We start from the raw sequence: 57671 nt of genomic DNA, 5'->3' as shown, positions 1-57671 counted from the left end.
CCCGCGCGTGCCGTCCGCGGGGTCGACCTGAGCGTCGAACGGGGCGAGTTCGTGGCGATCACCGGACCGTCCGGCGCCGGCAAGTCCACGCTGCTGCACCTGCTCGGCGGCCTGCAGCGGCCGGACGAGGGCAGCATCTGGCTCGACGGCCGGTGCACGGACTCCTTCAGCGAGGCGCGCTGGGCGGTGGAGCGCAGGAAGGCCATCGGGATCGTCTTCCAGTTCTTCAACCTGGTGTCGAACCTGTCGGTCGCCGACAACGTCGAGCTGCCCGCCCTGCTCGCCGGCGTCCCGCCGAAGCGGGCCCGGGCGGAGCGCGAGACGCTCCTTTCCGAGCTGGGTCTGCAGGGCAAGGAGCGCAGCATGCCGGGCGAGCTGTCCGGCGGCGAGCAGCAGCGGGTCGCGCTCGCCCGCGCCCTGGTCAACCACCCGCCGCTGCTGCTCGCGGACGAGCCCGCCGGCAGCCTCGACAGCAAGGGCACCCGTGAGGTGATGCGGCTGCTGTCCCGCTTCCACGGGCGCGGCCAGACCATCGTGCTGGTCACCCACGACGCCCGGCTGGCCAGCGCCGCCGACCGGGTGATCAGCTTCTTCGACGGCCGCATAGCCGACGACGCCGCACTGGACGCCGCCCCGTCCCGCAAGCCCGGGACCTCGGGTGTGCTGGAGCTGAGGGACTGATGGCGCGCCGACTGCCCGGGGCCGGGGACTGAGCCGTGCGAGCCACCCTGCGCTGGGCCCACTCCGATCTGCGCACGCACCGCGGCGAGGCGCTGTTCATCACGCTCGCCACCGCCGGCATCGTCGCCTCGCTGCTGCTGGCCGCCGCCCTCTTCGGCTACGCCACCAACCCGTGGCAGCGGACCTTCACCCAGGCGCGCGGGGCTCACGTCTGGATCCACACGGCCGCCTCCGCCGACGCCTGGCGGCTCGCCCGGCTGGACGGCGTCGAGTCCGTCGCCGGCCCCTACCGGACCGAGGCCGCCACCGTCGCCTCCCGCGGCACCCGCGCCGCCGTGGAGCTGCGCGGCACCCCGCAGCTGCCCTCCGTCGGGCGCCCGCTGCTCACCGCCGGCCAGTGGCTGGACCCGGCGCAGCCGGACGGCGTGGTCCTGGAGACCCGGCTGGCCCGGGCCCTGCTGGCCGAGCCCGGCGACACCCTCACGCTCCCCGGCACCGCCCGCACGCTCACCGTCGAGGGCATCGCCGACAGCGCGGAGCCCGGCTACAGCCCGGGCGCCCAGCCGGGGCTCGTCTGGGCGCTGCCGTCCGCCGTGCGCGCCCCCGGCGGCCAGGTGACCGGGCTGCGCCTGAAGGACCCTTCCGACACGGACTACGCGGTGCAGCGCGCCGTCACCGTGCTGGGCGCGGGCGCGGTCGGCGAGGTCTCCACCTGGCAGCAGGCGCGGGCCGACGCACAGGGCGAGAACCGGCTCCTCGGCCAGGTGCTCGGCCTGTTCGGACTCGGCGCCCTGGTCGCCGCGGGATTCGCGGTGCACGGGGCGATCGGCACCCGCATCCGGGGCCATCTGCGGGACATCTCGGTGCTGAAGGCGATCGGCTTCACGCCGGGCCAGGTCGTACGGATCTTCCTGCTCCAGCATCTGGCGTACGCCGCGCTGGGTGCGGTGGCCGCGGCCGCGGTGACCGAGAGTCTCGGCACCCGGGTCCCGGGGCGGCTCGGCGACGCGGTGGGCGTGTGGCAGGGGTTGCCGGGGCACACCGTGGCGCTGTCCGCGGTGCCCGTGGCGGCGGTGCTGTTCATCGGCCTGACCACGGGGCTCGCGGCCTGGCGGGCGGGCCGGGTGCCTCCGGTGCCGGTGCCCCGCCCGTCGGCTCCGGCGGGCGGCCGGCTGACCGGCCTGGCCCGCCGTGCCCTGGGGCTGCGGCTGCCGGCCGCGCTGGTCCTGGGCTGCCACAAGGCGTTCGCCGGCCGCGGCCGGTCGCTGGCCGGCGTGGCCCGGCTGACGCTGCCGCTGCTGCTGATCGTGGTGGCGCTCAGCGCATGGACCACCATCGACCGCTTCCACAGCAGCCCGGAACGGGTGGGCCTGCCGACGGCGCTCACCCTCCGCTCGGACGGCGACCTGAGCGACCCGGACGTACGGGCCCTGCTGGCGGCGAACCACCAGGTCACCGCCGCCTACCCGGGCGTCGAACTCGCCGCGCTGGTCCCCGGTCAGACCGGGACGATCGCCCTGCGCGGCCTCGGCACGCGCTCGCAGCCCTACCCCTACACCCTCGCCGAGGGCCGGGCCGCGCACGGACCGGACGAGGCCGTGGCCGGCCAGGGCCTGCTGGATCTGCTGCATGTACGGGTCGGCGACTGGGTGCGGATGACGCTGGGCGAGCAGCCGCAGATCCTGCACATCGTGGGCCGCAGCATCGAACCGCAGAACGCCGGCCGGGTCGTGACGACCTCCCTGGACACCCTGCGCGAGAACGACCCGCGGCTGTCCCCGGCCTTCTACCAGCTGCGGCTGCGCCCGGGCGCCGACCCGCATCAGGTCGCCTCCGCCCTGGCCACAGCCGGAAACGGGCACCTGGACGTGCACGCCGTGACCAACCCGGCCGACGGGCTGTCCCCGCTGCGCGCGGTCGTCGCCGGGCTGATCGCCGTGCTCGCCCTCATCGGGCTCGTCGAGTTGCTCACCGCGATCGGCGGAAGCGTCCGGGAGGGCGAGCGCGACATGCTCGCCCTCCGGGCGATCGGCATGTCCCCCAGGCAGATCACCGCGATCACCGTCACGGCGACGACCTGCACGGCCCTGGCCGCGGTCCTCGCCGGTACGGCCCTGGGGCTGCCGCTGGCGCACCGGCTGATCGACGCCCAGGGCAGCTCCAACGGCATCGGCGCCGGCATCGCCCAGTCGCCCTCGCCCGGCCTGCTGCTCCTGCTGGACGCGGGCGCCGTACTGGGAGCCGCGGCCCTGGCCGCCCTCCCCGCGGCCCGGGCGGCCCGCCGCCGCCTGGCGGACACGCTGAGCGCGGTGGCCTGAGCCCGGTTCCGCAGGCCCGGAACCGGCGTCCTGCTACTTCCCCGGCCCCGCCCCGAACTTCAACAGCAGCAGGCCGAACACGTCCGGATCGAACAGCACACCGTTGCTCTCCGGCGGGACGCGTACGTCGTTGATCTCGGCGGTGGGGGTGCCCGGTCCCTGCGGATCCTGGGTCCCGCCCGCGCGTACGTACGCCTTCTGGGCGGCGGTCACGAACGAGCGGTACTTCATGGTTGTGACGGCCGAGTCGAACGCCTTGCCGCGCAGCCCGGGGATCCGCCCTGCCAACTTGAGCAGATAGGCGTCGGTGAATCCGTCGACGCTCTCGGCGGGCTGGTTGGCATACAGCAGGTCGTGGTACTCGGCGAACTTGCCCGCGTCCAGCGCGGCCCGCAGGGCGTTGACCGCCTTCTTGGAGCCGTTGCCGCCGAGCCGGTCGTCCAGGAAGGAGGCGAGGGTGTACTCGGTCTTCGCCCCCCGCCGGATCATGGCCTCGCGCAGTTTCGGGGCTCCCCCGGTTCTTTCGAACTCCTCGCACACCGGGCACCGCGGATCCTCGTAGAGGTGCACGGTCACCCTGGCGTGCGGGTCACCGACGGTGATGGTCGTCCCGTCCGCCTCCAGCCGCTCCGGCACGGCTTCCAGTCCGGAATAGGCCGGCTTGGTCTCCGCCATGACCGCGGGCCCACTGCTCTCCGCCTCCGGCTGCTGGTGTCTGCTGCCGCAGCCCACCGCCGACACTCCCAGCACGGCCACCGCGACTGCCGCGGCGAACCCCCTGCGTCTCACGCATGTCCTCCCCTGAATCCAGGGGAACCCTAGGGGACGCGCACAGAAAACGCACAGGAGAATCGTCCGCGGCAGCACTCGGGCGATGGGTCAGCTCCGGCCGCGCAGCTCCCGGTACTTGGCGACCAGGGCCTTCGTGGAGGCGTCCAGGCCGGGGACCTCAGCGCCCTCGGTCAGGGCCGGCTCGACGCGCTTGGCGAGGACCTTGCCCAGTTCCACGCCCCACTGGTCGAAGGAGTCGATGTTCCAGACGGCGCCCTGGACGAACACCTTGTGCTCGTAGAGCGCGACGAGCTGGCCGAGCACCGACGGGGTCAGTTCGCGCGCGAGGATCGTGGTCGTCGGCCGGTTGCCCGGGAACGTCTTGTGCGGGACCAGCTCCTCGGGCACGCCCTCCGCACGGACCTCCTCGGCCGTCTTGCCGAAGGCGAGGGCCTGGGTCTGGGCGAAGAAGTTGGCCATCAACAGGTCGTGCTGGGCCTTGAGTTCACCGCTCAGCTCGGCGACCGGCTCGGCGAAGCCGACGAAGTCCGCCGGGATCAGCTTGGTGCCCTGGTGGATCAACTGGTAATAGGCGTGCTGTCCGTTGGTGCCGGGCGTACCCCAGACCACCGGGCCGGTCTGCCACTCGACCCTCTTGCCGTCCCGCGCCACGTACTTGCCGTTGGACTCCATGTCCAGCTGCTGCAGGTACGCCGTGAACTTGGACAGGTAGTGGCTGTACGGCAGCACCGCGTGCGACTGGGCGTCGTGGAAGTTGTCGTACCAGATGCCCAACAGGCCCAGGAGCAGCGGCACGTTGGACTCGGCGGGCGCGGTGCGGAAGTGGTCGTCGACCAGGCGGAAGCCGCCGAGCATCTCCCGGAATCGGTCGGGCCCGATGGCGATCATCAGGGACAGGCCGATCGCGGAGTCGTACGAGTAGCGCCCGCCGACCCAGTCCCAGAACTCGAACATGTTGGCCGTGTCGATGCCGAACTCGGCGACCTTCTCGGCGTTGGTCGACAGGGCCACGAAGTGCTTGGCCACCGCGGACTCGGCACCGAGCGCGTCCAGCAGCCACTTCCGGGCCGAGGTCGCGTTGGTGATCGTCTCGATGGTGGTGAAGGTCTTGGAGGCGATGATGAACAGCGTCTCGGCCGGGTCCAGGTCGCGGGTGGCCTCGTGCAGGTCGGCGCCGTCCACGTTGGAGACGAAGCGGACGGTGAGGTCGCGGTCGGTGAAGCTGCGCAGCACCTCGTAGGCCATCGCGGGACCCAGGTCGGAGCCGCCGATGCCGACGTTGATCACGTTCTTGATGCGCTTGCCGGTGTGCCCCGTCCACGCGCCCGAACGCACGCGCGCGGCGAAGTCGCTCATCCTGTCCAGCACGGCGTGCACGGCCGGGACGACGTTCTCCCCGTCGACCTCGATCACCGCGTCCCGCGGAGCGCGCAGCGCGGTGTGCAGCACCGCCCGGTTCTCGGTGACGTTGATCTTCTCGCCGCGGAACATGGCGTCCCTGAGGCCGAAGACGTCCGTCGCGGCGGCCAGCTCACGCAGCAGCCGCAGCGTCTCGTCGGTGACCAGGTGCTTCGAGTAGTCGATGTACAGGTCGCCGACCTGCAGGGTGTATCCGGCGCCACGCCCCGGATCGGCGGCGAACAGCTCGCGCAGATGGGTGTCGGCCAGCTCCTCCCGGTGCTTGGTGAGAGCGGTCCACTCGGGCGTCTGGTTGAGCCTGGTACGTCCGTCTGCGTTCATATCCGACTTCAGCCTTCTTTCCTGCAACCTGTCCTGTTGCGTACCGTGCCCCGCTGCCGGTTCCAACCTAGTTGATCAGTGGGTGCCCTGAGCTGCTGCGGCGCCGTCCTGCGGGGCAACAACAGGTACGTCCGGCTTACGCGCGGGTATCAGCGCGATGACGGCGAGGACGAAGAAACCGGCCGTGAGCAGCGGCGGGGTGTTGCGGCCCCAGGCGGTCGCGACGGCGCCGCCCAGCAGGGCGCCCAGGGGCACTCCGGCGCAGGCCAGGGTCCGGAAGGCCGCGGCGACCCGGCCGAGCAGTTCGGCGGGGCTGCGCTCCTGCATCAGGGTCGTCGTGTTGACGTTCCACACCATGCCCATGACCCCGAAGACGGCGAGCGCCCCCACCAGCACGGCCAGGCTGCGCACGGTGCCCATGACGACGAGCGACCCGGTCTGCACCGCGCCGGCGAGCAGGACGGAGCCCGTCCGGCCGAGGCGGTCCACCAGCCGGCCGTTCACCAGCCCTCCGGCCAGGTTGCCCAGGGTGACGGCGGTGCCCGCTGCCGCGAATCCGGCAGGTCCCGCGTCCAGCCAGCCGGTGACCAGGACGACCAGGGTGGCGAGCAGTGCGCCCATGCCGATGTTGCACAGGGCGGTGGCGGCACAGAGTCCGCGCAGGGCGCCGTCGCGCCACAGTGTGCGCCATCCGTCCGCGATGTCCCGGCGCAGGGTGCCGCCCCCGGGGCCGGCCGCCCGCCGGGTGACCGGGAGGGTGCCGACCAGGGCGGCGGCCACCAGGAACGTGGCCGCGTCGACGGCGAAGGGGAGGGCTGCCCCGGCGGCGATCAGCAGCGGCACGGCCGACGCGCCGAGCAGTCCGCCGGCGATCCGCTGTCCGGTCATCAGCCGGGCGTTCGCGCTGCCGAGGGCCTCGGTCTCCACCAGGGCGGGCAGCAGGGCCGTGGACGCGTTGTCGAACAGCGTCTGGAGCGTGGTCAGGGTGAAGGCCAGCAGGATCAGCAGGCCGATCGAGGCCTGCCCCAGCGCGACGGCCACCGCGAATCCCGCGACCAGCAGGCCGCGCAGCGCGTCCACCGTCCACATGGCCCGCCGCTGGTCCACCCGGTCGGCGACGGCGCCGCCGAGCAGCCCGAAGACGATCCAGGGCAGATAGCCGCAGGCGGTGACCGAGGTGATGAGCAGGGGCTTGTCGGTCAGTGCGGCGGCCAGCAGTGGCAGCGCGGCCGTACGCAGCGCGTCACCGAAGCTGGAGAGCACCGCGGCACTCCACAGCCGCCCGAATCCCCCGCGCCACGCGAGCGCACCTGGCTCCGCTCCCCCGACCCCCGTCACAACTCCCCCTCGCGGTTCACGCCTTCACACAAACCGTAGGGGGTGCCACTGACAGTCGGCCGGACGTGCGGGGAGGAACGGCTTCGGCCAGGCACCGTGGGGCACCCGGCCGATGACAAGTCCTAGATCTCGCCGCGCAGTTTCGCGAGCGCCTCCGCGAGGATCGCCTCGCCGTCCGCATCGCTGCGCCGCTCCCGTACGTACGCGAGGTGCGTCTTGTACGGCTCGGTGCGCGGCGGGTCCGGCGGGTTGTCCCGGTCCTGGCCGGCCGGGAAGCCGCAGCGCGGGCAGTCCCAGGTCTCGGGCACCTGTGCGTCGCTGGCGAAGCTCGGCTGCGTCTCGTGCCCGTTGGAGCACCAGAAGGAGATGCGCAGACGCGGCGCGGACTCGCCGCGCTCGGCCTCGCCCATCGGCCCCGCCCCGACCCGACTTCCTCGGATCGCGTTGCCACTTGCCACGGTGTAACTCCCTGCGTGATGGTGCCGCGAAGCGAGTCGGCGTTCCGCTTCGCCGCGAGCGCCTCAGTCTACGTAAGGCCCAACGCGCGTCCAGTGATTGGAGTTACAGCCCCCACACCTAGACGCAAGCCCCATGATAGGCCGCGCTCAGGAGCGCGTACCGAACATGGGGCCTTACGTACGGAATGTATGTGCTTGCGAGACGCTGATCAGCTGGTCGTCTTCATCAGGATGCCGAGGACGACGATGCACGCGAACCAGAGCAGACCGATCACGATGGTGATGCGGTCGAGGTTGCGCTCGGCGACCGAGGAGCCGCCGACGGACGACTGCATGCCGCCACCGAACATGTCGGAGAGGCCGCCGCCCTTCCCCTTGTGCATCAGCACCAGCAGCATCAGCAGCAGGCTGAAGACGATCAGGGCGATCGAGAACCCCAAAACCACGGCTGGACCAACTTCCTCGGATTCGGATGAACGACGGGGACACAGCACCACGGCTGTGCCCCCGCCAGGGTACGACGGATCGCGTCTAGCGCATACTCACTGGTCGCGGAAGCGCACGATCTTGACGAACTCGTCGGCGTCCAGCGAGGCACCGCCCACCAGGGCGCCGTCGATGTCGGCCTGCGCCATGATCTCGGCGACGTTGCCGGACTTCACGGAGCCGCCGTACTGGATGCGGACCTGGTCGGCCAGCTCCTGGGAGTACAGCTCGGCGATCTTGGCGCGGATGGCGGCGCAGACCTCCTGGGCGTCCTCGGCGCCGCAGACCTTGCCGGTACCGATGGCCCAGACGGGCTCGTAGGCGATCACGATGGTCTCGGCCTGCTCGGCCGGGAGGTCCTTCAGACCGCCCTCGACCTGGGCGAGGGTGTGGGTGACATGGTTGCCCGCCTCGCGGACGTCCAGCTCCTCGCCGACGCACATGATCGGGGTCAGGCCGTGCTTGTAGGCGGCCTTGACCTTGGCGTTCACGACCTCGTCGGTCTCGTTGTGGTACTGGCGGCGCTCGGAGTGCCCGATGGCCACGTAGGTGCACTTCAGCTTGGCCAGCATCGGGCCCGAGATCTCGCCCGTGTAGGCGCCGGAGTCGTGCGCCGAGAGGTCCTGGGCGCCGTACTTGATCTTGAGCTTGTCGCCGTCGACCAGGGTCTGCACGGAGCGCAGGTCGGTGAAGGGCGCCAGGACGGCGACCTCGACGGCCTCGTAGTCCTTGTCGGCCAGGGCGAAGGCGAGCTTCTGGACGTGCGCGATGGCCTCGAGGTGGTTGAGGTTCATCTTCCAGTTGCCCGCCATGATCGGCGTGCGCGTGCTCATAAGGGGTCAGTCCTCCAGTGCGGCGAGGCCGGGGAGCGTCTTGCCCTCGAGGTATTCGAGGGAGGCGCCGCCACCGGTCGAGATGTGGCCGAATGCGTTCTCGTCGAAGCCGAGCGTACGCACGGCCGCGGCGGAGTCGCCGCCACCGACGACGCTGAAGCCGTCGGATTCCACGAGGGCCTGGGCGACCGCCTTGGTGCCCTCGGCGTAGTCGGGGTGCTCGAAGACACCCATGGGACCGTTCCAGAACACGGTCCGGGCGTCGGCGAGCTTCGAGGCGTACAGCTCTCGGGTCTTGGGGCCGATGTCCAGCCCCTCCTGGTCGGCGGGGATCTTGTCCGCGTCGACCACGGTGTTCTCGGTGGGAGCCTTGGCCTTCAGGTCCGGGAACTCCCGGGAGACCACGACGTCCACGGGGAGCAGCAGCTCGACGCCCTGCTTCTGAGCACGCTCCATGTACTCGGTGACGGCCGGGACCTGGTCCTCCTGGAGGAGGGAGATGCCGACCTCGTAGCCCTTGGCCTTGAGGAAGGTGTAGGCCATGCCGCCGCCGATGAGGAGGCGGTCGGCCTTGCCGAGCAGCTCGTCGATGACGGCGAGCTTGTCGGAGACCTTGGCGCCGCCGAGCGCCACGACGTAGGGGCGCTCGACGTCCTCGGTGAGCTTCTTCAGCACGCCGACCTCGGTGGCGATCAGGTAGCCGGCGTAGTGCGGCAGGCGGGCCGGGAGGTCGTAGACCGAGGCGTGCTTGCGATGCACCGCACCGAAACCGTCACCGACGTAGACGTCGGCGAGGGCCGCGAGCCGGTCGGCGAACTCGCCGCGCTCGGTGTCGTCCTTGGAGGTCTCGCCGGCGTTGAAGCGCAGGTTCTCGATGACCGCGACCTGGCCGGGCTGCAGGCCGTTCACGGCGTCGTGGGCGGCGGGGCCGACGGTGTCCTGGGCGAACGCGACCGGCGCGCCGAGGAGTTCACCGAGCCGCTCGGCGGCGGGCAGCAGCGAGAAGGCGGGATCGGGGGCGCCCTTGGGACGGCCCAGGTGCGAGGCGACGACCACCTTGGCGCCCGCCTCGGCGAGGGCCTTGACGGTGGGCAGGACGGCGCGGATGCGGCCGTCGTCGGTGATGACGCCGTCGGCGAGCGGGACGTTGAGGTCGGCACGGACGAAGACCCGCTTGCCGTCCACGCCCGCGGAGAGAAGTTCGTCGATGGTCTTCATGAGAGGGGACTCCTGAGGGCTCTTGTTCCTACGAGGGCCGATCTTCGCAGGTCGGCCGGGGCGGCCTGCACGCGCGTCAGGGCTCGGGCAGCGCGACGGTGCGCTGCCCGAGCCCTGCGTGACGCATCAGCGGCCTGCTGCGGCCGATCAGAGCTGGTTGCCGACGAAGACCGTCAGGTCCACGAGGCGGTTGGAGTAGCCCCACTCGTTGTCGTACCAACCGATGACCTTCACGTTCTTGCCGTCCTGGACCATGGTCAGGGACGAGTCGAACGTGCAGGACGCCGGGGCGTTGACGATGTCGGAGGAGACGATCGGGTCCTCGGTGTACTCCAGGATGCCCTTGAGCTCGCCCTCGGCGGCCTTCTGGAAGGCGGCGTTGATCTCTTCCTTGGTGACCTCGCGGCCGAGCTCCAGGACGAGGTCGGTGACCGAGCCGGTGGGGACCGGGACGCGCATGGCGATGCCGTCCAGCTTGCCCTTGAGCTGCGGGAGGACCAGGGCGGTGGCCTTGGCGGCACCGGTGGTGGTCGGGATGATGTTCTCGGCGGCGGCACGGGCGCGGCGCAGGTCCTTGTGCGGGAAGTCGAGGATGCGCTGGTCGTTCGTGTACGCGTGCACCGTGGTCATCAGACCCTTGACGATGCCGAAGTTCTCGTCGAGGACCTTCGCCATCGGCGCCACACAGTTGGTGGTGCAGGAGGCGTTGGAGATGACGTGGTGGTTCGCCGGGTCGTACTTGTCCTGGTTGACGCCCATCACGATGGTGATGTCCTCGCCGGAGGCCGGAGCCGAGATGAGGACCTTCTTGGCGCCGCCGGTGATGTGCTTCGCGGCGTCGTCCTTCTTGGTGAAGATGCCGGTCGACTCGATGACGATGTCGACGCCCAGCTCGCCCCAGGGGATGTCGGCCGGGTTGCGCTCGGAGAGCACCTTGATGGTGTGACCGTCGACGGTGATGGTGTCGGCGGTGTGGGACACCTCCTGCTTCAGACGGCCCAGGATGGTGTCGTACTTCAGCAGGTGAGCGGTGGTCGCGGTGTCACCCAGGTCGTTGACAGCCACAACCTCGATGTCGGCACCCTGCTCCAGCAGTGCGCGGAAGTAGTTACGCCCGATACGGCCGAAGCCGTTGATGCCTACGCGGATCGTCACGAACCGATCTCCTCGTTGGTACGCCGGCCATGCGGTGCCGGCGAGCTGTATTTGGGATGTCCCCGACCACCCCCGACCCTACCCCTCTGGGGGCCCCGCGGTGACATCGAGATGCCGCATAAAAGGGCAGGCGGTCCGTACCGGCCAGTAGGGTACGGACCACCTCGGATCGGCGGTCGTTTTGCCGCTCTTTGTTACGTAATGCCGCCGCCTGTTGGCGCCCTTTTCACTCGTTCGTGAGCGGGTCGGCTCACCTGATGGGTGCCGTTTTCGCGCACCGTTGAGTGGGGGTCCCGCTCACATGTTGAATACGGCTGTCTCATCTGTCGAGCGAACCGAACGCCTTCCTCAGCAGGGCCGCCCGGTCGGCCGCCGACGGCACCTGTTCCAGACCGAAGCCGAGCAGAACGGTGTCCGCGGTGGTGACCGCTCCGTACGTCTGGAAGAGCGTTCCGGTGCGCGTCCAGTCCTTCAGGACCGCCGGGCTGCCCGCAGGCGGTCCGGCCGCCTTCCAGGCACCCAGGGACGACTCGAAGCCCTCGGTCTCCTTCGCCGCGCCGCCGGCCACGAGCGAGGCGTCGTCGACGAGGACGCCGTGTCCGCCGCTGCCCGGGTCGGTGATGTAGCTGACCGAGATCTCGACGGACTTGCCGGCGTACGCGCTCAGGTCGAAGCTCACCTGCTGCCAGCCGCCGGAGCTGCCGGTGAGGCTGTGCCACGAGCCGGTGGTGCCGGTCGCGGTGCAGGCGTTGTCCGCGAGCGTGAGGTAGTGCCTGAGCCAGGGGTGCTCCCCGATCAGGAACCCGGCCCCGCACTCGGCCGGTACGGCCGTCTTCGTGGCGCCGCCGGCCTCCGGGAGGGCCGTCCAGTCGTCGGCGCCCACGGTGTGGGCCTCGACGACCGCGTGGTCGTAGCCGGGCTCGGTGTCCCACAACAGCCGGGTGCGCAGGGCCGGCTGGTCGGCGGCGGTGACCCCGGTGAGGTCGATGGTGCGGGTGAGGCGCTTGTAGGCGTCGTCGGTGTGCAGGGCCGCGGCCATGTAGGAGCCGGAGTACGGGCCGTACGGGCTGACGGTCCCGGCGAACCGGCCCGCACCCGCGCTCTTGAACTGCGGGTACGTGGCGGCGGGCAGTTCGTCCGAGGTGACGCCGTAGGTGCCGGCCTTGTCGAGCGGGTTGCCGGGCACGTCACCGAGGGCGCCGGTGTAGCCGTCGAGGCCGCCGGAGCCGGTGAAGGCGGTGGCTCCCTTGGTCGACGTACGACTGTAGGCGCCCAGGTAGTACTGGCTGAAGTCGTCCGAGAGGGTGCCGCCGCCGAGGTCGACGCTGCCGCCGGCCAGCTCGCCGGCCTCGATCAGCCGGCCGCCCTCGTTGAGGTAGGCGCGCAGCTGGAGCTGGGTGGCGTTGCCCGGGCCGTTGGCACCCGAGTAGTGCACGACGGTCCTGAAGTGCCCGAGCACGCCGAGCGCGTCGGGCGCGCCCCGGGTGGCGACGTCCCAGACGATCGCCCGGTGCCCGGCCGCCTTCAGCGCGTCCACGTACGCCTGCGCCTGCGTGGCGGCCGCGCCCTCCTCGGCGACGACGAGGGTGTCGGCCCTGGGCCGCTCGGCGACGGTGTAGGTGAAGTGGGAGCTGGAGACCTTCTTGCCGCTCCTCGTCTCACCGGTGAACCACACCTCGACCTTGTCGCCCGGTTCGCCGCCTCGGACCTTGGCCCGGTACTCGTCGAAGTAGAGGTCGTCCTCGCCGCCGTAGGTCTCGCCGCCCTTCCAGTGCCTGAGCGTCCGGTCCCACGTACGGCCGCCGTTGACGCGGTACTTGAGCTCCTTGTCGCGCACGGCCTTGCGGACGACGACCGAGACCTCCTGGTCCGCGCCCCGCGCATACGACGTGGAGAACGCGGCCGGGGTGAAGTCGGCGGCGCTCAGGCCGACCGAGGAGACCGGCCGGTCGGGGTGGGCTGCGGTCTCGGCGACGGAGAGCGCGAACGGGACGTTCTTCTCGAACTCCTGCCGGATCAGCTTCTCGTCGTCGGGGAAGTTGAAGACCGACTGGCAGTCGGACGCCTTCCAGGCGTCGTTCGGGTCGAGGTTCGACGCGGTCTGACAGGTCGACATCTCGGGGGTGAACATCGCCATGCCGTTGACGTTCGAGGCGTGGCCGTCCGCTTCGCCGTTGGTGGTGTACAGCTCCGAGGAGACCTGCGAGCGGTAGCCCGGGATCGCCGGGTTGTCGGGCGTGCCGGCGAGCGCCTTGTAGAGCACGTCGTCCGGGGTGGGCGTGGCGACCTGCCAGCCGACGCCGTAGAGGAGGAGTTCGGCGGCGGAGTGGTAGTTGATGCCGTACGTGAATCCGATGCGCTTCTCGAAGGCGTCGAGGGCCTTGGTCTCCGGCTCGGACTCGGGGCTCGCGCCGCGGTAGGTCTGGCTGGTGGGGTTCGGGGACGAACCCTCGTCGTCGTAGCCCCACTTGTAGGGGAAGTTGCGGTTGAGGTCCACGCCGTCACCCGTGCTGATGGCGCCGTCGCCGTTGACGTCCCGCAGGTTCTTGCGCCACAGGCGGGTGGTGGAGTCCTTGAACGTGTAGTCGTAGCCGTCGGGGTTGGCCGACAGGACGAACCACAGCTCGGTGGCGTCGACGATCTTCTTGATGCGCCGGTCCGTCCTGTAGTTGTCCAGGTAGTAGTGCATCAGACGCCGGGTCATCTCCGGCGTGATCCACTCGCGCGCGTGCTGGTTGGACATGTACAGCACGGCCGGCTTGGAGCCGTCCTTCGACTTCTGCGCGTTCCTGGTCAGCTTGAGCGCGAGGATGTCCTGGCCGTCGATCGTCTTGCCGATGGACTCGACCTTGGTGAGACCGGGGTGGTCCTGCCCGGTCCGGACGATCTCCTGCTCCAGGCCTCCGCTCCCGCCGTAGGGCCGGAACACGCCTTGGGCGGCGCCCTCGACGCGTGCCTCGGCCCTGGCCGTGAGGGCGTGCTCGGTGAGCCGGACGCCCTGCTCCTCGAGCTTCCTGGCCTGCTTGTCGGTGAGGTAGACCTCGACGGTGGTCTTCCCGTGCCCGGCCACCTGCTCGCCGAGTTCCTGGCCGTCCTGCCCGGCCTTGAGGAGCAGGGGAATCTGCTTCTGGGTGACGTCCGCTCGGAAGACCTTGACCGCGTCGGGGTCGGACGGGCCTGGACTTCCGCTCTGCGCCTGGGCGATGGGTGCAAGGCTCGCTCCCCCGATCAGGAGCGCGCCGACAGCGAGGATCGATCTCGCTCTGGGTCTCATGAACCCCCCTACCGGTGGTCCGCCACAGCGGCGAACAGGTTGCCAGGCTCATGTCACATCATGATCGAGTCAAGGGCGCCTCACGGACACACAAACGCCGGTGCCGACCACCCGAATGGACGTCGGCACCGGCGAGTTGACGGTGTTTCGGGTCAGCCCGCCAGGTTGTCCGCCAGCTCCTCGCTGAGGTTGGCCTCCGTGCTCGGGATGCCCAGGTCGGCGGCGCGCTTGTCGGCCATCGCCAGCAGACGGCGGATCCGGCCGGCGACCGCGTCCTTGGTCAGCGGCGGGTCGGCGAGAGCACCCAGCTCCTCCAGGGAGGCCTGCTTGTGCTCCATGCGCAGCCGGCCGGCGGCCGCGAGATGCTCGGGCACCTCGTCGCCGAGGATCTCCAGGGCGCGCTGGACACGGGCACCAGCGGCCACAGCGGCGCGGGCCGAGCGGCGCAGGTTGGCGTCGTCGAAGTTGGCGAGCCGGTTGGCGGTGGCCCGCACCTCGCGCCGCATCCGGCGCTCCTCCCAGGCCAGCACGGACTCGTGCGCACCGAGCCGGGTCAGCAGGGCACCGATCGCGTCACCGTCGCGTACGACGACCCGGTCCACCCCGCGCACCTCGCGGGCCTTCGCCGCGATGGACAGCCGGCGTGCGGCGCCCACCAGCGCGAGCGCGGCCTCCGGGCCCGGGCAGGTCACCTCCAAGGAGGAGGAGCGGCCGGGCTCGGTCAGCGAGCCGTGCGCCAGGAAGGCCCCGCGCCAGGCCGCCTCCGCGTCACAGGTGGCCCCGGAGACCACCTGCGGGGGCAGGCCGCGGATCGGGCGGCCCCGGCCGTCGACCAGGCCGGTCTGGCGGGCCAGCTGGTCGCCGCCCGCGACCACGCGCACCACGTAGCGCGAGCCGCGGCGCAGGCCGCCGGGCGCCATCACGATCAGTTCCGAACTGTGGCCGAAGATCTCCAGGATGTCCCGCTTGAGCCGGCGGGCCGCCATCGCGGTGTCCAGCTCCGCCTCGATCACGATGCGCCCGCTCACCAGGTGGAGGCCGCCGGCGAACCGCAGAATGGCGGAGACCTCCGCCTTCCTGCAGCAGGTCCGGGTGACGGGGAGCCGGGAGATCTCGTCCTTCACCGCTGCCGTCATCGCCATGGGCCGATCCTTCCATGCATCCGAAAAATACGGTCGTACGCGGCGGCCAGCAGCTCCGGGTCGTGCCGGGGGCTGCCGTCGGTCCGGGCCACCGGCGCCAGCTCGACCGCGGCTCCCAGCCGCTTGGCGGCCTCGGTGAGCGAGTCGCGGTCGGGCACCGCGGCCTCGTCGGCCAGCACCACGTCCAGGGCGAGTTTAGGGGCGTGTCGCCCCAAAACCTCCAAATGACGCTGCGGGGAGAAGCCCTCGGTTTCTCCGGGCTGCGGGGCGAGGTTCAGGGACAGGACCCTGCGCGCCTTGGTCTCGGTGAGGGCGTCCAGCAGCTCCGGGACGAGCAGGTGCGGGATGACCGAGGAGAACCAGGAACCGGGGCCGAGCACCACCCAGTCCGCGTCCAGAACGGCCGCGACGGCCTCGGGGACGGCGGGCGGGTCGTGCGGCACGAGGTGCACGGACTGCACCTCACCGGGGGTGAGGGCGACGGTCGCCTGCCCGCGCACGGTGTCGACCTCGTCCGGGCGCTCCGGGTCGTGCCCCTTGACCAGGGCCTGCAGCTCCAGCGGCACGGCGGACATGGGCAGCACGCGGCCGTGCGCGCCGAGCAGCTTCCCGACCAGGTCCAGGGCCTGGACATGGTCGCCGAGCTGCTCCCACAGGGCCACGATCAGCAGGTTGCCGACCGCGTGGCCGTGCATCTCGCCCTGGGACTGGAAGCGGTGCTGGATGACCCGGGCCCAGGTCTGGCCCCAGTCGTCGTCCCCGCACAGCGCGGCCAGGGCCTTGCGCAGATCACCCGGGGGAAGCACCCCCAGCTCGTCGCGCAAGCGGCCGCTGGAGCCGCCGTCGTCGGCCACCGTGACGACGGCGGTGAGGTCGCCGGTGATCCGGCGCAGCGCGGCGAGCGAGGCGGACAGGCCCATGCCGCCACCGAGGGCGACGACCTTGGGCTGGGCGCCGCGCCGGCGGACCCGGCCGCCGCGGACCTCGACGGGGCGAGCCGCCCGCGCGTCGGTCGCGGCACGGCTCGAACGGCCCTCCGGCACCACCCGGCGCAGCCTGCTCAGCCGCGGTGTACGTTCCGTCATTCCCGTCCCATGTCCCGGTGTACGAGCACCGTCTCCACGCCCTCGGCCGCGAGACGTGCGGCGAGCTTCTCCGACATCGCGACCGAGCGGTGCTTGCCGCCGGTGCAGCCGATCGCGATGGTCACATACCGCTTGCCCTCGCGCCGGTACCCGGCCGCGACGAGCCGCAGCAGCTCGGCGTAGCGGTCGAGGAACTCCTTGGCGCCGGGCTGGTTGAAGACATAGGCGGCGACCTCCTCGTTGAGGCCGGTGTACGGGCGCAGCTCCGGGACCCAGTGCGGGTTGGGCAGGAACCGCATGTCCGCGACCAGGTCGGCGTCGACCGGCAGGCCGTACTTGAAGCCGAAGGACATCACGGTCGCCCGCAGCTCGGGCTCCTCCTCGCCCGCGAACTGGGCGTCCATCTTGGCGCGCAGCTCGTGCACGTTGAGGCTGGAGGTGTCGATCACCAGGTCCGCGTCGCCGCGCAGCTCGCGCAGCAGCTCGCGCTCGGCGGCGATGCCGTCGACGATCCGGCCGTCGCCCTGGAGGGGGTGCGGGCGGCGCACCGACTCGAAGCGGCGCACCAGGGCGTCGTCCGAGGACTCCAGGAAGACGATCCGGCGCGTGACGCCCCTGCTGTCGAGGTCGGCGAGGGACTCGCGCAGGTTGTCGAAGAACCTCCGCCCGCGGACGTCGACGACGACCGCGATCCGCGCCACGTTGCCCTGCGAGCGGGCACCCAGCTCCACCATGGTGGGGATCAGGGCGGGCGGGAGGTTGTCCACGACGAACCAGCCGAGGTCCTCCAGACACTTCGCGGCCGTCGACCGGCCCGCTCCGGACATGCCGGAGATGATCACCAGCTCGGGGATGGCCGCTTCGGGCGCCCCGGCCGGCGTGGCATCCGTACTCACCTGTGCTCCGTTTTCCTGAGCCGCCTGCTGCGGCTCCCCCGCGGCCGCCTGATCTCGGTCCGCTGCGGGCTGTGCGTCGTGCTCGGTCATCTCTCCTGCCCCCGTCGTTCGTCCGGGAGACCCGCGGACACGGGCTCCCCCGAGGAAACCGCCGTCGTATCGGGTTCCTCGTCATCAATGATCTCTCCGGTCGCCGTGTTCACGGCGGGTGCGGCCGGAGCCGCCTGGGCGAGGGCCACTGCGATGGTCTCGGCCGTCTTCCGGCCTATCCCGGGCACCTCCTGGATCTGCTCGATTGTGGCGGACCGCAGCTTCTTCACCGAACCGAAATGCTTGATGAGCGCCTGTTTACGGGTCTCGCCGAGGCCGGGCACGTCGTCCAGGGGACCGGCGCGGAAGCGTTTGGCGCGTTTGGCGCGCTGGTAGGTGATCGCGAAGCGGTGCGCCTCGTCGCGGACACGCTGGAGCAGATAGAGGCCCTCGCTGGAACGGGGCAGGACCACCGGGTCGTCGTCACCGGGCACCCAGACCTCCTCCAGGCGCTTGGCGAGGCCGCACACGGCGATGTCGTCGATGCCCAGCTCGTCCAGCGCCCGCCGGGCCGCCGCGACCTGCGGCTGCCCGCCGTCGACCACGACGAGCTGCGGCGGATAGGCGAACTTCCTGGGGCGGCCGTCGTCGTCCTTGAGGGAGCTGGTGAGGGGATCGCCCTCGCCGAGGACCGGCTCACCGTCGGTGAGTGCTTCCTCGCCTTCGGCCCACTCCCCCGTCTTCTCCTTCTCGGCGAGATAACGCCGGAAGCGGCGGGTGATGACCTCGTGCATCGAGCGAACGTCGTCCTGGCCGGCGAAGCCCTTGATCTGGAAGCGGCGGTACTCGCTCTTGCGCTGCAGGCCGTCCTCGAACACGACCATGGAGGCGACCACGTCGTCTCCCTGCAGGTGGGAGATGTCATAGCACTCGATCCGCAGCGGGGCGCTGTCCAGGTCGAGGGCGTCGGCGATCTCCTCCAGCGCCCGGGAGCGCGTCGTCAGGTCGGAGGCGCGCTTGGTCTTGTGCAGGGCGAGGGCCTGCTGGGCGTTGCGCTCCACGGTCTCCATGAGCGCCTTCTTGTCGCCGCGCTGCGGGATGCGCAGCGAGACGTTCGACCCGCGACGGCCGGTCAGCCACTCCTGGACCGGCTCGACCGGCTCGGGCAGGGCCGGGACCAGGACCTCCTTGGGAACGGCGTCCCCGGTCTCCTCGCCGTACAGCTGCTGCAGGGCGTGCTCGACGAGGGCACTGGTGGTGACCTCCTCGACCTTGTCGGTCACCCAGCCGCGCTGGCCGCGCACCCGGCCGCCGCGCACGTGGAAGATCTGTACGGCCGCCTCCAGCTCGTCCTCGGCGACGGCCATGAGGTCCGCGTCGGTCGCGTCGGCGAGCACGACCGCGTTCTTCTCCATGGCCTTCTTCAGGGCCTCGATGTCGTCGCGCAGGCGGGCGGCCCGCTCGTACTCCATCTCCTCGGCCGCCTCCATCATCTGCTTCTCCAGACGGCGGAGGTAGGTGCCGGTGCGGCCCGCCATGAAGTCGCAGAACTCCTCGGCCAGATCCCGGTGGTCCTCGGGGGCGATCCGGCCGACGCAGGGGGCGGAGCACTTGCCGATGTAGCCGAGCAGGCAGGGGCGGCCGGTGCGGGAGGCGTTCTTGAAGACGCCGGCCGAGCAGGTGCGCACCGGGAAGACCCGCAGCAGCAGGTCGACGGTGTCCCGGATGGCCCAGGCGTGGCCGTACGGACCGAAGTACCTGACGCCCTTCTTCTTGTGACCGCGCATCACCTGGACGCGCGGGAACTCCTCGTTCATCGTCACCGCGAGGTACGGGTAGCTCTTGTCGTCGCGGTACTTGACGTTGAACCGGGGGTCGTACTCCTTGATCCAGGAGTACTCCAGCTGCAGCGCCTCGACCTCCGTGGACACCACGGTCCACTCCACGGACGCGGCGGTGGTCACCATCGTCCGGGTGCGCGGGTGCAGGTTCGCCAGGTCCTGGAAGTAGTTCGCCAGGCGCTGACGCAGGCTCTTCGCCTTTCCGACGTAGATCACCCGGCGGTGCTCGTCACGGAACCTGTACACCCCCGGGGAGTCCGGGATCTCACCCGGCCTGGGGCGGTAGCTGGAGGGGTCGGCCATGTCTCACACCCTACTGGCGAGCACCGACACCGCGTCGCGCCTGTGGACAACGCCCACCGGCGCGGATCCCCCGGTCAGCCCCGATCGGTGCGGTCCCTCGCCGCACTGCCCCCGAGGGCTGCATTTCCGGCCATGCCGACCCCTGCGAACCTGCCGGCAGGGCACCCGGGCTGCCCTCCTGCGGCCCGTGGCGGCCTCGGCCCGCATGCGTAGGAGGTGCGGCTCGGCCAGGAGAACGCCGTGACCGGGTCCGAGGTGTTGTCGGGGTCTGGTCAACACGCTTCAATGCGGGGGAACTCGGGGCCGTGCACGCCGGCGTACGGACGCGGCGTGCGTGCACAGGGGCGTCTCCCGACGCCCACGGGGGTGGCCCCGCGCACCTGCGCCAGCGGTCTGACCAGCCGTCGCGACACCTCACAGAAAGGCCCCTGTGCATGCGGCACGCCACAGAGCACGCGGACGTCCCCACCGCGGAACTGGACACGGCCCTGCGGGGCGGCCCCTTCCACGTGGCGCTGCGCGCCGCGATCGCCGCCCGCGGACTGCCGCTCCAGCGTGTGCAGCATCATCTGTCGCGCCATGGGGTCAAGGTCGGTGTCACCAGCCTGAGTTACTGGCAGCAGGGCGCCCGCCGCCCGCAGCGCCCCGAGTCACTGCGCGCCGTACGGGCCCTGGAGGAGATTCTCCAGCTGCCGGACGAGTCCCTGATCCGGCTGCTCACCGAGTCCAGCGAACCCTCCTCCGTCCGGCGCCCCTCGGCCCGTTCCTACCGCTCCCTGATCGAGGCCTCCGACGCGCTGAACCGGCTCCAGGGCGACCTGGGCTGGTCCCTCGACGGCGGCCTGCACACCCTCGGCCACCACGAGCGGGTCCGGATCGGCGCCCGCCGCGAACTGGCCGGCCTCGAGTCCCACCACATCGTGCGGGCCCACCGCGACGGCGTCGACCGCTTCCTCGCCGTCCACCACGGCGACCCCGGCTGCAGCCCCCGCGCCATGGCGGTGCACGCCCTGGAGAACTGCCGGACCGGGCGCGTCCGCCTGGACCAGGACACGGGTGTACTGGTGGCCGAGCTCCTCTTCGGCACCCGGCTGCGCGCCGGCGACACCTTCCTCTTCCGGTACGGCATCGAGGACGGCACGGCGGGGGTCTCGCGCGAGTTCGCCCACGGGTTCGGCTTCCCGGGCGGTCAGTACGCGCTCCAGGTGCGCTTCGACCGGGCCGCGCTGCCGACCCGCTGCCACCGCTTCTCCCAGCACTCCCCCGCGGCGCCGCGCAGCGGCTGCCACGAGCTGACGGTCAGCGGGCCGCACCACAGCGTCCACGTGGTCGAACCCCGGATCCGTCCGGGCCTGGTCGGCATCGCCTGGGACTGGGAGTGACGCGGGCCGGAACGCCCGGAGCCGGTGGGGCGGGGGCCAGGTGCAAGTACCTGGGCGCCGCTCGACGGTGCGGTCCGTCAGGCGCCCGGACCGGCGATGATCCTGCCGTTCGACGCCTTCACCGGCAGCTCGTTCAACGGCACGGTGGCCGGCGTCTGGACCACCTTGCCCGTCACGGCGTCGAACTGGCTGCCGTGGCAGGGGCAGATCAGAGTCGTCCCCTGCAGCTTGTTGATGGGGCACCCCGCGTGCGTGCAGATGGTGCTGTACGCCTTGAGGGCCCCGCTCCCGTCCCGGCTGACCACCACGTTGTGGTCCCGGTAGAGCTTCGCGCCGCCCTTCGCGACCTCGCTCTCGGCACCGAGGTCGACCGGCGCGGTCGGGGTCGCGTCGGCGGTGGTGCCGCCCGGCGCCGAGCAGGCGGCCAGTCCGAGCCCTGCCACCGGAACCACGGCGGCTCCTCGAAGGACGGTACGACGACTCGTGGACGGGCGGGCCGATCGGGCGGACATCAGGTCTCCACTGGTCAGGGGATGTGCAGGCCGACGGTACCCGGACGGAACGGCCGACTCCGGGGCGGGGGTGGGAACGGGGAGGAGGGCGGATCCACGGGCGGCGCGGGCGCGTAAACGTTTGCGTAAGCGTTTACGCGGAGGTGGTGGATGGGATACCTTCCCGGCGTCCGACAGTCCTGCCGGCTCGACAGTCCCGCCTCTCGGCGGCTCGGCGGTTCAGCGGTTCAGCGGTTCAGCGGTTCAGGGAGAGGAAAACGCGATGGCCACCATGGCGGACGTCGCCCGGAGTGCCGGAGTCTCCGTGGCGACCGTCTCCCACGTGCTCAACGGCACGCGTCCGGTGCTGCCCCACACCCGCCAGGCTGTGCTGGACGCAGTCGACGCCCTCGGCTACACGCCCAACACCCTCGCCCGCTCCCTGGTGACCTCCCGCACCCGCTCCATCGGCCTCGCGGTGTCGGCGATCAGCAACCCGTACTTCACGGAGATCCTGCAGGGCGTCGAGGCTGCCGCCCTGGAGGCGGGCTACAGCCTGCTCATCGCCGACCCGCACGACGACCCCGCGCACGAGCGGAAGGTCGTCCAACTTCTTCACGAGCGCCGGGTGGACGGCATGATCGTCGCCCCCTCCGCACACCCGCACGACCTCGTCGCCTACCTCGGCCGCCACGAGGTTCCGACGGTGTTCCTGGACCGGGTGCTCCCCGAGCAGGCCCGTTTCGATCAGGTCTGCGCCGAGAACGAGGGTCCGACGGCCCGCCTCGTCACCCATCTCGCCGGGCTCGGGCACCGCCGGATCGGCCTGGTCGCGGGCCTGCCCGGGCTCAGCACCACCGGTGAGCGGATCACCGGCTACCAGCAGGGACTCGCCGCCGCCGGGCTGGCCCACGACGAGGGCCTCGTGGTGTCCGGCAACTCCGAGTCGGCGGGTGCCGAGCGGGCCACGGCCGTGCTGCTCTCCCTGCCGACGCCGCCCACGGCGCTGGTCACCGCCAACAACGCCATGACCATCGGCGCCCTGCGCGCCCTGCGCCGGGAGGGCCTGACCGTCCCGGACGACATCGCCCTGTGCTGCTTCGACGACTTCGCCTGGGCCGATCTGTTCTCGCCCCGGCTCACCGCCGTCGCCCAGCCCAGCAGGGAGATCGGCGCCCAGGCCGTCCGGGTGCTCCTGGACCGGCTGGACGACCCCAGCCGGCCCGCCCGGACCGTCCGGCTGCCCTGCACCCTCGTCCACCGCACCTCCTGCGGATGCCCGGAGGACCGGGACGAGATCGCAGGTGCAAGAGACGCAAGGCCGGCCGGGACCGGTGGGAAGACCGAACCGTCCGCGCTCTGCGCACATTCCGCCTCCGCACATTCCGCGCTGCCCGCGCTGTCCGAGAAGGGAACGCCTCGTGATCGTCGTCGCCGGTGAGGCACTGATCGACCTGGTACCGCACGGCCCGGGTGCGCTGGCGGACCTGAAGCCGGCGCTCGGCGGCGGCCCGTACAACACCGCCGTGGCCCTCGGCCGCCTCGGCTCCCCGACCGCGTTCTGCTCCCGCACCTCGCACGACGCCTTCGGCGAGGCCCTGCTGGACGGGCTGCGCCGGGCCGGGGTGGACGTGTCCGGCGTGCAGCGCGGCACCGAGCCGACCACGCTCGCGGTCGCCACGATCGACGGCGGCGGCTCGGCCGCCTACTCCTTCTATGTCGACGGCACCGCCGACCGTCTCTTCAGCGCCCCCGCCGGTCTCCCCGCCGGCACGCGCGCGGTGTCCTTCGGCACCTGCTCGCTCGTCCTGGAACCGGGGGCGGGCGCCTACGAGGAGCTGATGCGGACCGCGGCCGCGCAGGGCCTGTTCACCGCCCTCGACCCCAACATCCGGACGGGCCTCATCCCGGACGCGGACGCCTACCGGGCGCGTTTCAAGAGCTGGCTGCCCTCGGTGACGCTGCTGAAGCTGTCCGCGGAGGACGCGGAGTGGCTGGGCGGCACCCCGCGCGAGTGGCTGGCCGCGGGACCGGCGGCCGTCGTGGTGACCCGGGGCGGCGACGGTCTCACCGTCCACACCCGGGACGGCGCGGAGTACTCCGTACCGGGCGAGAAGGTCGAGGTCGTGGACACCATCGGCGCCGGTGACACGGTGAACGCGGCCCTGCTGCACGGCCTGTCCGCTCAGGACGCGCTGTCGCCGGAGGGACTCGCCGCCCTGGGACGGGACGGCTGGCGGCGACTGCTGCGGTTCGCGGCACGCGCGGCGGCGATCACCTGCTCACGCGCGGGTGCGGAGCCGCCGTACGCGGCCGAGCTGGGCGAGTTGTGAGCGGTCTCTTTCCTCTGTGCTCGTGTCAAGGTTCGGCCGAACCCGCGGTTCGTGGAACGGCCGGACCGCGGAGCCGGGGTGGCTGATGGTGGAACGAGCGGCGCCCCGCGGGGAGTTCCCGCGGGGCGCCGCTTTTTTGATGACGTGTCAGGGCATGACCCGAACCGGCCTCAGGCCTTGCGGGCCCGCGTCGTCGTCTTCTTCGCCGGTGTCGTCTTCTTCGTGGCCCCGGCGGCCTTCTTGGTCGCCGTGTTGTTGGCCTTGGCCGTCACCGTCTTCTTCGCCGTCGACCTGGCCGCGGCCGTCTTCTTGGCCGCCGCGCCACGCGGTGCCTTCACCGTTGCCGCGTCGCTGATGCGGTCGGCGTCGAGGATCTCGCGCAGGAACTTGCCGGTGTGGCTGGCCGGAACGCCTGCGATCTCCTCGGGCGTACCCTCGGCGACCACGAGGCCACCGCCGGCGCCGCCTTCCGGACCCATGTCGACGACCCAGTCGGCGGTCTTGATCACGTCGAGGTTGTGCTCGATGACGATGACCGTGTTGCCCTTGTCGACCAGGCCGGCGAGGACCTTCAGCAGCTTGCTGATGTCCTCGAAGTGCAGACCGGTGGTGGGCTCGTCCAGGACGTAGACCGTGCGTCCGGTGGAGCGCTTCTGCAGCTCGCTGGCGAGCTTCACACGCTGGGCCTCACCGCCGGACAGGGTGGTCGCGGACTGGCCGAGCCGCACGTACCCGAGGCCGACGTCCTTCAGCGTCCTCAGGTGCCGGGAGATGGCCGGAACCGCCTCGAAGAACTCGGTCGCCTCCTCGATCGGCATGTTCAGCACGTCGGCGATGGACTTGCCCTTGTAGTGGACCTCCAGGGTCTCCCGGTTGTACCGGGCGCCGTGGCAGACCTCGCACGGGACGTAGACGTCCGGGAGGAAGTTCATCTCGATCTTGATCGTGCCGTCGCCCGCGCAGTTCTCGCAGCGGCCGCCCTTGACGTTGAAGGAGAACCGCCCGGGCAGGTAGCCGCGGACCTTCGCCTCGGTGGTCTCGGCGAACAGCTTGCGGACGTGGTCGAAGACGCCGGTGTACGTCGCCGGGTTGGACCGCGGGGTGCGGCCGATGGGCGACTGGTCGACGTGCACGACCTTGTCGACGAGGTCGTCGCCGTCCACGCGCGTGTGCCGTCCGGGGACGCTGCGCGCGCCGTTCAGCTCGCGGGCCAGGTGCGTGTAGAGGATGTCGTTGACCAGCGTCGACTTGCCGGATCCGGACACGCCCGTGACGGCCGTGAACAAGCCGAGCGGGAAGGACACGTCGATGTCCTGCAGGTTGTTCTCCCTGGCGCCGTGCACCGTCAGCCGACGGGTCGGGTCCTGCGGGCGCCGTACGTCCGGCAGCGGGATGGACTTGCGGCCCGAGAGGTACTGGCCGGTCTGCGACTCGGCGTTGGCGAGCAGTTCCTTCAGGGAGCCGCTGTGCACGACCTTGCCGCCGTGCTCGCCGGCGCCCGGACCGATGTCGACGATCCAGTCGGCGACCTTGATCGTGTCCTCGTCGTGCTCCACGACGATGAGCGTGTTGCCCATGTCGCGCAGTCGGACGAGGGTCTCGATCAGCCGGTGGTTGTCGCGCTGGTGCAGGCCGATGGACGGCTCGTCCAGGACGTACAGGACGCCGACGAGGCCGGAGCCGATCTGGGTGGCCAGGCGGATGCGCTGGGCCTCGCCGCCGGACAGGGTGCCGGCCGCGCGGTTGAGGGAGAGGTAGTCGAGGCCGACGTCGACCAGGAAGCGCAGCCGCTCGTTGACCTCCTTCAGGACGCGCTCGGCGATCTTCTTGTCGCGGGCGCTCAGCGTCAGCTCGCCCAGGAAGTCCGCGCAGTCGCTGATCGACATCGCGGAGACCTCTGCGATCGACTTCTCCATGATCGTGACGGCGAGGACGATCGGCTTCAGGCGCGTGCCCTCGCAGGAGGGGCAGGGCACCTCGCGCATGTAGCCCTCGAAGCGCTCGCGGCTGGCGTCGCTCTCGGCCTCGCTGTGCCGGCGCTTCACGAAGGGCACCGCACCCTCGAAGGGCGTGGTGTACACGCGCTCGCGGCCGTACCGGTTGCGGTACCGGACCTCGATCTGGGTCTTGTGGCCGTGGAGCAGGGCCTTCTTGGCCCGCTGCGGCAGGCCCGCGAAGGGGATGTCGGTACGGAAGCCGAGCGCGTCCGCGAGGGCGCCGATCAGGCGGCCGAAGTAGTCCTTGGTGTGTCCGTGCGACCAGGGGTGGATGGCGCCCTCGTCCAGGGACTTGTCCTCGTCCGGGACGATCAGCTCCGGGTCGACCTCCATGCGCGTGCCGATGCCGGTGCACTCGGGGCAGGCGCCGAAGGGCGAGTTGAAGGAGAAGGAGCGGGGCTCCAGCTCCTCGAAGGACAGGTCGTCGTACGGGCAGTACAGGTGCTCCGAGTACATGCGCTCGCGCTCGGGGTCGTCCTCGGGGAGGTCCACGAAGTCGAGCACGACCATGCCGCCGGACAGGCCGAGGGCGGTCTCCACGGAGTCGGTGAGGCGGCGCTTGGCGGAGTCCTTCACCGTGAGGCGGTCGATGACCACCTCGATGGTGTGCTTCTCCTGCTTCTTCAGGGTCGGCGGGTCGGACAGCTGGATGGTCTCGCCGTCCACGCGCGCGCGTGAGTAGCCCTTGGTCTGCAGGTCGGCGAAGAGGTCGACGAACTCGCCCTTGCGCTCGCGCACCAGCGGCGACAGCACCTGGAAGCGGCTCCCCTCCGGCAGCTCCAGGACCTTGTCGACGATGGCCTGCGGCGACTGGCGCGAGATCGGGCGGCCGCACTCGGGACAGTGCGGCTTGCCGATGCGCGCGAAGAGCAGACGCAGGTAGTCGTAGACCTCGGTGATGGTGCCGACCGTCGAGCGCGGGTTGCGCGAGGTCGACTTCTGGTCGATGGAGACCGCCGGGGACAGACCCTCGATGAAGTCGACGTCCGGCTTGTCCATCTGACCGAGGAACTGGCGGGCGTACGAGGAGAGCGACTCCACGTAACGGCGCTGGCCCTCGGCGAAGATCGTGTCGAAGGCCAGCGAGGACTTGCCCGACCCCGACAGGCCCGTGAAGACGATGAGCGAGTCACGCGGCAGGTCGAGCGAGACATTCTTCAGGTTGTGCTCGCGCGCGCCACGGACGATGAGACGGTCGGCCACGCCGGTCCGCACCTTTCTTGAGAGAAGTGACAGGGGCGGGGCCCCCGTGCTTCTTCGAGACTAGGGGGAGCCACTGACAACGCCGGTCGGATTTCCCGGTTGCATAACAACCCCCGGTCATCCAGCATGCCCGACGCCACCCCCGACGATATAGCACGTGCTTTCGATTTTCGGTGGAGGTTCACCACCTTCACCCAAACGTGTGGCGGGGCTAAGGTCAGGCCCATGATTGATCACGCTCATGACCTGGCCTGTGTACGCGAAGCGACCGAGCGGCTCCTCACCGCTGTCGCCAAGCTGGACAACGCATCTCTCGCCGAGCCGTCACGCCTGCCCGGCTGGACCCGCGGACACGTCCTCGCTCACCTCGCCCGCAACGCGGACGCGCTCGTGAACGTCCTCGACGGCCGCCCCATGTACGCGAGTGCCGAGGCCCGGGACGCCGACATCGAGCGGGACGCCCCGCGCCCCCTGGACGTCCAGCTCGCCGACGTGCGCGAGAGCGGGGCCCGCTTCCAGGAGACGGGGGCCACGCCTGCGGACTGGACGCGCACGGTGGAGCTGCGCAACGGGGTCACCGACTCCGCGTCCCGGGTGCCGTTCCGGCGCTGGGCCGAGGTCGACCTGCACCATGTGGACCTCGGGACCGGGTACGAGCTGGAGGACCTGCCGGCTGAGTTCACCGAGCGGGAGATCGAGTTCCTGGCACAGCGGTTCTCCGGGCACCCCGACGTCCCGGCGACCCGCGTCACGGACGGCACGCGCGCGTGGAGCACGGGACGCGAGGCCGCCGAGCCCGAGATCACGGTCACCGGGTCTCCGGCGGACCTGCTGGGCTGGCTCGCCGGACGCCGCGAGGGCGCCGCGCTGGAGGCCACGGGCGGCGCGCTCCCGAAGCTGCCTCCGCTGTAGCGCGACGACGGCCCGCCGGGCACTCCCCCGCTATAGGCTGATCACCATGACGTACAGCGGAGAGGTCAAGGTCGGCGGCCCGGCGGACGTGCACGAGCTGAAGGACCTGATGATCACGAAGATCGCGGTCGGCCCGATGGACAACAACGCCTATCTGCTGCGCTGCCGGGCCACCGACGAGCAACTCCTGATCGACGCCGCCAACGAGGCACCGACCCTGCTCACCATGATCGGCGACGACGGCATCGCGTCCGTCGTCACCACCCATCAGCACGGCGACCACTGGCAGGCGCTCGCCGAGGTCGCCGCCGCCACGGGTGCCCGTACGTACGCCGGCCGGGAGGACGCCCCGGGCATCCCGGTGCCCACGGACGTCCTGGTCGACGACGGTGACGTCATCAGGGTGGGGCGCGTGGAACTCACCGCGCGTCACCTCGTGGGGCACACTCCGGGCTCCATCGCGCTGGTCTACGACGACCCGCACGGCCACCCGCACGTCTTCACCGGGGACTGCCTCTTCCCGGGCGGCGTCGGCAACACGCGCAAGGACCCGGCGGCGTTCGCGAGTCTGATCCGCGACGTGGAGACGAAGATCTTCGATGTGCTGCCGGACGAGACCTGGGTGTACCCGGGGCACGGCAACGACACCACGCTGGGGGCGGAGCGGCCGCATCTGCCGGAGTGGCACGCGCGCGGGTGGTGATGTTCCGGGCGCCTGATGGCTCGGGGCGCCTGGTTCGTGGCCTCGCGCCCCTGGTGAAGCGGACGTAGCTCAAGAAGTCGGCGATTCCGCGCCGGGCGCGCGCCCCGTGTGAACTGTTCGCACGCGCCGACGGCGCATGCGCGCTCCCCTCGCGCCGTGTCACGCAGTCAACTGGTGCCAGCCCCGCACAGGATGACGGCTCCTGCGCGGTATGGGCCGCCGGTCTTCCAACCCCGCCCTCGGCCGGCGGCCCAGGCCAGGGCGACCTCGGGCGGCAGCGTTCACACGACCGCAACACCCGTTCCCAGTATGCGGACAATGAACGCCGTGACCTGGACAAACATGGGGTTCGCTGCCAATCTCCCGCCATGCACCTTGCCCCTCGCGCACTGCGCCGCGCGGTAGCCGCCGCCACCATAGCCCTGCTCGCCACCGCCGTCGGCTGTGCTCCGCAGCCCGAGGACAAGGCGTCGGCCGCCCCGTCCGGGTCCGTCGAGAAGAGCTGTGCCAAGGGCAAGTTGGCCACCAAGACGTCCGGGAAGCTGACGATCGCGACGGACGAGCCCGCGTACGAGCCGTGGTTCAAGGACGACAAGCCCGCCAACGGCAAGGGCTTCGAGTCCGCGGTGGCCTACGCCGTGGCGCAGCGGCTGGGCTACGACAAGAGCGCCGTGGTCTGGCAGAGCGTGCCCTTCAACAAGGCGTTCGCGCCCGGTGTGAAGACCTTCGACTTCGACATCAACCAGGTGTCGATCAGCACGGAGCGCAAGAAGGCCGTGGACTTCTCCTCCGGTTACTACGACGTGCGTCAGGCCGTCATCGCGCTCAAGGGCGGCAAGGCCGCCAAGGCGACGAGCATCGCGGACCTGAAGAACCTCAAGCTGGGCGCCCAGGTGGGCACCACGAGCCTCGACTACATCACCGACGTGGTGAAGCCGAAGCAGGAGGCCGCCGTGTACGCGAAGAACGACCAGGCCAAGTCCGCGCTGAAGAACGGTCAGGTCGACGCCGTCGTCACGGACCTGCCGACCGCGTTCTACATCACCGCGGCCGAGGTGACGAGCGCGAAGATCGTCGGCCAGTTCGAGAACTTGGGCGGCACGCCCGAGCAGTTCGGGCTCGTGCTCGACAAGGGCAGCGCGCTGACCTCGTGCGTGACCGGCGCCGTCGACGCGCTGCGCAAGGACGGCACGCTGGCGCGGATCGAGAAGCAGTGGCTCTCCGACGCCGTCGACGCTCCGGTGCTCAAGTGACGGTCACCAAGGGCGAGTCCGCGGCGGAGGGGGCGAACGACAACGGTGACATGACCGGCGGCGCCGGGGACGCGGTGCCCGGCGCCGGTGACGGCTACGTGCCCTCCGAGCGGCGGCTGGAGCGCGAGCGCCACAAGCGGGCGCGGGCCCGCCGCGCCACGGCCGTCGCGGCGCTCTCCACCCTGGTCACGGCCGCCGTGCTCTACCTGGTCGTCGTCAACGCGCCGGGCTGGCCGCGCACCAAGGAGACGTTCTTCAGCGCGCAGTACGCGCGCGAGGCGTTCCCCAAGGTCCTCGAAGGACTGTGGCTGAACGTCCGCCTCCTGATCGTCTGCGGTGCCGCCGTGCTGGTCCTCGGCATGCTCATCGCCGTGGCCCGCACCCTGCGCGGCCCGGTGTTCTTCCCGCTGCGCGTCCTGGCGGCGGCGTACACGGACTTCTTCCGCGGTCTGCCGCTCATCATCAATTTGATGATCGTGGTGCTGGGCGTGCCCGCGCTGCGACTGCAGGGCGTGACGGTGGATCCGGTGCTGCTCGGTGGTACGGCGCTGACGCTGACGTACTCGGCGTACGTGGCCGAGGTGTTCCGGGCCGGCATCGAGTCCATCCACCCCTCGCAGCGCGCCGCGGCCCGCTCGCTGGGCCTCACCAACCGGCAGGCCCTGCGCTACGTCGTGCTGCCGCAGGCGGTGCGCCGTCAGGTGCCGCCGCTGCTCAACGACCTGGTGTCGCTGCAGAAGGACACCGGCCTGGTGTCGATCGGCGGCGCGGTGGACGCCGTACGGGCCGCCGACATCATCGTGGGCCGGAGCCTCAACTACACGCCGTACATCGTCGCGGGCCTGGTCTTCGTTGCGCTGACCATCCCGATGACGCGCTTCACGGACTGGGTGACGGCCAGGATGGACCGGCAGCGGGCCCAGGGAGGATCGATATGAGTACGGCACCCCAGGACGGCTCCCCGGTACTGCGGATGGAGTCCGTCCGCAAGACCTTCGGGGGTTCCGTCGTACTGCGGGACGTCGACCTGGAGGTCGCCCCGCACACGGTGACCGCGCTGATCGGCGCCTCCGGCTCGGGCAAGTCCACGCTGCTGCGCTGCGCCAACCTCCTGGAGGAGATCGACGACGGAGCGATCTGGCTGGACGGCGACGAGATCACCGACCCGCGCGTCGACCAGGACGCTGTACGCCGCCGTATCGGCGTCGTCTTCCAGGCGTACAACCTCTTCCCGCACATGACCGTGCTGGACAACATCACGCTCGCCCCACGCCGGGTGCACGGCGTCTCTCGCACGGAGGCCGAGGAGCGGGCCAGGGAGCTGCTGGAGCGCCTCGGACTGGGCGACAAGGCGGCCGCCTACCCGGACCGGCTGAGCGGTGGCCAGCAGCAGCGTGTGGCGATCGTACGGGCCCTCGCCGCACGACCCCGGCTGCTGCTGCTCGACGAGATCACCGCCGCGCTGGACCCCGAACTCGTCGGCGAGGTCCTGGAAGTGGTCCGCGGCCTGAAGGACGAGGGCATGACCATGGTGCTGGCGACGCACGAGATGGGCTTCGCCCGAGACGTCGCCGACCAGGTTTGTTTTCTGGACGGAGGGGTCGTGCTGGAGCGCGGCACCGCCGAGCAGATCTTCGGCGATCCGCAGCAGGAGCGCACGCGGCGCTTCCTGCGGCGGATCGTGGAGTCCGGCCGGCTGTAGGGCCGGTGGAGGCTACGCGTCGGCCTGGGCCGCCCCCACCAGGGCGGCGACCCGCTCCACGCCGAACACGTAGCCCTGCACGCCGCAGCCCGCGATCACGCCGTCGGCGCGCAGCGAGACGTACGAGTGGTGCCGGAACGACTCGCGCTGGTGGATGTTGGAGATGTGCACCTCCAGCACGGGCATGCCGTCGCAGGTGTTGAGCGCGTCCAGGATCGCGACCGAGGTGTGGGAGTAGGCAGCGGGGTTGATGACGATCCCGCAGTGGGTGAGCCGCGCCTCGTGGATCCAGTCGACCAGCTCGCCCTCGTGGTTGGACTGCCGGAAGTCCACCGTGCCGCCGTGTGCCGCCGCTGCCTTGGCGCACATCGCCTCGACGTCGGCGAGCGTGTCCTTGCCGTAGATCTCGGGCTGGCGCTGGCCGAGGAGGTTCAGGTTGGGCCCGTTGAGGATCATGATCGGGGCGTTGGCCAGGGTGCGGGGCACGGTTCCTCCGGTCCGTTCGGGGCGGCTTCTGCGGCCGCTCGCTCGAAACCGGTCTATCACGGCGCGCGGCGCGGGCGAGGGGCGCCTGTTCCGGCCGCCGCGGCGTGCGCCGCGGCTTGTTGATCACCTCCGCGCGCCCCCGTAACCCTTGATCACGGTGGGTAGTTGACGCAGTGTGCACGATGTACGGGCTGTAAGGGCCCCTTCCATGGCGCGGCTCGCGGCCGCCTCGCTCGCCGGGACCGCGATCGAGTTCTACGACTTCTTCGTCTACGGGACAGCGGCGGCCCTGGTCCTCGGGCCTCTGTTCTTCCCGACGTTCTCGCCCGTGGCGGGGACGCTGGCGGCGTTCGTGACGTTCGGGGTGGGGTTCGTGGCCCGGCCGCTGGGCTCGGTGCTGTTCGGGCACCTCGGCGACCGGCGCGGACGGCGGCCGGTGCTCGTCATCTCCCTGCTGCTGACCGGCGCTTCGACGGTCGCGGTCGGGTGCGTGCCGACGTACGGAACCCTCGGCGTGGCCGCCCCCGTGCTGCTGCTCGTCCTGCGCTTCCTCCAGGGGCTCGGGCTCGGCGGCGAGTGGGGTGGGGCGGTGCTGCTGACCGCCGAGCACGCGCCCGCCGGACGGCGCGCCCTGTGGTCGAGTTTCCCTCAGGTGGGGCCCGCGTTCGGCTTCGTGCTCGCCAACGGGGTGATGCTCGCGCTGTCGGCAGTGCTGTCCGACGCGCAGTTCGCGCAGTGGGGCTGGCGGATTCCGTTCTGGGCGGCCGGTGTGCTGGCTCTGGCCGGGCTGTGGCTGCGCTCGTCGCTCGCCGAGACTCCCGGGTTCCTGGAGATCGACGACCACGCGCGCGTGCCGCTCGTCGAGGTCGTACGGCACCACGGGCGGCTGGTGCTGCTGACGGCCGGGGCGCTGGCCGTCGGGTACGCCGTGTTCTACGCGGTGACGACGTGGTCATTGGCGTACGCGACCGAGCGGCTCGGGGTGAGCCGCACCGTCATGCTGACGTGCGTCATGGCCGCCGTGGTGGTGAAGGGCGCGCTCACGCCCCTCATGGCAATGCTCGGCGACCGCTACGGGCGCCGGCCGATGTGCCTGGTGGGGTGCACGGCATGCGCCCTGTGGATGCTGCCGATGGTCGCCCTGCTGGCGACGGGCGAGCCGCTGCTGATGTTCCTCGGCATCCTGGGCGCGCTGATCGCCTTCGTCATCATGTTCTCGGTGATCGCCGCGTATCTGCCGGAGCTGTACGAGGCGCGGGTGCGCTGCACGGGGGCCGCGGTCGGTTACAACCTCGGCGGGGTCCTGGGCGGCGCGCTCACCCCGATCGTCGCCACGGCCCTGGCGGAGCACAGCGGGCGCGTGCCGTGGGGTGTGGGCGTGTATCTGACGGGCATCGCCCTGCTGAGCCTGGCCTGCTTCGCCCTGCTGCCGGAAACGCGGCCCGTGCCCGTGCCGGCGGTGGAGCCGGTCACGGGCTGACCGGGACGGCGGCGCCAAGGGTTGATCGCCAGCTCCAGGTAGGCAGCGAACACCACCAGGTGCACGCCACCCTGCAGGGGTGTGGCCCGGCCCGGCACCACCGTCAGGGAACTGACGATCACGGTCGGTGCGAGCAGCAGCATGTGCGTCGGTCCGAGACCGAGGACGAGCGGTCCGGACAGCCAGATGGAGGCCAGCGCGACGGCGGGGATGGTCAGGCCGATGCTGGCCATGGCCGAGCCGAGCGCGAGGTTGAGGCTGGTCTGCACCCGGTCGCGCCGGGCGGAGCGCAGCGCGGCGATCGTCTCGGGCAGCAGGACGAGCAGGGCGATGATCACGCCGACGACCGCTTGGTTGAGGCCGGCCGCCTCCACACCGGACTCGATGGTGGGCGACACTCCCTTGGCAAGGCCCACCACACCGATCAGGGCGAGGCCGAGCAGGCCGAGGCTGGTCCGGACGGCGCGCGCGGAGGGGGGCTTGGCGTGGTCGTCGCCGGTGATGACCTCGCCCTGCCGGGTGATCGGCAGGAAGTAGTCGCGGTGCCGCACGGTCTGGGTGGCCACGAACAGGCCGTAGAGGATCAGTGAGGACAGCGCGGCAAACGTCAGCTGCACGTTGGAGAACTCGGGGCCCGGCTGCTGGTGGTGAAGGTCGGCAGCACCAGGCTGAGTGTGGCCAGCGTCGCGACGCTCGCCAGGGCGGCACCGGTGCCCTAGGGGTTGAACACCGCGGTCCCGTGGCGCAGGGAGGCGACGAGGAGGCAGAGTCCGACGATGCCGTTGCAGGTGATCATCACGGCGGCGAAGACGGTGTCCCGGGCCAGGGTGGAACTCTTGTCACCGCCGTCGGCCATGAGGGTGACGATCAGGGCCACCTCGATGACGGTGACGGCGATGGCGAGCACCAGCGAGCCGAAAGGTTCACCGACGCGGTGGGCGACCACCTCCGCGTGGTGCACCGCCGCGAGGACGGACCCCGCGAGGACCAGGGTCACCAGCGCGACGACCGCGAGCACCGGCACGAGGAGCGCACTGGGTGGTGAGCGGCCTGAGCCGAGTGATCATGAAGTGATCGTGGCAGACACGTACGCCGTCCGGCGTCGGCCTCCGTCGTCAGGCGTCGGCACCGGCCTTCGCGGCTGCCTCGCTCTCGTCGTGCACCGCCTCGGCGGCCGCCTGCTTCCTGGTGGCCATGAGGCTGGTGACGGTGGTGACGACGAGGACCGCACAGATCACGCCGAGCGAGACCGGGATGCTGATCTCGGGGACATGGACCCCGGACTCGTGCAGCGCGTGCAGCACCAGCTTGACGCCGATGAAGCCGAGGATGACCGACAGGCCGTACGACAGGTGGACCAGCTTCTTGAGCAGGCCACCGATGAGGAAGTACAGCTGGCGCAGACCCATCAGGGCGAAGGCGTTGGCGGTGAGGACGATGTACGGGTCCTGGGTCAGGCCGAAGATCGCGGGGATGGAGTCCATCGCGAACAGCACGTCGGTCGTGCCGATGGCGAGCACCACGACCAGCATCGGGGTCATGACCCGCTTGCCGTTCTCCTGGATCCAGAGCTTGGTGCTGTGGTACCGGTCGGCCACGCCGAACCGGCGCTCCGCGGCCTTCAGCAGCCTGTTCTCCTCGTAGGCCTCGTCTTCCTCCTCGGCGCGGGCCTCCTGGATGAGCTTCCAGGCGGTCCAGATCAGGAAAGCGCCGAAGAGGTAGAAGACCCAGGAGAAGCTGGCGATGATCGCGGCTCCGGCCGCGATGAAGACGGCCCGCAGGACCAGGGCCATGAGGACACCGACGAGCAGGACCCGCTGCTGATACTGCGAGGGCACGGCGAACTTCGCCATGATCAGGACGAAGACGAAGAGGTTGTCGACGCTCAGCGACTTCTCGGTGATGAATCCCGCGAAGAACTCGCCGGCCGGCTGGCCACCGCCGAAGACGAGCAGACCGAGGCCGAAGAGCCCGGCCAGGGCGATCCAGACGACGGTCCAGACACCGGCTTCCTTGATCGACACGTCATGAGGCTTGCGCCCGATGAAGAAATCGACCGCGATCAGGGCGGCGAGACCCACGATGGTCAGGGCCCACAGGGCCACAGAGATTTCCACTGCACCTCCGGCATTACGTAACGGCAAACACTGTCAGCGCTGTCGCTGCCGGAGGTCTCTTCCACCCGCGATGGGCCGACGCCCCGGGATCCACATCGATCCGTACTGACGGGTGCGTCGCAGTCAGGGAGTACTCCCCTCCGCTGGGAGGACAGTACCCCAATCACCAAGGAAAGGTAAAGTAATTAGCAAAAGAAAGACAAAACTCGCTGCTCATAGGCGCTTTACCGATGCTTGGTGCGGGCTGCCGTCACCTCGGTGAGCACCTGCTGGAGGACCTCGCTGCCGGGCGGCACGAGCGAGGGCTCGTACGTCCAGGTGTGGCCGACCCAGGGGTCCGCGAGGTGATCGTCGGGTACGGGGGTGAGCCGCATGAGCGAACGCCACAGCGGGTCGAGCAACGGGCCGTAGGCTTCGGCGTCCGCACGGTCCGCGACCATCAGCAGATGCACGCCGACGGCCGGGCCCTCGTCGGCGAGATAGCGCAGCTGGGTCACCGCCCGGTCATCGAAGCCGTGCGGGAAGTCGTTGACGATCAGCAGCTGCTGGGCGGTGTCGACGTCGGGTGGCAGTGCCTCGGCCGCACCGCCGCGCACCGCCATCTGTGTCAGGTCGACACGGCGGGTGAGCCGTCCCAGCATGTCCGCCACGCCCGCCGCGCCGCTCGCGGTAGGCACCGCCGCAGCCCCAGTCCGCGTCAACGGCAGGAGCGCCTGGGCCCCGGCACCGGCCGGGTCGACGACCTGCACGGCGAACTCCCCGACCGGGTGCACGGCGAGCAGCCGGACCGCGAGCGCCACCGCGGCGTCCATGGCGAGCCGACGCGCCTCGGCGGAGTCCAGGAAGGTGCCGTCGAGACCTTCCACCGGGCCGCTGTCGATCCAGAGCCCCCGCTGCAGCGGCAGCCTGACCAGCATGGGAATGCGCAGCGGCATGCTCTCGGGCAGATGGAGATCACCGAGCCGCACGGCCATCGGCGGCTCGTCCGGCACGCGGTAGCCGTGCCAGACGGGGTTGTCCCAGCGGGCGTACGCCGGCGGCAGCGCGGGCTCGACGACCTCGGACTCGGCGGTGAGCTGGGCGAGGTCCCGGTCGAAGACGGCCCGCGCCTGGTCGACCAGCTGGGAGTGCCGGGCGTGGGCCGCCTCGCGCGTGGACTGGCCGGCCGTGCCGAGCCGACTGGACGGATCGGCGAGGACCTGGTCGAGTTCCTTCTCCAGGCGGGCACCGGCGAAGTCGACGGCGCTGCGGTATGCGGCCGTGGTGCGGGCCAGATCCTCGAACATGCCCCAGACCTGGTTGTACAGCCGCTCCTCCATCGACCAGCCCACCGCGTCACCGGCTACGGGCTGGGCAGGCTGCCCGTCCGGGACCGGGGGCGGCGGGGCCGTTGGGGTACGGCGGCCGGGGTGGGTGTAGTCGATCGGGCCGCCTTCCGTCCGAGCGTAGACCGGGCCACCCGATGTCCGAGCGTCGTGCGCACCTTGCGCGCCGTGCGGCTGTGTCGGCCGTGGCGCCGACGAGCCGGCGGTGTCCTGGGGCTGTGGCACCGGTATCGCGCGGGCGAGGCTTCGCGACACCGCTTCCTGGATGCCCGCCGCGAGTGCTTCGGGCTGGGGCAGGCCCTGGTCGGTGAAGAGTGCGGCGAGACCGCCGGCATAGCCCTGGCCGACCGCGCGGACCTTCCAGGCGTCCTGTCGGCGGTACAGCTCCAGGGCGACGACGGCCGACTCGGCGTCCAGGCCGGTGAGGGTGAAGCGGACGATCTCGGTGCCGTCGAGGCCGGTGACCGCCGTGCGCGGGGCGGCGACCGCACCGAACCGCAACGCGCCTCCCGCCTGCGTGGGCAGGGCCAGCAGCACGGTGACGCGGTGGACCGCCTCGGGCAGGGCGGCCAGGTCGACGGCGAGCCGGTGGTCGGCGGCGGCCTGCCCGGAAACCTCGATCCCGGGCAGCGTGGGGGCGCCGGGGTGGGCCACCCACTCGGCGCCGTGCACTGTGCCGTGCTCGTCGCCGAGCGTGGCTCCCGCCAGGACCGGCACCTCGGCAGAGATCCGGACCTCCAGCCGGACCTGCGACAGCGGGTGGTTCTGTCCCCGCACCAGCTCGGCCGTCATCGCCGACGCCCCCCTGTGTCGTGTTGTCGTGCGCGCCGCGTCGGACTGTCCTACAGGTACGACCGGATCGCCGGCATCAGGTCCTGGAAGGTGCGGCCCCTGGCCGGCTCGCCCAGGGCGGTCATCGTCCAGCCCGAGCCCACGCGGTGCACCTTGGCCATGATCTGGGCGGTGTACTCGCCGCCGCCCGCCAGCGTGTAACGGGCCAGCTCTTGGCCGTTGGTCTCGTCCACGAGGCGGCAGAACGCGTTCTCCACCTCGTGGAAGGTCTGGCCCGTGAAGGAGTTCACGGTGAAGACGATCTGATCGACGTGGACCGGGACGCGCTGCAGGTCCACGAGGATGGCCTCGTCGTCACCGCCCTGGCCGACGCCGCCGACGAGGTTGTCGCCGGTGTGGCGCACAGAGCCGTCGTCGCTCACCAGGTGGCGGAAGAAGACGACGTCGACCGGCTCCTTCTCGGCGAAGAGAACCGCGGAGGCGTCCAGGTCGATCTCGCGGGTGCGCGAGCCGAACAGGCCGCGCCGCTTCGCCGCCTGCCAGCCGAGACCCATGCGGACCGCGGTCAGGGTGGCCCCGTCCTTCTTCTCCAGGCTGATGGCCTGACCCTTGGTCATGTTGACGGTCACGGCTGATTCCCCTCTCGATGGTCCCCTGTTGCCGCACAGTGGGCGGTTGTCCAGAACCCTACGCAGGGGCACTGACAGTGCCGAACCCCGGCTCGCGCTTTGTGTCGGTGTTGCAACACGAGGCGTGTATGCCGAGGTCCGGCAGGGTCACGAGGGGTCAGGCGAGGCCCGCCTCCCGCATCTGGCGCAGTTCCTTCTTCATCTCGGAGACCTCGTCGCGCAGCCGGGCGGCGATCTCGAACTGCAGCTCGGCGGCGGCGGCGCGCATACGCTCCGTCATCTCCTCGATCTGCTCGGCGAGTTCGGCCGCCGGGCGGTCCGTGGGCACCGCGGCCCCCGCCTTGCTCTTGGCGGCCTTGCCGCCCTTCGCACCCTTGGCCGCCTTGTCGCCGAGCGACGGGACGGGGGCCTTGGCGCCCTTGCCGTCCTTCTGCTTGCGGTAGCCGGAGCCGAGCAGCTGTTCGGTGTCGACCTCCTCGCGGGCGATCTGCGCGACGATGTCGTTGATCTTCTTGCGCAGCGGCTGCGGGTCGATGCCGTTGGCCTTGTTGTAGGCGACCTGCTTCTCCCGGCGGCGGTTGGTCTCCTCGATGGCCTTCTCCATCGCCGGGGTGATCTTGTCGGCGTACATGTGGACCTGGCCGGAGACGTTGCGCGCCGCGCGGCCGATGGTCTGGATCAGCGAGGTGCCGGAGCGCAGGAAGCCCTCCTTGTCGGCGTCGAGGATCGCCACCAGGGACACCTCGGGCAGGTCGAGACCCTCACGGAGCAGGTTGATGCCGACCAGGACGTCGAACTCGCCGGAGCGCAGCTCACGCAGCAGCTCGACGCGGCGCAGGGTGTCGACGTCGCTGTGCAGATAGCGCACCTGGATGCCGAGTTCCAGGAAGTAGTCCGTGAGGTCCTCGGCCATCTTCTTGGTGAGCGTGGTGACCAGGACGCGCTCGTCCTTCTCGGTGCGCTTGCGGATCTCGTGCACCAGGTCGTCGATCTGGCCCTCGGTGGGCTTGACCACGACCTCCGGGTCGACGAGGCCAGTGGGGCGGATGATCTGCTCGACAACCCCGTCGCCGCGGGACAGTTCGTAGGTGCCCGGGGTCGCCGACAGGTAGACCGTCTGGCCGATGCGCTCCTGGAACTCCTCCCACTTCAGGGGGCGGTTGTCCAGGGCGGAGGGCAGCCGGAAGCCGTGCTCGACCAGGGTCCGCTTGCGGGAGGCGTCGCCCTCGTACATGGCGCCGATCTGCGGGACGGTGACGTGCGACTCGTCGATGACGAGCAGGAAATCGTCCGGGAAGTAGTCGAGCAGGGTGTTGGGCGGGGAGCCGGGCAAGCGGCCGTCGAAGTGCATCGAGTAGTTCTCCACGCCTGAGCAGCTGCCGATCTGGCGGAGCATCTCGATGTCGTACGTGGTGCGCATCCGCAGACGCTGGGCCTCCAGCAGCTTGCCCTGCTTCTCCAGCTCGGACAGGCGCTCCCCCAACTCCTTCTCGATGTCGTTGACGGCCCGCTCCATGCGCTCGGGGCCGGCGACGTAGTGGGAGGCGGGGAAGACGTACAGCTGCTGGTCGTCGCTGATGATCTCGCCGGTGAGCGGGTGGAGCGTGGACAGCGCCTCGATCTCGTCGCCGAACATCTCGATGCGGACGGCCAGCTCCTCGTAGACCGGGAAGATCTCGATGGTGTCGCCGCGGACCCGGAAGGTGCCGCGGGTGAAGGCCATGTCGTTGCGCGTGTACTGGATGTCGACGAAGCGGCGCAGCAGTTCGTCGCGGTCCATCTCGTCGCCGACCCGGAGGGGGACCATCCGGTCCACGTACTCCTGCGGAGTGCCGAGGCCGTAGATGCAGGACACCGAGGCGACCACGACGACGTCGCGGCGGGTGAGCAGCGAGTTCGTCGCCGAGTGGCGCAGGCGCTCGACCTCCTCGTTGATCGAGGAGTCCTTCTCGATGTAGGTGTCCGACTGCGGGACGTAGGCCTCGGGCTGGTAGTAGTCGTAGTACGAGACGAAGTACTCGACCGCGTTGTTCGGGAGGAGCTCGCGGAACTCGTTGGCCAGCTGGGCGGCCAGCGTCTTGTTCGGCGCCATCACGAGGGTGGGGCGCTGGAGCTTCTCGATCATCCACGCGGTGGTGGCGGACTTGCCGGTGCCGGTCGCGCCGAGCAGGACGACGTCCTTCTCACCGGCCTCGATGCGCTTGGCCAGCTCGGCGATGGCCGCCGGCTGGTCTCCGCTGGGCTGGTAGGAGCTGACGACCTCGAAGGGCGCCACCGTGCGTTCGATGTGGGAAACGGGCCGCATGGGATCCACCGTACGACCCCGCACTGACAACGGGGCCCGGTCAGCGGTTCTGCGGGGTGCGGGAGCCGTGGTGCCGGGAGTCGTGGACCGGCCGGTGGCCGGCGTGGAGCGCCGGGGGGCGGTGCTGGTGGGAGGGCACGGCGGCAGCCGGGACGCCCGGCTTGTCCTCGACGTCCCGCCGGGTGGGCCTGCCCATGACCATCAGCGGGTCGAACATCACGACGACGCCGGCGAGGAGCAGGAAGGCGAGCGGGCCGATCAGCATCGGCGCGAGCACCGCGGCCGGTGAGCCGCTGGTGGCGGAGTCGGAGGTGCTGTGGACGTGGACGTCGAGGGCGGCCATACCGGTGTAGTGCATGCCGGTGACGGCGAGGCCCATCACCATGCTGGCCCCGACGCTCCACAGGAAACCCCGCACGCGTCCCGCCGCCCACAGGGCGGCCGTGGCGGCCACGACCGCTATGGCGACGGAGGCGGCGACGGTGAGCGTGTTGTACGAGAACCGCCCGTCGAAGTGCACGCCCGCCATGCCGAGGTAGTGCATCGAGGCGACGCCCAGACCGGTGATCGTGCCGCCGGTGAACAGAGCGGCGCCGGTGGCGCCCCGGTAGCCGACGATGAAGATCCCGACGCCCACCATGACGATGGCGAGGCCGAGGCTCGCGTAGGTGATCGACTTGTCGTAGTGGATCGGCGTCTCTTTGATGGTGAAGCCCATCATGGCGACGAAGTGCATCGTCCATATGCCGGAGCCGATCGCGGCCGAGCCGAGGGCCAGCCAGGCGGGCCGCCAGGAGTGCGTGACCAGCAGGGACCGGGTGGTGCAGCGCAGGCCGAGGGCGCCACCGAGGCAGGCCATCAGAAAGGCCACCAACGGGGTGACGACCCCGTAGCTGAATCCGTCGACCGTGCCCTGCATGCGCGGCTGCCCTTCCGCCCTGTTACGTCCCGGAATTTCTGGAATGCGCCCCCGTCCCAGGACCGCGCCGGCGGTCAGGGTTGACGCAGAGAGTATGACCCGCACCGGAATGGTCGAACGATTTTCCGGCAAAGAAACACGCCCTTGCCCCACTTGTGCGGCACCCGTGAGCGGACTTGGGCGACACCATTCATCGTGTGGCCGTTCTGCGCCCGCATGTCGTTGACTCTCTGCTGTCAAGCTGATGCTGTCGGTAATCGCTCGACGCGAGGAGTCCGCATGTACGCGCGCGCAGTCGCCGCCACGGCAACCGCGATCCTGGGGACGGCAGCCCTGCTGAGCCCCACCTCCGACGCCCTGGCGGGCGAGGTCGGCGAGCCCACGGTGGTCGCCCACCGCGGTGCCTCCGCCTACGCTCCCGAGAACACGCTGGCCTCCATCGACAAGGCGGCGCAGCTGGGCTTTTCTTGGGTCGAGAACGACGTCCAGCGCACCAGGGACGGTCAACTGGTCGTCATCCACGACGACAGCCTGCGGCGCACCACGGACGTCGAGGACGTCTTCCCGGGCCGGGCGCCCTGGAAGGTGAAGGACTTCACCGCCGCCGAGATCGCCCGGCTGGACGCGGGCAGCTGGTTCTCCCCCGCGTACGCGGGCACGCGCGTGCCCACCCTGAGGCAGTACATGCGCCGGGTCGAGCACAACCACGAGAAGCTGCTCCTGGAGGTCAAGAACCCGACGCTGTACCCCGGCATCGAACAGGAGACCGTGCGGCTGCTCGGCAACGAGGGCTGGCTGGACCGGCGGCACCTCGGGCGGCTGATCGTGCAGAGTTTCGACGCGGACAGCGTGCGTACCGTGCACAAGCTGAAGCCGGCTCTCACCACCGCCTACCTCGGCACGCCGTCCGTGGCGCAGCTGCGCCAGTACGCGCGTTTCAGCGACCTGATCAATCCCTCGTACGGCTCGATCTCCGCCCGTTACGTCTCCGCAGTGCATGCCGTCACCGGACCGCACGGCAGGCGGCTCGGGGTGTTCGCCTGGACGGTGGACGACGCGGCCACCGCCTGGAAGGCCGCTGGCTACGGCGTCGACGGGCTCATCACCAACAGGCCCGACGTGGTCCGGACGGCGCTGAGCACGGGCTGAGCCGGGACCGCGGTGCGGCGGGCGTTGTCAGTGGCGGGTCGTACGGTGGGCGCATGGACAGCCATGGGCAGGACGAGCAGCAGGTCGTGTGGGCCGTCGTGGGCACAGGCATCGGCCCGCTGATGCTGGCGGCGACCCGTGAGGGACTGGTCAACGTCGTCTTCCACGCCACGGACGTGGTGCGCGAGCGGTCCCTGGAGCGGCTGGCGGCCCGGCTGGGCACCGCACCTGTGGAGGACCCGGACTCGCCGCTGCTGGCCGAGGCGATACGGCAGCTCCAGGCGTACTTCGCGGGCGAGCGTCACGACTTCGACCTGCCCCTGGACTGGTCGCTCATCTCGGGCTTCAACCGGCAGGTGCTGCGCGAGCTGGCCTCCGGGGTCCCGTACGGCACGGTGGTGGGGTACGGCGATCTGGCCGGACGGGTCGGGCAGCCGGGCGGGGCGCAGGCGGTCGGTGCGGCGATGGGCGCCAATCCACTGCCGGTCGTCGTGCCGTGCCACCGGGTGGTGGAGAGCGACGGCGGCATCGGCGGCTTCGGTGGCGGTCTGGAGACCAAGCGGAAGCTGCTCGCCCTGGAGGGGGTGCTGCCCGAGCCGCTGTTCTGACGGCGGCGGATCCGCACGCCCCGACTGCGGTCACGCGTAGTGCCGGGCCTCGAAGACGTTGCCGTCCGGGTCCCGGAAGTAGAAGTTCCGCGTGGCGTTCCCGCGGGCACCGGAGGAGTCGTGACCGATGTCGGACATGGGGACGTCGTGTTCGGCCAGACGGGCGCGCAGGGCGTCGAAGCCGGCGGACGACAGAGCCAGACAGACGTGGTTGACGGAATGGCCCGCGCTCTCGACGGAGCCGGGAAGCATGTTCATGCGCTCCACGAGGCTGTGCGGCGCAAGGTCCAGGATCGTCTCCTCGTTGACGCGTACGGAGACGAACGACACCTTCCCCTCGGTGTACTCGGCGACCTTCAGCGGCTCCAGGCCGACGGCGTTCTCGTAGAAACCTGCGGCTGCGGCCGGGTCGGCCACCCACAGGACGACGTGGTCGAGGCGCGTGGTGTGGTCAGTCATGCGGTCCAGGCTGGTGGTGTCCCCCACAGACGGCAAGCGTTTAGCAGGAGGTGGCGCCCGCCAGAGATGAGGAAGGACCGACGGACAGGAGGCGGGCACGTGGTGCTGGTGGTGTCGGAAGAAGTCCGGGAAGCGATCGACGCGCGGCGGCCGGTGGTGGCCCTGGAGTCCACGATCATCGCGCACGGGCTGCCGCGTCCGCGCAATCTCCAGGTGGCGCTGGAGCTGGAGCATGTGGTGCGACAGGAGGGCGCCGTCCCCGCGACCATCGCCGTCCTGGACGGGCGCCCGCACGTGGGCCTGGACAAGGAGCAGCTGGAGCGGGTCGCGAACGAGGACGGCATCCGCAAGCTGGGCCACCGTGACCTGCCGCTGGCCGTGGCGGCGGGGGCGAGCGGGGCGACGACCGTGTCGGCGACGGCGCAACTGGCGGCGCTGGCGGGCGTCCGGGTGTTCGCCACGGGCGGGCTCGGCGGTGTGCACCGGGAGTGGACGGTGACCCAGGACGAGTCGGCCGACCTGGGCCTGCTGGCGCGGACCCGGATCACGGTGGTGTGCGCCGGCGTGAAGTCGATTCTGGATGTGCCGGCGACCCTGCAGCGACTGGAGACACTGGGTGTGGCCGTGGCCGGGTTCCGCACCGACCGGTTCCCCGGGTTCTATCTGTCCGACTCCGGCCATCCGGTCGACTGGACGCTGCAGAGTCCGGAAGAGGTCGCCGAGGTCATGCGGGCGCAGGACGCGCTGGACGCGCCGGAGTCGGCACTGATCGTCGCCAACCCTGTCCCGGAGGAGCAGCAGCTCGATCCGGGGCTGCACGCGCGCGTGCTCGCCGACGCGCTGCGCGCCTGTGACGAGGAGGGAGTCACTGGCCAGGCGGTCACGCCGTTCCTGCTCGACTTCCTGGTCCGGCACACGGACGGGGCCTCGCTGGACGCCAACCTGGCGGCGGTGCGCGGCAATGTACGGCTGGCGGCGCGGATCGCAACGGCGTGGAGCAGGTAGTGCCCGCACCCCGGGGCGGGGCGCTGCTGGTCGTCGGGGACGTCGTCACCGATGTCGTCGCCCGGCACCGGGGGCCGCTCGCGACCGGCACCGACACGGCCGCCGCGATCCGGACCCTGCCGGGCGGCGCGGGCGCCAACGTGGCCTGCTGGGCGGCCCATGCGGGCGGTACGGACGTGCGGCTGCTGGGGCGGGTGGGCGCGGACGCGGCGGAGTGGCACGAGCGGGAGTTGCTCGCGGCCGGGGTGCGGCCCCAGCTGGTGGTCGACCGGGAGGCGACGACCGGGACGGTGATCTGCCTCGTCGACACCGGCGCCTCGGCCGAGCGCACGTTTCTTACGGACAGCGGGGCGTCCCTGCGGCTCGAACCCGCCGACTGGTCTGACGCGTTGCTCGACGGGGTCGCCCGGCTGCACCTGTCCGGCTATCTGTTGTTCTCCGAGCCGAGCCGGGCACTCGCCGAGGTGGCCCTCGCCGCGGCACGCGACCGTGGGGTGCCGGTCAGTCTGGACCCGGCGTCGGCCGGCTTCCTGCTGGAGTTCGGCGTGGACCGTTTCCTGGCGCTCGTGGAGGGGCTGGACGTGCTGCTGCCCAGCCGGGACGAGGCGTGCCTGCTGACCGGGCTGCCCGAACCGGCGGACGCGGCGGCCAAGTTGAGCCGGCTCGTCCCGCTGGTGGTGGCCAAGTCGGGTGTGGCCGGGGCGCTGGTGGCCCGTTCCGGGGCCGTGGTGGCCCGGGTTCCGGCCGTGCCGGCGAACCCTCTGGACACCACGGGCGCCGGCGACGCCTTCACCGGCGCGTTCCTGGCCGCCCTGCTCACGGGCGCGGTTCCGGAGGAGGCGGCGGCACAGGGCTGCCGGGCGGGAGCACAAGCGGTGGAACGCGTGGGCGGCAGACCACCGCACCGGGGCACCGACGGCTAGGGGAAGGTGTCTTCTGGCCCAGATATCGGTTCCTGAGCCAGACGTCAGTGCTCAGCCCTTACGTCCCCACGCGGAGATCATCGGCGCGGTGGCCAGGTCCATGCCGCCCGCCTCCACGTTGGCCAGGTGGCGGTCGACGTCCTCGTCGGTGGCGAGGCCCGCGGCGACGAGCCGGCCGCGGATCTGGCGGACCGTGGCGGACTCCAGGGCTGTGCAGGCGGGCGAGGTGACGGGGAAGTAGGCGTCGGCAGCCACGTCGTGCAGCCCGGCCTCGCGGAGCAGACGCGGGAGCTTGCGGCCGTACGACAGGTCGGCGCCGCGGTCGGCGAGCAGCTTGCGGAAGCCCTGCCGCAGGCGGTTGGCGAGCCGCTGCTCGGGGCCGTGCTCGTCGGGGCAGATGAGGGGCTGAAGGGCCGGGTCTGCGTCCTCGATCAGCAGCATTCCGCCGGGCCGCAGTGCGCTGATCATGGAGTGCAACGCCCTTTCCCGGTCCGGGACATGGACGAGGACCAGCCGGGCGTGCACCAGGTCGAAGCCGTCCCCCGGTGGTTCCTGCGTGCCCACGTCGTGGACGCGCACCTCGACCGGAGGGCGGGCCACGGTGGCGAGCCGCGAGGTGTCGATGTCGGTCGCCACGACCTGGCCGGTGGGTCCGACCTGCCGGGCGAGCCAGGACACCACGGAGGTGCCGCCGGCCCCTACTTCCCAGCAACGGCGGCCGGGCCCGAGGCCGAGTCCTTCGAGATGCCGGAACGTCACCGGATCGAAGAGGGAGGCGAAGGCGTCGAAGCGCTCGCCCGCCTCGTTCTGCCGGTTGTTCAGGAGATACCCGTCGGATGGCGTCATACCGCGATCATCCCAGTCGCCCGGATCGCCCGGACCGCCCGGACCGGATGAACCGGCCGACGCTCCGTCCACAGGCGGGAACAAAGCGGAACGGACTGTTCCCACAGGCTTACCCGCGCATTGCGCCGGGCTGGCACACTTGCCGGGCAAGGCGCGAGAGCGTTGTGCGAGGAGATCCACGCGAGGAGATCCAGATGTCCATGGCAGGGAATCTGCGGAAGGTCACGGGGCTGGGCCGGGTCGGCAGCCTGCGCAAGGTGGCGCGGCTGGCCCGGCGGCGGCCGCGCGTGGACCTCAGTCACCCCGCCCGGTCGCCGCTGGGTTCCTCCGTGGTGAACTGCGTGACGTACCAGGACGGCGCCCGGGTGCCGGGATGCACCGACCTGGTGAATGCCGTGGAGATGGTGCGCAAGAGCGGTGAGGGGTTCGTCTGGCTGGGGCTGCACGAGCCGACGGACAGCGAGTTCGCCGGTATCGCCGAGCTGTTCGACCTGCACCCGCTGGCGGTGGAGGACGCGGTGGAGGCCCATCAGCGCCCGAAGCTGGAGCGGTATGGGGAAACGCTCTTCGCCGTGTTCAAGACCGTCTGCTACGTGGAGCACGAGCAGCTGACGGCGACGAGCGAGGTGGTCGACACCGGCGAGATCATGGTGTTCGTCGGCGAGGACTTCGTCGTCACGGTGCGGCACGGGCGGCACGGCTCGCTCGGCCCGCTGCGCGAGGAATTGGAGGCGGATCCGCAGCAGCTCGCCAAAGGGCCGGCGGCGGTGCTGCATGCGATCGCGGACCACGTCGTGGACGACTATCTGACCGTCACGGACGCGGTGCAGGCCGACATCGACCAGGTCGAGACGGACGTGTTCTCGGAGAACGGCGCGCGGGCCGACCCGGGGCGCATCTACCAGCTGAAGCGTGAACTTCTGGAGCTGAAGCGGGCGGTGGTGCCGCTGGGCCGCCCGGTGGAGGATCTGGCGACCCGGCCGATCCGGGTGATCGACCCGGAGATACAGGCGTACTTCAGGGACGTGTTCGACCACCTGATGCGGGTCAAGGAGCAGATAGCCGCGTTCGACGAACTGCTCAACTCCATCCTGCAAGCGCATCTCGCGCAGGTGACGGTCGCGCAGAACGAGGACATGCGGAAGATCACCGCTTGGGCGGCGGTGATCGCCGTACCGACGATGGTGTGCGGGGTCTACGGCATGAACTTCGACCACATGCCGGAGCTGCACTGGCGGTTCGGCTATCCGCTCGTGATGGGCGTGATGGCGGCGGCCTGTCTCGTTCTGTACCGGGGCTTCAGGCGCAACGGCTGGCTGTGACCCTCACGCCGAGAAGGCCACAACCTTCCGCGGGACGACCCTGATGATCACGCGGACCTCGTCGTCCTTCTCGGCCGGCGGGTCGACGCCGAGGTACTTGTGCGACAGCTCGTGCGGGAGCCGCTTGCCCTCGTCCGGCAGGATCTCGGCGACACCTCGGATCTCAGCGGAGTGGTAGGGGTTGGCCAGGTCGAAGATGGTCAGGCTGATGCGCGGGTCACGGCGGAGGTTGCGCACCTTCTGACGGCCGCCGGTGGACGAGAAGAGCACGGTGTCGCCCTCGCGCTTGATCCAGACCACCGAGTTCTGCGGGGCGCCGTCGGGGCCGAGGGTGGCGACGCTGGCGAAGTTCTTGCCGTCGAGGAGGGCGCGGACGGAGTCATCGAAGGCGACGGGAGCACCGGAGGAGATCGTCATGGCACCACTCTAGTTACATGCACATGCATAGAAAGCGGGGGGTTGGCCAAACCGCTTGATCAGCCGCTCCAGGCGGGGTGGCGAGGATCGTCGGCGCGCACGAGGACGTCGGCGGTGCCGGCGGGATCGGCCTCGCCCTCGTAGCGCTCGAAGGCGGGCAGCGTCCAGTGGTCGGCCTCCGGGGTACGACGGCGCAGGGCGCCCTGGGAAAGGAGGACGCGGACGGTCAGGTCGAAGGGGAACCAGTGCCGCAGGAGAAGGGGGCCATGGAGCAACAGGATCCCGCCGGGCGGGAGTTGGACGTACGGACTGCGAGTGGCACGGTCGGTGACCGGGTCCCACAGGTCGGGCAGGACACGGCCGGTGCCACCGGGGTCGAGTGGGCCGAAGACCTCGCGCCACAGCGCGCCCGTGTCGAACCAGCCGCCGTAGTACGACTCCGCGTCCCGTCGCCCGTGTTCCAGACGGAGAGACGCAGGGCGCAGAAAGCCCTCGGCGCCGATGACGAGTGACGGCCGACCGCGTACGCGCAGCGCCTCGGCGACGCGCTCGGCAAGGTCCACCGGACGGGCGGCCGGCGCCCCGTCGAAGCCGACGCGCGGCCAGGCTCCCCCGTCGGCCGGCTCCAGCTTGAGCAGCCGGTCGGCGAGCTGCTCGGCGAGCCGGTCCCAGGTGATCGCTTCGAGTCGCACAGCCCCCATGATGCCGGGAGGGGTCGGCGGACGAGGTCGGCAGGGTGGGCGACGGCCGGTGGGACTGCCGTCCGACCCCAGCACCAGGTCGCTGGCGCACACCACCGGTCGCCGGCGGCGGAACGCGGAGGCGAGACCGGCAAAGCGGGCGACGGCCACCAGGACAGTCGGCCAGCCCCACACCCAGGGCCACCGGCGCACACCACCGATCTCGGCCGGTTGCCGGAACGCGCTGGCGGGACCGTCCGCCGGGCGATGCTCACGCCCGCCGGGCACGTGGAGCACGGCGGGGCGCGGACCGGCCGGTAACGCGGGTGGGTGGAGAGCGGGTCCCGGGCGGTGAGTGCCGGCCGTCGTACGCGGACCTCGCGGTGGCCGGGGTGGAAGAGGTCGCCACGCCGGTACGGCACCGTGCGCGGGTCTCGGTGTTCAGCTTCTGGGAGGAGGTGCGGGTGTGGGAGCGGTGGGCGGAGACGGGGAAAGAAGCGCGTATGGCACCTTCTTCAACTCCCCGGGTCCCCAGTGGACTTGTCGCCGTTCAGCCGCTGCGGAGCAAGCGCTGCGCCGGGTGCCGGCGTGGGCCGCTCTCGCTGCTCGTGCTGGAGGACGGGGCGCCGCGCTGCCTCCACTGCGCCGACCTGGGGCACCTGGTGTTCCTGCCGCGGGGCGACACCGCGTTGACCCGCCGGGCGCGGGAGGAGAGCGCGCTGTCGGTGGTGGTCGTGCGGTTCAACCGGCGCCGGAGCCGGTACGAACGGCAGGGCGTTCTGGTGGAGGAGGCGGCGCTGGCCCGGGCCGAGGCGCGGTGCCTGGCGGACGCCGAGGCGCGGCGTCGGCGGCGGGCCCGGGACGCCCGGCGCAGGGCGACGGAGGACGAGCGGTTCGTGGCGGCGTTCGCGGCGGAGATCCTGCGGCTGTTTCCGGGGTGTCCGGCCGAGCGGGCCCGGGCGATCGCGGCGCACGCGTCGGTGCGGGGCAGCGGGCGGGTCGGGCGCAGTGCGGCCGGGCGGGCGCTGTCGGAGGGGGCGGTGATCTCGGCGGTCGTGGCGGCCGTACGGCACGTGGACACGCCGTACGACCAGCTGCTGATGAGCGGGGTGTCGAGGTTCGAGGCGCGGCGGCGGATCGCGGCGGCCGTGGAGAGCCTGCTGCGGGGGTGGGCAGAGGAGGCCGACATCGGCTGAGGGCGACTGAGGGCGCCGGCACAGGGCAGGGGGGTCTGGACGCTCGCGTATGCGCCCGCGTCCCTCAGCCATGGTCGCCTCGGCGTCCTGCGCCTTGACTGGAAGGGAGCGCTGAAGCCGGGTCTCGGCCCGGGACGAGCTGGAAGTGGGGTGTGACCGTGATCGATGGGCCGTTCTTCGTGCTGGCCGTGCTGGGTGCGCTGGGGACCGGGCTGGTGGCCGGGGTGTTCTGCGGGTTCTCGACCTTCGTGATGCGCGGGCTGGCCGCACTGCCTCCGGCTCAGGGGGTCGCCGCGATGAAGGCGATCAACGTGGCCGCCGTGCGGCCCGCCTTCATGCTGGTGTTCATCGGCTCGGCGGTGCTGTGCGCGATAACCGCGGTGGTGACGTTCGTGGTGTGGCCGGACGAGGGGAAGGCGGAGCTGCTGCTGGGCAGCGCGCTGTACCTGTTCGGCTCCTTCGGGCTGGCCATGGTCGCGAACGTGCCCCGCAACGACAGGCTGGCCCGGATGGCCCCGGGCAGCCCCGAGGCCACGGCGTACTGGCCGCAGTACGTGCGCGAGTGGACGTTCTGGAACCACGTCCGCACGGTTGCCTCCGCCGCGGCCGCCGTCGTGTACGTGCTGGCCCTCGCCTGAGCCTCCTCTGTGCGGGATCGGGGAGCCGGTGGGCCGGGCGCTGAGGGAATCCCTTCAGAAAGCGCTGTCCGCCACTCTGCGTGAATGTCGGGGTGGACGTATCGTGGCCGAAAGAGTGCCGCCCGATGACGCACGGCCCGTCGTACATCGAGTACCTCCGGTACACGTACGCGAGGAAGTCGACCATGGCCGATCCCAAGGGGTTCATGACCACGCCGCGCCAGGAGTGGCCGCGGCGGCCCGTCGAGGAACGGGTCCGGGACTGGGACGAGGTCTACGTCCCGGGAGCGCTGCTGCCGATCGTCAGCAAGCAGGCGGACCGCTGTATGGACTGCGGCATCCCGTTCTGCCACGACGCCTGCCCGCTGGGCAATCTGATCCCCGAGTGGAACGACCTGGTCTCCCGCGAGGACTGGCGCGCGGCGAGCGACCGGCTGCACGCGACGAACAACTTCCCCGAGTTCACCGGGAGGCTGTGTCCGGCGCCCTGCGAGGCCGGGTGTGTGCTGGCGATCAACCAGCCGGCCGTCACGATCAAGAACGTCGAGTGCGCGATCGCCGACCGGGCGTGGCAGGAGGGCTTCACCCCGCCGCGGCCTCCGGACCGGCTGTCGGGGAAGACCGTCGCGGTGATCGGCTCCGGGCCGACCGGGCTCGCCGCGGCGCAGCAGCTGACCCGGGCCGGGCACACCGTCGCCGTGTACGAGCGGGACGACCGGATCGGGGGGCTCATGCGGTACGGCATCCCCGAGTTCAAGATGGAGAAGCGGCATCTGGACCGGCGGCTCGCGCAGATGCGGGCCGAGGGGACGAGGTTCCGTACGTCGACGGTGGTCGGGCGGGATGTCCCGGCGGACGATCTGCGGACCCGCTACGACGCGGTGGTGGTGGCCACGGGTGCGACGGCGTGGCGGGAACTTCCGGTGCCGGGCCGGGAGTTGACCGGGATACACCAGGCGATGGAGTACCTGCCGCTGGCCAACCAGGTGTGCGAGGGGGATCTGGAGGCCTCGCCGCTGTCCGCGGCCGGAAAGCATGTGGTGATCGTGGGCGGTGGCGACACCGGGGCGGACTGTCTGGGGACCGCGGTGCGCGAGGGGGCCGTGTCGGTGACTCAGCTGGACATCTACGCGCAGCCGGGTACCGAGCGCGACGAGGAGGCCGAGCCCTGGCCGACGTACCCGAAGCTCTACCGGCTGTCCGCCGCGCACGAGGAGGCGCGGGACCTGCGGACGGCTCCGGCGGCGGACGCGGACGCGCGGCTGTTCGCGGCGTCCACGCTCCGCTTCGTCGGGGACGACAGCGGGCACGTTCGGTCGCTGCACCTGGTCGAGGTGGACGAGCGGCGGCAGCCGGTGCAGGGCACCGGGCGGACGCTGCCCGCCGACCTGGTGCTGCTCGCCCTCGGTTTCTCCGGGCCCGACCGGAAGGACGGGCTGGTCGACCAGCTGGGGCTGTTGATGGAGCCGCGAGGCACGATCGCCCGCGACGGCGGCTTCGCGACCAACGTCGCCGGCGTGTTCGCCGCCGGGGACGCTGCGCGTGGGCAGTCGCTCATCGTGTGGGCGATCGCGGAGGGGCGGGCGGTGGCGGCAGCCGTGGACCGTTACCTGACGGGGAGTTCACGGCTGCCGGCGCCGATATCCGCGCATGACCGGCCGATGGCCGTGTGAGGCAGCGGGAGTTGCGGATCGTCCGGCACCGCTGGTTCCCGCCGTCACGGTGACGCGCCGCCTACGGCGCGGCGCGCCGGAGGCGTTGTGCGGGGTGCTGCCACCAGGGTGAGAGTCATGGGCAAGTCGAGCCATGGGCAAGTCGAGCAAGGAGCAATAACCATCAGGTGGTTCAGGAGAGCAGGAAGTCGGCCTCCCCCGCCTTGGCGCCCTCGATGAACGCGGTCATCTCGTCCGTGGTGTAGATCAGCGCCGGTCCGTCCGGGTCGGTCGACTGCCGTACGGCGATCCGGCCGTCGGCGAGCTTCATCGCCTCCAGGCAGTTTCCGCCGTTGCCGCCGCTCCAGGGCTTGTGCCACCCCTCGCTGCCCAACTCCCGTGCGGGCATGCCGTTGTAGACGCGAGTGCGCGGCTCTATGTGATCCATTCACAGCTCCTTGCGGAGATCCTGGAGGATCTCCTTCGTGCGTTGTGCCGTGGCGGCCTGCGCCGCCATGCGGTCCATGACCTCCAGGTGGGTCGCCACCTCGGAGCGCGCGTCCAGGTAGACCGCGCCGGTCAGGTACTCGCTGTAGACCATGTCCGGGAGTTCCGGCATGGCGAATCGGAACAGGACGAAGGGTCCGTACGTCCCCGGGTGCGGCCCGTTGGCGAACGGGGCGACCTGGAGCGTCACATTCGGCAGCGTCGTGGCCTCGAGCAACTTCTCGATCTGCGTACGCATCACCTCCGGGCCGCCGACCGGGCGGCGCAGGGCCGTCTCGTCCATCACCGCCCAGAAACGGGGGGCGTCGGTACGAGTGAGCAGTTCCTGGCGCTGCATGCGCAGCGCGACATGGCGCTCGATGTCATCCGGGCTGGTCTGGCCGATGGCACCCGACTTCAGCACGCCGCGCGCGTAGTCCTCGGTCTGCAGCAGGCCGGGGACGAAGTGCGGCTCGTAGGAGCGGATGAGGCCGGCCGCGCCCTCCAGGCTGACGTACATGGAGAACCAGCCCGGCAGGATGTCGTGGAACCGCTGCCACCAGCCGGGCTTGTTGGCCTCCTCGGCCAGTTGGACGAAGACGTCGGCCTCGGCTTCGGGAACTCCGTAGGCCTTCAGGAGCAGTTGCAGATACGGGATCTTGAGGGAGACCTCGGCCATCTCCATGCGGCGGATGGTGGCGGGGGCGACGCGGAGCACCTGGGCGGCCTCCTCGCGCTTCAACCCGGCGCGCTCCCGCAGGTCCAGCAGGCGTCGGCCGAGGACCACCTGGCCCACGGTCGGCGCGGACCGCGGCTCGCTCACGCTCCCACCTCCGACACAAGAGTCCGCTCCGGCAAAAGAATCCCGACAGCCCTGCGGCGCCGTTCGAAGACTCATTCGAAGATCCGGCCGGATCGACGACGGTCCCAATTGGCGCCGCTCGAGGTGCTGTTGCGAGCAGTGTGCCACGGCCATTGACCGAGTCACACAGCACTCTGCAATTTTCAGAGTGACACTTGCCAAGTGTCCACACCGGGGAGATAGTGGCAAGCGTGATTCCGTCCGCGCCCTTAGGAACAGACGCCGCCGCAGACCGCCTTGGTCCAGGTGCGGCAACGGGAGCAGCCCCTGGTGGGGGCGCTGCCGAGCGCCGGTTCCGCTTCGAGCTGGCCGCACATCCGGGTTCCCCCGCCCAGGCGAGAAACCTGACGCGTGCCCGGCTGACCGGCTGGTCGGTGTGCGCGGACACCTGTGACAACGCGGCGCTCGTCATATCCGAGCTGGTCACCAACGCCATCGTGCACACCGCGAGCAGTCGCGTGGTGTGCGAGCTGCACGACCATGACGACATGGTGCGCATAGCCGTGCGTGACGAGGGTTGTGCGCCCGGCGAGCCCCACCCGTCCCCGCGGCGCCCCGATGAGGAGCACGGGAGGGGGTTGCTCCTCGTCGACGCACTGTGCCAGGCCTGGGGTGCGCAGGAACACGGGCCTGGGCTGCTGGTCTGGGCCGAGCTGGCCCGCCAGACCGATGCGGCCCGCGGCACCCTGGAGCCGCGCAACGACCTGGGCTGGGGTGCCCGCCCCAAGCCGGACGACCCGCCGCCCGGTCCGGGCGAGGAGGAAGAGGCACAGGCCCGGCACCGGGCCCCCGAGCAGCGGCGCGCGTGGGAGCGGCCGTGAGCGGCGCCGACGAGTCCGGCCGTCCCCTCGGCCTGGACACCCTGGTCCGCCTCGGACGCCGGCAGCACACACCGGCCACGGTCCGTCGCCTACAGGTACCGGAGGGCATGACGTCACCGCTGGGCTGTGACGCCGTGGCCGTACCCGACCGCCTCGGACCACTGATCGTCCCGCGGCTGCCGCGGGTGGGCTGCGTGTACGCCGACGGCACGCACTGGTGGTGGATCGTCCCGTCGGACTCCGACTACGCGCTCCCCTGGCCGGCCCCCGCCCACTACGCCCCCGGCGCCCTGGTCCCCGCCACCGCCCGCCTGATCCACCGCCCCGAGGGCACGGTCCCCTACACCCCGCCGATCCCCCTGTACCTGGCCCTGTGCCGGGTGACGGGGACCACCCCGGACTGGTCCCGAGCCGTCTCGGCGTGAGGCTGCGCCGGCTTCGGCCGATGGGGGTGGGGTGAGCTGCGAGACTCTTGACCGGCGCCTCCTCGTGACCGGCGCCTCCTCGTACCGGCACCTCCTCACTCGTCGCACGCCGCAGCCGTGGGTCCTCCTCACTCGTCGCACGCCGCAGCCTCGAGTCCCCGTCAGTCACCCATAGCAACAGCCCCGCCTCCCGGCCCCGGCCCGACGGCCACCACGCGCCCAGGCCCCTCGCTCAACCGGCGCCACAGCCCGACGGCCCACGCCCGCCACGCCCCCACCGCCGCACCCCCTTCACGCCCCCGGTACCACCTCTCGCGCCCTGCCCCACCGCCGGTCCGCCCGCGATAGTGGCCGTTCGGTCATGGGCCGGGGTGGAGGGGCGCGGTGGGAAAGAAGCGCGAGGCAGGTGGCTCCGAGGTTTCGGGGTCGGAGCAGCTGCTGTTCGGGGGGCCGCTGCGGTACGACATGGGGTGGAACGAGCATGCGGACGCCTTTCTGGAGCTGAGCTTCCGGGCGATGGTGGTCCGGTTGCCCGGCATGCTGGCGTCCAGCCTGCGGCTGGCCCGGCAGGCGGACCCACGGGCGGCCCGGATCGTGCTGGCCACCGAGGTGGGCCGGGGCGTGGCCCAGGCGGTGAGCCTGCTGGCCGTGAACAGCGCGCTCGGGAAGCTGCTCGCCGGGCCCGACATCGCGCAGCGGCTGCGCGCGGCCGCCCCCGCCCTGGTCGTCGTAGCCGCCGTGATGCTGGTCGCGGCGCTGCTGCGGGCCGCGTCGACCTATGCCACCGGACGGCTGGAGCCCAAGGTGGAGCGGGTGGCGACCGAGCTGTATCTGGAGCGGGCGGCCAACGTGGAGCTGGCCGCGATCGAGGACCACGCCTTCCACAAACTGCTGGACACCGCCCAGTACGGCGCCCGGTCCGCCCGCGGCATGATCTCCATCGGCGCCCGGGTCGTCACCGCGGTGATCTCCCTGATCGCTGCGGCCGGTGTGCTCACCGTGCTGCATCCGGCGCTGCTGCCGCTGCTGGTCACCATGACCCTGCCCAGCGCCTGGGGCGCACTGATCAACGCCCGCCGCCGCTACGAGTCCTTCCACACCTGGGTGCAGCACGCCCGTGCCGGCCATCTGATCGGCAACCTGCTCACCGAGCCCGCGGCGGCCCCGGAGATCCGGGTGCACGGCGTCGGCCCGTTCCTGCTGCGGCACTTCCGCTCCATGTCGGAGACCGCCGAGGCGGAGCAGGCCCGGCTGTCCCGGCTGGCCGCCCGCACCGGCCTGATCGCGGCGGCCTGGACAGGGCTCGCGACCGTCGGGACGTACGCCACGCTGGGTGCGCTGCTGCTGGGCGGCGCGATGGCCCTGTCCGTGGCCGGTACGGCGGTGATCGCGATCCGTACCGGGTCGGCGAGCCTGGACACGCTGGTGCTGGAGATCAACGAGCTGCACGAGGAGGCCCTGTTCGTGGGCGATCTGCAGCGGCTGTACAGCGAGGCGGCCGAGCGGGCGATCCCGGTCGGGGGCCTGCCGCTGCCCGAGGAGCCACGGGAGATCCGGTTCGAGAACGTCACGTTCAGCTATCCGGGTGAGGCGGCCCACCCCGCTCTCGACGACGTGAGCCTCACGCTCCCGCTCGGCCGGATCATCGCGCTCGTCGGTGAGAACGGCTCGGGCAAGACCACCCTGGTCAAGCTGCTCGCGGGGCTGTACACACCGGACCGGGGCCGGATCCTGTGGGACGGTGTCGACGCCGCGAGCGCCGACCGGCGGCTGCTCGCCGAGCGCGTCGCGATGGTGGCCCAGGACTTCAAGCGCTGGCCGTTCACCGCGCGGGTGAACGTGGCGGTCGGCCGCTCCTCCGCGCCCCTGACCGAGGAACGCCTGGCCACGTCGATCGCCGAGGCGGGGGCCGAGGAGGTGGTGGCGGATCTGCCGCGCGGCCTGGACACGTTGCTGGCGCGGAACTTCAGCGGCGGCCACGAGCTGTCGGGCGGCCAGTGGCAGCGCCTCGGCATCGCCCGGGCGGCCTACCGACGTGGGCGCATCCTGATCGTGGACGAGCCGACGGCTGCGCTGGACGCGCGGGCCGAGCTGGAGGTGTTCGACAAGATCCGGGCGTTGGCGGGCAGTGGCCAGACGGTCGTTCTGATCACCCACCGGCTGGCCTCGGTCCGCCACGCCGATCTGGTGCACGTACTGGAGCACGGGCGACTGGTGGAGTCCGGCACTCCGGAGGAACTCCTGGCCAGGGGTGGGGTCTACGCGGAGCTGTACGCGCTGCAGGCGGAGCAGTTCACGGCGAAGGTGCCGGCGCCGAAGCCGGCCTGAGCCGTCTCACTCCGTGGTGTCGCCGCGCACGATGACCAGGAAGGTGTCCGTCGCGAGGTCCATGACGACCTCGGCGGGCAGGCCTTCGAGCCGCCGGGCGTGCGCGAACTCCTCCGCCGGCCACGATCCGCGCGGGCCGCCTGCGGGAAAGCACTCGAGCACGGTTCGCCCGTTCACCATCTCGCACCTCCAGAAAGCGTCGTACTTCTTGGAGTTAACGCCCTGGAGAAGGTTG

General features: G+C 71.0%; 50 protein-coding genes and 1 pseudogene (1 of these 51 running past the window's edge). 22 read left to right on the top strand and 29 right to left on the bottom strand.

Going from position 1 to position 57671, the window contains the following annotated elements:
• Positions 1–681: the 3' portion of an ABC transporter ATP-binding protein gene (locus ACFY3C_RS15180; RefSeq protein ID WP_389185526.1), read on the top strand. The gene continues 69 nt to the left of window position 1, outside the view; only the last 681 of its 750 coding nucleotides appear in the window; its start codon lies beyond the left edge, outside the window; it ends in the stop codon at positions 679–681.
• A 35-nt stretch (positions 682–716) separates the two neighbouring features.
• The gene (locus tag ACFY3C_RS15175) at positions 717–2999 is read left to right on the top strand and encodes an FtsX-like permease family protein (protein ID WP_390771031.1); all 2283 of its coding nucleotides are present in this window, start codon (positions 717–719) and stop codon (positions 2997–2999) included.
• Positions 3000–3032: 33 nt separating this feature from the next.
• Here the strand turns inward: ACFY3C_RS15175 and ACFY3C_RS15170 are convergent, their stop codons facing one another.
• The 13 genes from ACFY3C_RS15170 to uvrC form a co-directional block, all read right to left on the bottom strand.
• A complete protein-coding gene (locus tag ACFY3C_RS15170) occupies positions 3033–3788 on the bottom strand; it encodes a DsbA family protein (protein WP_390771030.1) in 756 nt (251 codons plus the stop codon).
• Positions 3789–3878: 90 nt separating this feature from the next.
• Positions 3879–5531, bottom strand: coding sequence for a glucose-6-phosphate isomerase (gene pgi / locus ACFY3C_RS15165; RefSeq protein WP_390771029.1), 1653 nt, complete (start codon positions 5529–5531; stop codon positions 3879–3881).
• A gap of 75 nt (positions 5532–5606) precedes the next feature.
• Positions 5607–6869 (bottom strand): MFS transporter, encoded by a 1263-nt coding sequence (locus ACFY3C_RS15160; protein WP_390771028.1) that lies wholly within the window; start codon positions 6867–6869, stop codon positions 5607–5609.
• Positions 6870–6991: 122 nt separating this feature from the next.
• Positions 6992–7279 carry an RNA polymerase-binding protein RbpA gene (locus ACFY3C_RS15155; RefSeq protein ID WP_007448238.1) on the bottom strand — a complete coding sequence of 96 codons (288 nt, stop codon included), beginning with the start codon at positions 7277–7279 and terminating at the stop codon, positions 6992–6994.
• A 257-nt stretch (positions 7280–7536) separates the two neighbouring features.
• Positions 7537–7773 carry a preprotein translocase subunit SecG gene (gene secG / locus ACFY3C_RS15150; protein ID WP_389185540.1) on the bottom strand — a complete coding sequence of 79 codons (237 nt, stop codon included), beginning with the start codon at positions 7771–7773 and terminating at the stop codon, positions 7537–7539.
• Positions 7774–7869: 96 nt separating this feature from the next.
• Positions 7870–8646: a triose-phosphate isomerase gene (tpiA, locus tag ACFY3C_RS15145; protein ID WP_386574092.1), complete on the bottom strand. Its 777-nt coding sequence runs from the start codon at positions 8644–8646 to the stop codon at positions 7870–7872.
• A 6-nt stretch (positions 8647–8652) separates the two neighbouring features.
• Entirely contained in the window at positions 8653–9864 is a 1212-nt protein-coding gene (locus tag ACFY3C_RS15140; protein ID WP_390771027.1) for a phosphoglycerate kinase, read from the bottom strand.
• 147 nt (positions 9865–10011) lie between these two features.
• A complete protein-coding gene (gap, locus tag ACFY3C_RS15135; protein WP_386574095.1) occupies positions 10012–11019 on the bottom strand; it encodes a type I glyceraldehyde-3-phosphate dehydrogenase in 1008 nt (335 codons plus the stop codon).
• Between the two features lie 319 nt (positions 11020–11338).
• Positions 11339–14293: a M14 family zinc carboxypeptidase gene (locus tag ACFY3C_RS15130; RefSeq protein ID WP_390771026.1), complete on the bottom strand. Its 2955-nt coding sequence runs from the start codon at positions 14291–14293 to the stop codon at positions 11339–11341.
• A 152-nt stretch (positions 14294–14445) separates the two neighbouring features.
• On the bottom strand, positions 14446–15435 hold the full coding sequence (whiA, locus tag ACFY3C_RS15125) for a DNA-binding protein WhiA (RefSeq protein WP_071381536.1): 990 nt from the start codon (positions 15433–15435) through the stop codon (positions 14446–14448).
• The gene (gene yvcK, locus ACFY3C_RS15120; RefSeq protein WP_386574097.1) at positions 15426–16520 is read right to left on the bottom strand and encodes a uridine diphosphate-N-acetylglucosamine-binding protein YvcK; all 1095 of its coding nucleotides are present in this window, start codon (positions 16518–16520) and stop codon (positions 15426–15428) included. The genes whiA and yvcK overlap by 10 nt, the downstream gene beginning before the upstream one ends.
• Positions 16517–17506 (bottom strand): RNase adapter RapZ, encoded by a 990-nt coding sequence (rapZ, locus tag ACFY3C_RS15115; RefSeq protein ID WP_386574098.1) that lies wholly within the window; start codon positions 17504–17506, stop codon positions 16517–16519. The genes yvcK and rapZ overlap by 4 nt, the downstream gene beginning before the upstream one ends.
• The gene (gene uvrC / locus ACFY3C_RS15110; protein WP_390771025.1) at positions 17503–19590 is read right to left on the bottom strand and encodes an excinuclease ABC subunit UvrC; all 2088 of its coding nucleotides are present in this window, start codon (positions 19588–19590) and stop codon (positions 17503–17505) included. The genes rapZ and uvrC overlap by 4 nt, the downstream gene beginning before the upstream one ends.
• Before the next feature lie 434 nt (positions 19591–20024).
• On the opposite strand from uvrC, the gene ACFY3C_RS15105 reads away from it, so the two are divergent.
• The gene (locus ACFY3C_RS15105; RefSeq protein ID WP_390771024.1) at positions 20025–20972 is read left to right on the top strand and encodes a hypothetical protein; all 948 of its coding nucleotides are present in this window, start codon (positions 20025–20027) and stop codon (positions 20970–20972) included.
• A gap of 77 nt (positions 20973–21049) precedes the next feature.
• Here ACFY3C_RS15105 and ACFY3C_RS15100 read toward each other — a convergent pair whose 3' ends face one another.
• Positions 21050–21484 carry a Rieske (2Fe-2S) protein gene (locus ACFY3C_RS15100; protein WP_386574102.1) on the bottom strand — a complete coding sequence of 145 codons (435 nt, stop codon included), beginning with the start codon at positions 21482–21484 and terminating at the stop codon, positions 21050–21052.
• A gap of 262 nt (positions 21485–21746) precedes the next feature.
• Between ACFY3C_RS15100 and ACFY3C_RS15095 the strand changes: the two genes are divergently transcribed.
• Entirely contained in the window at positions 21747–22904 is a 1158-nt protein-coding gene (locus ACFY3C_RS15095; RefSeq protein WP_386574104.1) for a LacI family DNA-binding transcriptional regulator, read from the top strand.
• Complete coding sequence (locus ACFY3C_RS15090; protein ID WP_390771023.1) at positions 22885–23796, top strand: carbohydrate kinase; 912 nt, start codon at positions 22885–22887, stop codon at positions 23794–23796. Before ACFY3C_RS15095 ends, ACFY3C_RS15090 begins: the two co-directional genes overlap by 20 nt.
• A gap of 170 nt (positions 23797–23966) precedes the next feature.
• Here ACFY3C_RS15090 and uvrA read toward each other — a convergent pair whose 3' ends face one another.
• On the bottom strand, positions 23967–26996 hold the full coding sequence (gene uvrA, locus ACFY3C_RS15085) for an excinuclease ABC subunit UvrA (RefSeq protein WP_390771022.1): 3030 nt from the start codon (positions 26994–26996) through the stop codon (positions 23967–23969).
• Positions 26997–27221: 225 nt separating this feature from the next.
• Here uvrA and ACFY3C_RS15080 point away from each other — a divergent pair, with 225 nt between their 5' ends.
• The 5 genes from ACFY3C_RS15080 to ACFY3C_RS15060 all read left to right on the top strand — a co-directional run bounded on the left by ACFY3C_RS15080 (position 27222) and on the right by ACFY3C_RS15060 (position 31566).
• On the top strand, positions 27222–27908 hold the full coding sequence (locus tag ACFY3C_RS15080) for a maleylpyruvate isomerase family mycothiol-dependent enzyme (RefSeq protein WP_386574107.1): 687 nt from the start codon (positions 27222–27224) through the stop codon (positions 27906–27908).
• A 46-nt stretch (positions 27909–27954) separates the two neighbouring features.
• Positions 27955–28611, top strand: coding sequence for an MBL fold metallo-hydrolase (locus tag ACFY3C_RS15075; protein ID WP_386574108.1), 657 nt, complete (start codon positions 27955–27957; stop codon positions 28609–28611).
• A gap of 368 nt (positions 28612–28979) precedes the next feature.
• Positions 28980–29864, top strand: a complete 885-nt coding sequence (locus ACFY3C_RS15070) for an ABC transporter substrate-binding protein (protein WP_390771021.1) — start codon at positions 28980–28982, stop codon at positions 29862–29864.
• A complete protein-coding gene (locus ACFY3C_RS15065; protein ID WP_390771020.1) occupies positions 29861–30802 on the top strand; it encodes an amino acid ABC transporter permease in 942 nt (313 codons plus the stop codon). Before ACFY3C_RS15070 ends, ACFY3C_RS15065 begins: the two co-directional genes overlap by 4 nt.
• Complete coding sequence (locus tag ACFY3C_RS15060) at positions 30799–31566, top strand: amino acid ABC transporter ATP-binding protein (RefSeq protein WP_390771019.1); 768 nt, start codon at positions 30799–30801, stop codon at positions 31564–31566. Before ACFY3C_RS15065 ends, ACFY3C_RS15060 begins: the two co-directional genes overlap by 4 nt.
• Positions 31567–31578: 12 nt before the next feature.
• Here ACFY3C_RS15060 and aroQ read toward each other — a convergent pair whose 3' ends face one another.
• Positions 31579–32052: a type II 3-dehydroquinate dehydratase gene (gene aroQ / locus ACFY3C_RS15055; RefSeq protein WP_386574112.1), complete on the bottom strand. Its 474-nt coding sequence runs from the start codon at positions 32050–32052 to the stop codon at positions 31579–31581.
• Positions 32053–32260: 208 nt separating this feature from the next.
• Here aroQ and ACFY3C_RS15050 point away from each other — a divergent pair, with 208 nt between their 5' ends.
• Complete coding sequence (locus ACFY3C_RS15050; protein WP_390771018.1) at positions 32261–33532, top strand: MFS transporter; 1272 nt, start codon at positions 32261–32263, stop codon at positions 33530–33532.
• Between the two features lie 17 nt (positions 33533–33549).
• Here ACFY3C_RS15050 and ACFY3C_RS15045 read toward each other — a convergent pair.
• The 6 genes and pseudogenes from ACFY3C_RS15045 to ACFY3C_RS15020 all read right to left on the bottom strand — a co-directional run.
• Positions 33550–34599: pseudogene (locus ACFY3C_RS15045) on the bottom strand (calcium:proton antiporter); the annotation flags it as partial.
• A gap of 48 nt (positions 34600–34647) precedes the next feature.
• Complete coding sequence (locus ACFY3C_RS15040; protein WP_390771017.1) at positions 34648–35649, bottom strand: TerC/Alx family metal homeostasis membrane protein; 1002 nt, start codon at positions 35647–35649, stop codon at positions 34648–34650.
• Between the two features lie 224 nt (positions 35650–35873).
• Positions 35874–37766 (bottom strand): TerD family protein, encoded by a 1893-nt coding sequence (locus ACFY3C_RS15035; protein WP_390771016.1) that lies wholly within the window; start codon positions 37764–37766, stop codon positions 35874–35876.
• A gap of 50 nt (positions 37767–37816) precedes the next feature.
• A complete protein-coding gene (locus ACFY3C_RS15030; RefSeq protein WP_386574116.1) occupies positions 37817–38395 on the bottom strand; it encodes a TerD family protein in 579 nt (192 codons plus the stop codon).
• A gap of 157 nt (positions 38396–38552) precedes the next feature.
• Positions 38553–40700 carry an excinuclease ABC subunit UvrB gene (uvrB, locus tag ACFY3C_RS15025; RefSeq protein WP_386574118.1) on the bottom strand — a complete coding sequence of 716 codons (2148 nt, stop codon included), beginning with the start codon at positions 40698–40700 and terminating at the stop codon, positions 38553–38555.
• 40 nt (positions 40701–40740) lie between these two features.
• Complete coding sequence (locus ACFY3C_RS15020; protein WP_386574120.1) at positions 40741–41619, bottom strand: MHYT domain-containing protein; 879 nt, start codon at positions 41617–41619, stop codon at positions 40741–40743.
• Between the two features lie 279 nt (positions 41620–41898).
• Here ACFY3C_RS15020 and ACFY3C_RS15015 point away from each other — a divergent pair, with 279 nt between their 5' ends.
• Together ACFY3C_RS15015 and ACFY3C_RS15010 are read left to right on the top strand one after the other, a co-directional pair.
• Complete coding sequence (locus tag ACFY3C_RS15015) at positions 41899–42768, top strand: glycerophosphodiester phosphodiesterase (RefSeq protein ID WP_386574121.1); 870 nt, start codon at positions 41899–41901, stop codon at positions 42766–42768.
• Between the two features lie 53 nt (positions 42769–42821).
• Complete coding sequence (locus tag ACFY3C_RS15010; RefSeq protein ID WP_390771015.1) at positions 42822–43376, top strand: methylated-DNA--[protein]-cysteine S-methyltransferase; 555 nt, start codon at positions 42822–42824, stop codon at positions 43374–43376.
• A 30-nt stretch (positions 43377–43406) separates the two neighbouring features.
• On the opposite strand, the gene ACFY3C_RS15005 is transcribed toward ACFY3C_RS15010, so the two are convergent.
• Positions 43407–43835 carry a VOC family protein gene (locus ACFY3C_RS15005; protein WP_390771014.1) on the bottom strand — a complete coding sequence of 143 codons (429 nt, stop codon included), beginning with the start codon at positions 43833–43835 and terminating at the stop codon, positions 43407–43409.
• A gap of 102 nt (positions 43836–43937) precedes the next feature.
• Here ACFY3C_RS15005 and ACFY3C_RS15000 point away from each other — a divergent pair, with 102 nt between their 5' ends.
• Together ACFY3C_RS15000 and ACFY3C_RS14995 are read left to right on the top strand one after the other, a co-directional pair.
• A complete protein-coding gene (locus ACFY3C_RS15000) occupies positions 43938–44840 on the top strand; it encodes a pseudouridine-5'-phosphate glycosidase (protein ID WP_390771147.1) in 903 nt (300 codons plus the stop codon).
• Entirely contained in the window at positions 44840–45763 is a 924-nt protein-coding gene (locus ACFY3C_RS14995; RefSeq protein WP_390771013.1) for a carbohydrate kinase family protein, read from the top strand. Before ACFY3C_RS15000 ends, ACFY3C_RS14995 begins: the two co-directional genes overlap by 1 nt.
• Before the next feature lie 51 nt (positions 45764–45814).
• Here ACFY3C_RS14995 and ACFY3C_RS14990 read toward each other — a convergent pair whose 3' ends face one another.
• Positions 45815–46609 (bottom strand): methyltransferase domain-containing protein, encoded by a 795-nt coding sequence (locus ACFY3C_RS14990; RefSeq protein ID WP_390771012.1) that lies wholly within the window; start codon positions 46607–46609, stop codon positions 45815–45817.
• A gap of 194 nt (positions 46610–46803) precedes the next feature.
• Here ACFY3C_RS14990 and corA point away from each other — a divergent pair, with 194 nt between their 5' ends.
• Positions 46804–47931 (top strand): magnesium/cobalt transporter CorA, encoded by a 1128-nt coding sequence (corA, locus tag ACFY3C_RS14985; RefSeq protein WP_389185629.1) that lies wholly within the window; start codon positions 46804–46806, stop codon positions 47929–47931.
• A gap of 3 nt (positions 47932–47934) precedes the next feature.
• Here corA and ACFY3C_RS14980 read toward each other — a convergent pair whose 3' ends face one another.
• Together ACFY3C_RS14980 and ACFY3C_RS14975 are read right to left on the bottom strand one after the other, a co-directional pair.
• Entirely contained in the window at positions 47935–48348 is a 414-nt protein-coding gene (locus ACFY3C_RS14980) for a PPOX class F420-dependent oxidoreductase (RefSeq protein ID WP_386574132.1), read from the bottom strand.
• A gap of 59 nt (positions 48349–48407) precedes the next feature.
• A complete protein-coding gene (locus tag ACFY3C_RS14975) occupies positions 48408–49040 on the bottom strand; it encodes a uridine kinase (protein WP_390771011.1) in 633 nt (210 codons plus the stop codon).
• Between the two features lie 491 nt (positions 49041–49531).
• Between ACFY3C_RS14975 and ACFY3C_RS14970 the strand changes: the two genes are divergently transcribed.
• The 3 genes from ACFY3C_RS14970 (at position 49532) to ACFY3C_RS14960 (ending at position 52535) form a co-directional block, all read left to right on the top strand.
• Positions 49532–50224: a DUF2293 domain-containing protein gene (locus tag ACFY3C_RS14970; RefSeq protein WP_386574475.1), complete on the top strand. Its 693-nt coding sequence runs from the start codon at positions 49532–49534 to the stop codon at positions 50222–50224.
• A gap of 158 nt (positions 50225–50382) precedes the next feature.
• Complete coding sequence (locus ACFY3C_RS14965; protein WP_390771146.1) at positions 50383–50862, top strand: DUF1772 domain-containing protein; 480 nt, start codon at positions 50383–50385, stop codon at positions 50860–50862.
• A 185-nt stretch (positions 50863–51047) separates the two neighbouring features.
• On the top strand, positions 51048–52535 hold the full coding sequence (locus ACFY3C_RS14960; RefSeq protein WP_390771145.1) for a glutamate synthase subunit beta: 1488 nt from the start codon (positions 51048–51050) through the stop codon (positions 52533–52535).
• Positions 52536–52707: 172 nt separating this feature from the next.
• Here ACFY3C_RS14960 and ACFY3C_RS14955 read toward each other — a convergent pair whose 3' ends face one another.
• The gene (locus tag ACFY3C_RS14955) at positions 52708–52962 is read right to left on the bottom strand and encodes a DUF397 domain-containing protein (protein ID WP_145875008.1); all 255 of its coding nucleotides are present in this window, start codon (positions 52960–52962) and stop codon (positions 52708–52710) included.
• The gene (locus ACFY3C_RS14950; RefSeq protein WP_390771010.1) at positions 52963–53823 is read right to left on the bottom strand and encodes a helix-turn-helix domain-containing protein; all 861 of its coding nucleotides are present in this window, start codon (positions 53821–53823) and stop codon (positions 52963–52965) included.
• Between the two features lie 194 nt (positions 53824–54017).
• Here ACFY3C_RS14950 and ACFY3C_RS14945 point away from each other — a divergent pair, with 194 nt between their 5' ends.
• The 3 genes from ACFY3C_RS14945 (at position 54018) to ACFY3C_RS14935 (ending at position 57436) form a co-directional block, all read left to right on the top strand.
• Positions 54018–54683, top strand: coding sequence for an ATP-binding protein (locus tag ACFY3C_RS14945; RefSeq protein WP_386574135.1), 666 nt, complete (start codon positions 54018–54020; stop codon positions 54681–54683).
• Positions 54680–55108 (top strand): hypothetical protein, encoded by a 429-nt coding sequence (locus ACFY3C_RS14940; RefSeq protein ID WP_390771009.1) that lies wholly within the window; start codon positions 54680–54682, stop codon positions 55106–55108. The genes ACFY3C_RS14945 and ACFY3C_RS14940 overlap by 4 nt, the downstream gene beginning before the upstream one ends.
• A gap of 465 nt (positions 55109–55573) precedes the next feature.
• Positions 55574–57436 carry an ABC transporter ATP-binding protein gene (locus tag ACFY3C_RS14935; RefSeq protein ID WP_390771144.1) on the top strand — a complete coding sequence of 621 codons (1863 nt, stop codon included), beginning with the start codon at positions 55574–55576 and terminating at the stop codon, positions 57434–57436.
• 6 nt (positions 57437–57442) lie between these two features.
• Here the strand turns inward: ACFY3C_RS14935 and ACFY3C_RS14930 are convergent, their stop codons facing one another.
• A complete protein-coding gene (locus tag ACFY3C_RS14930; protein WP_386574138.1) occupies positions 57443–57616 on the bottom strand; it encodes a hypothetical protein in 174 nt (57 codons plus the stop codon).
• Positions 57617–57671: the final 55 nt, after the last annotated feature.

It is taken from the genome of Streptomyces sp. NPDC001410 (assembly GCF_042895235.1).
Classification (GTDB): Bacteria; Actinomycetota; Actinomycetes; order Streptomycetales; family Streptomycetaceae; genus Streptomyces.
Note: the sequence above shows the minus strand (reverse complement) of the source record. Positions and strands in the feature narration are given on the sequence as shown.

Coding starts and splice junctions, on each gene's coding strand:
- corA (WP_389185629.1), top strand. CDS start 46,804: ATGTCCATGGCAGGGAATCTGCGGAAGGTCACGGGGCTGGGCCGGGTC.
- ACFY3C_RS14935 (WP_390771144.1), top strand. CDS start 55,574: ATGGGGTGGAACGAGCATGCGGACGCCTTTCTGGAGCTGAGCTTCCGG.
- ACFY3C_RS15140 (WP_390771027.1), bottom strand. CDS start 9,864: ATGAAGACCATCGACGAACTTCTCTCCGCGGGCGTGGACGGCAAGCGG.
- ACFY3C_RS14930 (WP_386574138.1), bottom strand. CDS start 57,616: ATGGTGAACGGGCGAACCGTGCTCGAGTGCTTTCCCGCAGGCGGCCCG.
- uvrB (WP_386574118.1), bottom strand. CDS start 40,700: ATGCGGCCCGTTTCCCACATCGAACGCACGGTGGCGCCCTTCGAGGTC.
- ACFY3C_RS15005 (WP_390771014.1), bottom strand. CDS start 43,835: ATGACTGACCACACCACGCGCCTCGACCACGTCGTCCTGTGGGTGGCC.
- ACFY3C_RS14980 (WP_386574132.1), bottom strand. CDS start 48,348: ATGACGATCTCCTCCGGTGCTCCCGTCGCCTTCGATGACTCCGTCCGC.
- ACFY3C_RS15080 (WP_386574107.1), top strand. CDS start 27,222: ATGATTGATCACGCTCATGACCTGGCCTGTGTACGCGAAGCGACCGAG.
- uvrC (WP_390771025.1), bottom strand. CDS start 19,590: ATGGCCGACCCCTCCAGCTACCGCCCCAGGCCGGGTGAGATCCCGGAC.
- ACFY3C_RS15060 (WP_390771019.1), top strand. CDS start 30,799: ATGAGTACGGCACCCCAGGACGGCTCCCCGGTACTGCGGATGGAGTCC.
- ACFY3C_RS14960 (WP_390771145.1), top strand. CDS start 51,048: ATGGCCGATCCCAAGGGGTTCATGACCACGCCGCGCCAGGAGTGGCCG.
- ACFY3C_RS15035 (WP_390771016.1), bottom strand. CDS start 37,766: ATGACGGCCGAGCTGGTGCGGGGACAGAACCACCCGCTGTCGCAGGTC.
- whiA (WP_071381536.1), bottom strand. CDS start 15,435: ATGGCGATGACGGCAGCGGTGAAGGACGAGATCTCCCGGCTCCCCGTC.
- ACFY3C_RS15155 (WP_007448238.1), bottom strand. CDS start 7,279: ATGGGCGAGGCCGAGCGCGGCGAGTCCGCGCCGCGTCTGCGCATCTCC.
- rapZ (WP_386574098.1), bottom strand. CDS start 17,506: ATGACCGAGCACGACGCACAGCCCGCAGCGGACCGAGATCAGGCGGCC.
- tpiA (WP_386574092.1), bottom strand. CDS start 8,646: ATGAGCACGCGCACGCCGATCATGGCGGGCAACTGGAAGATGAACCTC.
- ACFY3C_RS15050 (WP_390771018.1), top strand. CDS start 32,261: ATGGCGCGGCTCGCGGCCGCCTCGCTCGCCGGGACCGCGATCGAGTTC.
- ACFY3C_RS14990 (WP_390771012.1), bottom strand. CDS start 46,609: ATGACGCCATCCGACGGGTATCTCCTGAACAACCGGCAGAACGAGGCG.
- ACFY3C_RS14955 (WP_145875008.1), bottom strand. CDS start 52,962: ATGGATCACATAGAGCCGCGCACTCGCGTCTACAACGGCATGCCCGCA.
- ACFY3C_RS15105 (WP_390771024.1), top strand. CDS start 20,025: ATGCGGCACGCCACAGAGCACGCGGACGTCCCCACCGCGGAACTGGAC.
- ACFY3C_RS15010 (WP_390771015.1), top strand. CDS start 42,822: ATGGACAGCCATGGGCAGGACGAGCAGCAGGTCGTGTGGGCCGTCGTG.
- ACFY3C_RS15020 (WP_386574120.1), bottom strand. CDS start 41,619: ATGCAGGGCACGGTCGACGGATTCAGCTACGGGGTCGTCACCCCGTTG.
- ACFY3C_RS15070 (WP_390771021.1), top strand. CDS start 28,980: ATGCACCTTGCCCCTCGCGCACTGCGCCGCGCGGTAGCCGCCGCCACC.
- ACFY3C_RS15075 (WP_386574108.1), top strand. CDS start 27,955: ATGACGTACAGCGGAGAGGTCAAGGTCGGCGGCCCGGCGGACGTGCAC.
- ACFY3C_RS15015 (WP_386574121.1), top strand. CDS start 41,899: ATGTACGCGCGCGCAGTCGCCGCCACGGCAACCGCGATCCTGGGGACG.
- ACFY3C_RS14970 (WP_386574475.1), top strand. CDS start 49,532: ATGGCACCTTCTTCAACTCCCCGGGTCCCCAGTGGACTTGTCGCCGTT.
- ACFY3C_RS15130 (WP_390771026.1), bottom strand. CDS start 14,293: ATGAGACCCAGAGCGAGATCGATCCTCGCTGTCGGCGCGCTCCTGATC.
- pgi (WP_390771029.1), bottom strand. CDS start 5,531: ATGAACGCAGACGGACGTACCAGGCTCAACCAGACGCCCGAGTGGACC.
- yvcK (WP_386574097.1), bottom strand. CDS start 16,520: ATGACGGAACGTACACCGCGGCTGAGCAGGCTGCGCCGGGTGGTGCCG.
- ACFY3C_RS15100 (WP_386574102.1), bottom strand. CDS start 21,484: ATGTCCGCCCGATCGGCCCGCCCGTCCACGAGTCGTCGTACCGTCCTT.
- ACFY3C_RS15095 (WP_386574104.1), top strand. CDS start 21,747: ATGGCCACCATGGCGGACGTCGCCCGGAGTGCCGGAGTCTCCGTGGCG.